At 37.0% G+C, this 57,671-nt stretch carries 53 protein-coding genes, 2 tRNA genes, 2 pseudogenes and 2 other annotated features (2 of these 59 running past the window's edge); of the genes and pseudogenes, 53 read left to right on the top strand and 4 right to left on the bottom strand.

The window, feature by feature from the left end:
• From NC799_RS02155 to uvrC, 8 genes are all read left to right on the top strand, one after another.
• Window positions 1-975 carry the 3' end of an endonuclease MutS2 gene (locus NC799_RS02155; RefSeq protein WP_272444669.1) on the top strand. 1,365 nt of this gene lie to the left of the window's left edge, so 975 of the gene's 2,340 nt are visible here — the last part of the coding sequence; the start codon falls outside the window, past its left edge; it ends in the stop codon at window positions 973-975.
• Between the two features lie 34 nt (window positions 976-1,009).
• Window positions 1,010-1,417 carry a DUF350 domain-containing protein gene (locus NC799_RS02150; RefSeq protein WP_272444668.1) on the top strand — a complete coding sequence of 136 codons (408 nt, stop codon included), beginning with the start codon at window positions 1,010-1,012 and terminating at the stop codon, window positions 1,415-1,417.
• Window positions 1,418-1,775: 358 nt separating this feature from the next.
• Complete coding sequence (locus NC799_RS02145) at window positions 1,776-3,482, top strand: long-chain-fatty-acid--CoA ligase (protein WP_272444667.1); 1,707 nt, start codon at window positions 1,776-1,778, stop codon at window positions 3,480-3,482.
• Window positions 3,483-3,592: 110 nt separating this feature from the next.
• Window positions 3,593-4,186 (top strand): TetR/AcrR family transcriptional regulator, encoded by a 594-nt coding sequence (locus tag NC799_RS02140; protein ID WP_272444666.1) that lies wholly within the window; start codon window positions 3,593-3,595, stop codon window positions 4,184-4,186.
• A 39-nt stretch (window positions 4,187-4,225) separates the two neighbouring features.
• Complete coding sequence (locus NC799_RS02135; protein ID WP_272444665.1) at window positions 4,226-4,999, top strand: electron transfer flavoprotein subunit beta/FixA family protein; 774 nt, start codon at window positions 4,226-4,228, stop codon at window positions 4,997-4,999.
• Window positions 5,000-5,059: 60 nt separating this feature from the next.
• On the top strand, window positions 5,060-6,040 hold the full coding sequence (locus tag NC799_RS02130) for an electron transfer flavoprotein subunit alpha/FixB family protein (RefSeq protein WP_272444664.1): 981 nt from the start codon (window positions 5,060-5,062) through the stop codon (window positions 6,038-6,040).
• Window positions 6,041-6,137: 97 nt separating this feature from the next.
• Window positions 6,138-6,452: a thioredoxin gene (gene trxA, locus NC799_RS02125; RefSeq protein ID WP_272444663.1), complete on the top strand. Its 315-nt coding sequence runs from the start codon at window positions 6,138-6,140 to the stop codon at window positions 6,450-6,452.
• Between the two features lie 209 nt (window positions 6,453-6,661).
• Window positions 6,662-8,458 carry an excinuclease ABC subunit UvrC gene (uvrC, locus tag NC799_RS02120; RefSeq protein ID WP_272444662.1) on the top strand — a complete coding sequence of 599 codons (1,797 nt, stop codon included), beginning with the start codon at window positions 6,662-6,664 and terminating at the stop codon, window positions 8,456-8,458.
• 158 nt (window positions 8,459-8,616) lie between these two features.
• Here the strand turns inward: uvrC and NC799_RS02115 are convergent, their stop codons facing one another.
• Window positions 8,617-9,051, bottom strand: a complete 435-nt coding sequence (locus tag NC799_RS02115; protein ID WP_272444661.1) for a YslB family protein — start codon at window positions 9,049-9,051, stop codon at window positions 8,617-8,619.
• Window positions 9,052-9,350: 299 nt separating this feature from the next.
• On the opposite strand from NC799_RS02115, the gene NC799_RS02110 reads away from it, so the two are divergent.
• The 18 genes from NC799_RS02110 (at window position 9,351) to yihA (ending at window position 27,460) form a co-directional block, all read left to right on the top strand.
• Window positions 9,351-9,971 (top strand): succinate dehydrogenase cytochrome b558 subunit, encoded by a 621-nt coding sequence (locus tag NC799_RS02110; protein ID WP_272444660.1) that lies wholly within the window; start codon window positions 9,351-9,353, stop codon window positions 9,969-9,971.
• A 45-nt stretch (window positions 9,972-10,016) separates the two neighbouring features.
• Window positions 10,017-11,768 (top strand): succinate dehydrogenase flavoprotein subunit, encoded by a 1,752-nt coding sequence (sdhA, locus tag NC799_RS02105; RefSeq protein WP_272444659.1) that lies wholly within the window; start codon window positions 10,017-10,019, stop codon window positions 11,766-11,768.
• A gap of 15 nt (window positions 11,769-11,783) precedes the next feature.
• The gene (sdhB, locus tag NC799_RS02100; RefSeq protein WP_272444658.1) at window positions 11,784-12,545 is read left to right on the top strand and encodes a succinate dehydrogenase iron-sulfur subunit; all 762 of its coding nucleotides are present in this window, start codon (window positions 11,784-11,786) and stop codon (window positions 12,543-12,545) included.
• A 287-nt stretch (window positions 12,546-12,832) separates the two neighbouring features.
• Window positions 12,833-13,057, top strand: coding sequence for a helix-turn-helix domain-containing protein (locus tag NC799_RS02095; protein WP_077621319.1), 225 nt, complete (start codon window positions 12,833-12,835; stop codon window positions 13,055-13,057).
• A gap of 230 nt (window positions 13,058-13,287) precedes the next feature.
• The gene (locus NC799_RS02090; protein WP_272444783.1) at window positions 13,288-13,749 is read left to right on the top strand and encodes a MarR family winged helix-turn-helix transcriptional regulator; all 462 of its coding nucleotides are present in this window, start codon (window positions 13,288-13,290) and stop codon (window positions 13,747-13,749) included.
• 15 nt (window positions 13,750-13,764) lie between these two features.
• Window positions 13,765-14,583, top strand: coding sequence for a glutamate racemase (gene racE, locus NC799_RS02085; protein WP_272444657.1), 819 nt, complete (start codon window positions 13,765-13,767; stop codon window positions 14,581-14,583).
• A gap of 167 nt (window positions 14,584-14,750) precedes the next feature.
• The gene (locus NC799_RS02080) at window positions 14,751-15,866 is read left to right on the top strand and encodes a GerMN domain-containing protein (protein ID WP_272444656.1); all 1,116 of its coding nucleotides are present in this window, start codon (window positions 14,751-14,753) and stop codon (window positions 15,864-15,866) included.
• Window positions 15,867-16,093: 227 nt separating this feature from the next.
• Window positions 16,094-16,855, top strand: a complete 762-nt coding sequence (gene rph / locus NC799_RS02075; RefSeq protein ID WP_272444655.1) for a ribonuclease PH — start codon at window positions 16,094-16,096, stop codon at window positions 16,853-16,855.
• Window positions 16,852-17,451 carry an XTP/dITP diphosphatase gene (locus tag NC799_RS02070; protein ID WP_334313837.1) on the top strand — a complete coding sequence of 200 codons (600 nt, stop codon included), beginning with the start codon at window positions 16,852-16,854 and terminating at the stop codon, window positions 17,449-17,451. The genes rph and NC799_RS02070 overlap by 4 nt, the downstream gene beginning before the upstream one ends.
• Window positions 17,452-17,466: 15 nt before the next feature.
• On the top strand, window positions 17,467-17,985 hold the full coding sequence (locus NC799_RS02065) for a metallophosphoesterase family protein (protein WP_272444654.1): 519 nt from the start codon (window positions 17,467-17,469) through the stop codon (window positions 17,983-17,985).
• 144 nt (window positions 17,986-18,129) lie between these two features.
• Window positions 18,130-18,203, top strand: a tRNA-Gly gene (locus NC799_RS02060).
• A 10-nt stretch (window positions 18,204-18,213) separates the two neighbouring features.
• A tRNA-Arg gene (locus NC799_RS02055) sits at window positions 18,214-18,287 on the top strand.
• A 148-nt stretch (window positions 18,288-18,435) separates the two neighbouring features.
• Window positions 18,436-19,416, top strand: coding sequence for a tetratricopeptide repeat protein (locus NC799_RS02050; RefSeq protein ID WP_272444653.1), 981 nt, complete (start codon window positions 18,436-18,438; stop codon window positions 19,414-19,416).
• A 172-nt stretch (window positions 19,417-19,588) separates the two neighbouring features.
• On the top strand, window positions 19,589-20,875 hold the full coding sequence (gene tig, locus NC799_RS02045) for a trigger factor (protein WP_272444652.1): 1,287 nt from the start codon (window positions 19,589-19,591) through the stop codon (window positions 20,873-20,875).
• A gap of 447 nt (window positions 20,876-21,322) precedes the next feature.
• A complete protein-coding gene (gene clpX, locus NC799_RS02040) occupies window positions 21,323-22,600 on the top strand; it encodes an ATP-dependent protease ATP-binding subunit ClpX (protein ID WP_272444651.1) in 1,278 nt (425 codons plus the stop codon).
• Between the two features lie 187 nt (window positions 22,601-22,787).
• Window positions 22,788-24,455, top strand: coding sequence for an ATP-dependent protease LonB (lonB, locus tag NC799_RS02035; RefSeq protein ID WP_272444650.1), 1,668 nt, complete (start codon window positions 22,788-22,790; stop codon window positions 24,453-24,455).
• A gap of 100 nt (window positions 24,456-24,555) precedes the next feature.
• The gene (gene lon, locus NC799_RS02030) at window positions 24,556-26,889 is read left to right on the top strand and encodes an endopeptidase La (protein ID WP_272444649.1); all 2,334 of its coding nucleotides are present in this window, start codon (window positions 24,556-24,558) and stop codon (window positions 26,887-26,889) included.
• A complete protein-coding gene (yihA, locus tag NC799_RS02025; protein ID WP_272444648.1) occupies window positions 26,876-27,460 on the top strand; it encodes a ribosome biogenesis GTP-binding protein YihA/YsxC in 585 nt (194 codons plus the stop codon). Before lon ends, yihA begins: the two co-directional genes overlap by 14 nt.
• A 91-nt stretch (window positions 27,461-27,551) precedes the next feature.
• Here the strand turns inward: yihA and NC799_RS02020 are convergent, their stop codons facing one another.
• A complete protein-coding gene (locus NC799_RS02020; protein WP_272444647.1) occupies window positions 27,552-28,034 on the bottom strand; it encodes a LiaI-LiaF-like domain-containing protein in 483 nt (160 codons plus the stop codon).
• 304 nt (window positions 28,035-28,338) lie between these two features.
• Between NC799_RS02020 and hemA the strand changes: the two genes are divergently transcribed.
• The 8 genes from hemA (at window position 28,339) to NC799_RS01980 (ending at window position 37,140) form a co-directional block, all read left to right on the top strand.
• Entirely contained in the window at window positions 28,339-29,700 is a 1,362-nt protein-coding gene (gene hemA / locus NC799_RS02015) for a glutamyl-tRNA reductase (RefSeq protein WP_272444646.1), read from the top strand.
• A 17-nt stretch (window positions 29,701-29,717) separates the two neighbouring features.
• The gene (locus NC799_RS02010) at window positions 29,718-30,542 is read left to right on the top strand and encodes a cytochrome c biogenesis protein (protein WP_272444645.1); all 825 of its coding nucleotides are present in this window, start codon (window positions 29,718-29,720) and stop codon (window positions 30,540-30,542) included.
• 15 nt (window positions 30,543-30,557) lie between these two features.
• Complete coding sequence (hemC, locus tag NC799_RS02005) at window positions 30,558-31,487, top strand: hydroxymethylbilane synthase (protein WP_272444644.1); 930 nt, start codon at window positions 30,558-30,560, stop codon at window positions 31,485-31,487.
• A complete protein-coding gene (locus NC799_RS02000; RefSeq protein ID WP_272444643.1) occupies window positions 31,487-32,266 on the top strand; it encodes a uroporphyrinogen-III synthase in 780 nt (259 codons plus the stop codon). Before hemC ends, NC799_RS02000 begins: the two co-directional genes overlap by 1 nt.
• A gap of 18 nt (window positions 32,267-32,284) precedes the next feature.
• Window positions 32,285-33,262, top strand: coding sequence for a porphobilinogen synthase (gene hemB, locus NC799_RS01995; protein WP_272444642.1), 978 nt, complete (start codon window positions 32,285-32,287; stop codon window positions 33,260-33,262).
• A 35-nt stretch (window positions 33,263-33,297) separates the two neighbouring features.
• Window positions 33,298-34,566: a glutamate-1-semialdehyde 2,1-aminomutase gene (gene hemL, locus NC799_RS01990; RefSeq protein ID WP_417006662.1), complete on the top strand. Its 1,269-nt coding sequence runs from the start codon at window positions 33,298-33,300 to the stop codon at window positions 34,564-34,566.
• Window positions 34,567-34,848: 282 nt separating this feature from the next.
• A complete protein-coding gene (spoVID, locus tag NC799_RS01985; RefSeq protein WP_272444640.1) occupies window positions 34,849-36,012 on the top strand; it encodes a stage VI sporulation protein D in 1,164 nt (387 codons plus the stop codon).
• A 90-nt stretch (window positions 36,013-36,102) separates the two neighbouring features.
• Entirely contained in the window at window positions 36,103-37,140 is a 1,038-nt protein-coding gene (locus tag NC799_RS01980; protein ID WP_272444639.1) for a protein kinase family protein, read from the top strand.
• Here NC799_RS01980 and NC799_RS01975 read toward each other — a convergent pair.
• Window positions 37,137-37,325: a hypothetical protein gene (locus NC799_RS01975; protein ID WP_272444638.1), complete on the bottom strand. Its 189-nt coding sequence runs from the start codon at window positions 37,323-37,325 to the stop codon at window positions 37,137-37,139. The genes NC799_RS01980 and NC799_RS01975 overlap by 4 nt on opposite strands.
• A 154-nt stretch (window positions 37,326-37,479) precedes the next feature.
• Window positions 37,480-37,715, top strand: a binding site (T-box leader).
• Window positions 37,716-37,820: 105 nt separating this feature from the next.
• Here NC799_RS01975 and NC799_RS01970 point away from each other — a divergent pair.
• The gene (locus NC799_RS01970; RefSeq protein WP_272444637.1) at window positions 37,821-40,472 is read left to right on the top strand and encodes a valine--tRNA ligase; all 2,652 of its coding nucleotides are present in this window, start codon (window positions 37,821-37,823) and stop codon (window positions 40,470-40,472) included.
• A gap of 72 nt (window positions 40,473-40,544) precedes the next feature.
• Here the strand turns inward: NC799_RS01970 and NC799_RS01965 are convergent, their stop codons facing one another.
• Window positions 40,545-41,447, bottom strand: coding sequence for an ATP-grasp domain-containing protein (locus NC799_RS01965; protein ID WP_272444636.1), 903 nt, complete (start codon window positions 41,445-41,447; stop codon window positions 40,545-40,547).
• Window positions 41,448-41,584: 137 nt separating this feature from the next.
• On the opposite strand from NC799_RS01965, the gene NC799_RS01960 reads away from it, so the two are divergent.
• From NC799_RS01960 to NC799_RS01875, 18 genes and pseudogenes are all read left to right on the top strand, one after another.
• Complete coding sequence (locus NC799_RS01960; protein ID WP_272444635.1) at window positions 41,585-42,859, top strand: bifunctional folylpolyglutamate synthase/dihydrofolate synthase; 1,275 nt, start codon at window positions 41,585-41,587, stop codon at window positions 42,857-42,859.
• Between the two features lie 363 nt (window positions 42,860-43,222).
• Window positions 43,223-44,203, top strand: a complete 981-nt coding sequence (locus NC799_RS01955; RefSeq protein ID WP_272444634.1) for a hypothetical protein — start codon at window positions 43,223-43,225, stop codon at window positions 44,201-44,203.
• A 177-nt stretch (window positions 44,204-44,380) separates the two neighbouring features.
• Window positions 44,381-44,956 (top strand): Maf family protein, encoded by a 576-nt coding sequence (locus NC799_RS01950; RefSeq protein ID WP_272444633.1) that lies wholly within the window; start codon window positions 44,381-44,383, stop codon window positions 44,954-44,956.
• Between the two features lie 66 nt (window positions 44,957-45,022).
• Complete coding sequence (gene radC / locus NC799_RS01945) at window positions 45,023-45,577, top strand: RadC family protein (protein ID WP_417006661.1); 555 nt, start codon at window positions 45,023-45,025, stop codon at window positions 45,575-45,577.
• Window positions 45,578-46,112: 535 nt separating this feature from the next.
• Window positions 46,113-48,001, top strand: a pseudogene (locus NC799_RS01940) (reverse transcriptase domain-containing protein).
• 80 nt (window positions 48,002-48,081) lie between these two features.
• Window positions 48,082-48,222: pseudogene (locus tag NC799_RS01935) on the top strand (JAB domain-containing protein); the annotation flags it as partial.
• A 305-nt stretch (window positions 48,223-48,527) separates the two neighbouring features.
• Window positions 48,528-49,568: a rod shape-determining protein gene (locus tag NC799_RS01930; RefSeq protein ID WP_272444629.1), complete on the top strand. Its 1,041-nt coding sequence runs from the start codon at window positions 48,528-48,530 to the stop codon at window positions 49,566-49,568.
• Window positions 49,569-49,583: 15 nt separating this feature from the next.
• Window positions 49,584-50,468: a rod shape-determining protein MreC gene (gene mreC / locus NC799_RS01925; RefSeq protein WP_272444628.1), complete on the top strand. Its 885-nt coding sequence runs from the start codon at window positions 49,584-49,586 to the stop codon at window positions 50,466-50,468.
• Window positions 50,468-51,001 (top strand): rod shape-determining protein MreD, encoded by a 534-nt coding sequence (gene mreD / locus NC799_RS01920; protein ID WP_272444627.1) that lies wholly within the window; start codon window positions 50,468-50,470, stop codon window positions 50,999-51,001. Before mreC ends, mreD begins: the two co-directional genes overlap by 1 nt.
• Before the next feature lie 37 nt (window positions 51,002-51,038).
• On the top strand, window positions 51,039-51,725 hold the full coding sequence (gene minC, locus NC799_RS01915) for a septum site-determining protein MinC (protein ID WP_272444626.1): 687 nt from the start codon (window positions 51,039-51,041) through the stop codon (window positions 51,723-51,725).
• The gene (gene minD, locus NC799_RS01910; protein ID WP_272444625.1) at window positions 51,718-52,515 is read left to right on the top strand and encodes a septum site-determining protein MinD; all 798 of its coding nucleotides are present in this window, start codon (window positions 51,718-51,720) and stop codon (window positions 52,513-52,515) included. The genes minC and minD overlap by 8 nt, the downstream gene beginning before the upstream one ends.
• Window positions 52,516-52,869: 354 nt before the next feature.
• Window positions 52,870-53,643 (top strand): M23 family metallopeptidase, encoded by a 774-nt coding sequence (locus tag NC799_RS01905; RefSeq protein ID WP_272444624.1) that lies wholly within the window; start codon window positions 52,870-52,872, stop codon window positions 53,641-53,643.
• Window positions 53,627-54,496 (top strand): M50 family metallopeptidase, encoded by an 870-nt coding sequence (locus tag NC799_RS01900; protein WP_272444623.1) that lies wholly within the window; start codon window positions 53,627-53,629, stop codon window positions 54,494-54,496. The genes NC799_RS01905 and NC799_RS01900 overlap by 17 nt, the downstream gene beginning before the upstream one ends.
• A 16-nt stretch (window positions 54,497-54,512) precedes the next feature.
• A complete protein-coding gene (locus NC799_RS01895) occupies window positions 54,513-55,967 on the top strand; it encodes an Rne/Rng family ribonuclease (protein ID WP_272444622.1) in 1,455 nt (484 codons plus the stop codon).
• Between the two features lie 36 nt (window positions 55,968-56,003).
• Window positions 56,004-56,071: a sequence feature (ribosomal protein L21 leader region), on the top strand.
• 15 nt (window positions 56,072-56,086) lie between these two features.
• Window positions 56,087-56,395 carry a 50S ribosomal protein L21 gene (gene rplU, locus NC799_RS01890; protein WP_272444621.1) on the top strand — a complete coding sequence of 103 codons (309 nt, stop codon included), beginning with the start codon at window positions 56,087-56,089 and terminating at the stop codon, window positions 56,393-56,395.
• Window positions 56,396-56,406: 11 nt separating this feature from the next.
• Complete coding sequence (locus NC799_RS01885) at window positions 56,407-56,739, top strand: ribosomal-processing cysteine protease Prp (RefSeq protein ID WP_272444620.1); 333 nt, start codon at window positions 56,407-56,409, stop codon at window positions 56,737-56,739.
• 14 nt (window positions 56,740-56,753) lie between these two features.
• A complete protein-coding gene (gene rpmA, locus NC799_RS01880; protein ID WP_272444619.1) occupies window positions 56,754-57,044 on the top strand; it encodes a 50S ribosomal protein L27 in 291 nt (96 codons plus the stop codon).
• Window positions 57,045-57,295: 251 nt separating this feature from the next.
• A protein-coding gene (locus NC799_RS01875; protein WP_272444618.1) for a Spo0B domain-containing protein crosses the window boundary here: on the top strand, window positions 57,296-57,671 show its 5' portion. 167 nt of this gene lie beyond the right edge of the window; 376 of the gene's 543 nt are visible here — the first part of the coding sequence; it begins with the start codon at window positions 57,296-57,298; its stop codon lies off the right edge, out of view.

The raw sequence follows: 57,671 nt of genomic DNA, 5'->3' as shown, positions 1-57,671 counted from the left end.
CGAGATGGAGTAATAAACGCATCTGTTGAGTTTGATGTTGAGACATTAAGACCAACTTATCGTTTGTTGATTGGTGTTCCTGGACGTAGTAATGCTTTTGAAATTTCACAAAGACTAGGGTTAAACATTTCTATCATTGAAAAAGCAAAGAACCAAATTGGCACAGATTCCAGAAGTGTTGAGAACATGATTGCATCGTTAGAAGCAGCGCGACGGGGTGCTGATCACGACTACGAGGAAGCAGAGCAGGTGTTGAAAGAGGCTGAGGAATTAAAACAAGAACTAGAAAAACAATGGCAACAATTTGAACAAAAAAAAGAAACGTTGTATAAGAAAGCAGAAGAAAAAGCAGAAAAGGCAATCATACAAGCTAGAGAAGAAGCAGAGCTAGTTGTTTCTGAGCTAAAAAGGATGCAAAACCAAGCAACACTGAAAGAACATGAGTGGATTGAAGCTCGCAAAATGTTAGATGATGCCCAACCAAATTTAAGTAAAAAGAAACCAAAAGAGAAACAACCATCCCAAACAAAAGAGCTTCAAGTAGGTGATGAAGTCCGCTTGCTTACGTTAAATCAAATAGGAACAATTCTAGAAAAGATTAGTGACACCGAATTTCAAATTCAAGTAGGTATCATGAAAGTAAAGGTAAAACGTAAAGATTTGGAGTTTGTTAAACGAGAGAAACCTCTAGTAGAAAGGCCAATGGCGACAGTAAAAGGTTCTAACTATCATGTGAAGCCAGAATTAGATCTTCGTGGTGAGCGTTTTGAGGATGCTTTATTAGAATTAGAAAAATATGTTGACGATGCGATTCTTGCTGGGTATTCAAAGGTGTCCATCATTCATGGAAAAGGAACAGGAGCACTACGTACGGGTGTGCAAAATTTTGCGAAAAACCATTCACATATAACCACGTACAGATTTGGTACTATGAGTGAAGGTGGAAACGGAGTGACTATTTTAGAACTCCGCTAAAATCTTTGTTTAACGAGGAATGGAGTTGGGCATGATGAATCAGTTTTGGGAAAATACGTTCGTTGAGACTGCCGCAAGATATAGTGTAGCGGTTCTCTGTTTAATTGTGTTTTTAGCTATATTTGAAATTGTGACTACTTACAAAAATTGGGAGGAAATAAAAAAAGGGAATTTTGCTGTGGCTATGGCTACAGGTGGAAAGATATTTGGAATAGCGAACATCTTTAGGTATTCGATTGAACATAATGATACAGTTGTGCAGAATATCCTTTGGGGTGGTTTTGGTTTCTTGTTATTATTATTTGGTTATTTTATCTTTGAATTTCTAACACCAACCTATAAAATTGATTTCGAAATTGCCAATGACAATCGAGCAGTGGGATTTATTTCGATGGTCATTTCTATAGGACTATCCTTTGTAATTGGGGCAAGTATTGGATAGCTAACAAGGATTAAAGTGGTATGATAAGGAGAGTTGGAATGAAGACGCTCGCGAAAATATTAATTGTAGTATCCATTGCTTTTTTAGTAATTGGGATTATCTTTATATCAAAATCAATTTAAAAAGAAACAAACTAGTAATGTCTAAGCTTCTCTAAATTGCCCCTTCCAAGTGTAAGGCAACCTTCTATATGGCAAAACTGCCGTTATGAGGCTTGTCTTACTTTTGGTTTTTAGGCTTAGCCCAAAATATTTTAGCAAAGAATAGGAAATTTTTATACTTTTTAAGAATAGGATATTTTAAAATAGTTTTTTAATTTGTATAATGAAGATAACTATAGTGAAAAGGAGGGAATAAAATGAGTGAAGTTGCAAAAAAGCCATGGCTTGCCCATTATCCAAGCGACATCTCAAAGAACATCTGCTATGACGAAAAAACGCTTCAAAACTTTTTAAAAGAAACTTCTAAAAATCACCCTCAATTGAAAGCGCTTCATTTCTTGGGTAAGGCATTAACTTATCAGGAGTTATATCTTCAAGCAAGAAAATTAGCTTCTTATCTTCAATCGCAAGGTCTAACAAAAGGTGACCGTGTTTCAGTAATGCTACCCAATACACCTCAGTCTGTCGTTGCCTATTATGGAATTTTAATGGCAGGGGGAATTGTAGTCCAAACAAACCCCCTATACAAAGAAAGAGAACTGGAATATCAAGTAAAAGACTCAGGATCTACAGTCATCATATGTCTTGATCAGTTATTACCAGTTGTACTAAAGGTGAAAAAAAAGACAACGATTAACCAAATCATTGTAACCCAACTAAACGATTGTTTGCCCTTCCCCAAAAATATTTTATACCCATTTATTCAAAAAAAACAAGGTCAACAAGTATATAAGTTAAAGCAAACAGAACTAATCCACCCATGGAAAAATATTATGAAGAAGTCCGATAAAGGATTCACTGAACCTATGATTAACCCCAAAAAAGATTTAGCACTTTTACAGTATACAGGCGGTACTACTGGTTTTCCAAAGGGTGTCATGCTCACCCATTATAACTTGGTAGCAAACGTACAAATGTGTAAGGAGTGGATTTACAAAGACAAACAATCTCAAGAAGTTGTGCTTGGTGTTCTTCCATTCTTTCATGTTTATGGGATGACCACAGTGATGAATTATTCCATAATGACAGGCGCGAAAATGGTGTTGTTACCTAAATTTGAACCAGAGGATGTTTTAAAGACAATAGAAAAGCTGAAACCATCGGTATTTCCAGGTGCTCCTACGATTTATATTGGATTACTTAATCATCCAAACTTAAAGGATTACGACTTAACATCGATTGATGTATGTATAAGTGGTTCTGCTCCGTTACCCCTTGAAGTTCAAAGAAAATTCCAACAAGTAACAAAGGGACGCCTTATTGAAGGGTATGGGCTGACTGAATCATCACCAGTAACCCATGCTAATTTTCTAGATGAAACAAAAATTCAAGGAGGAATTGGTGTACCATGGCCTGACACAGATGCAAAAATTGTTAGCTTAGAGACTGGGGAAAAGGTTTCGCCTATGGAGGTCGGAGAAATAGTCGTAAAGGGCCCACAAGTGATGGAAGGTTATTGGAACAAGCCTGAGGAAACAAATCAGGTGCTTCAAGATGGATGGTTGAAGACAGGTGATATGGGCTATATGGATAATAATGGTTGTTTTTATGTAATAGACCGAAAAAAGGACATGATTATTGCAGGTGGCTATAATATTTACCCTCGTGAGGTGGAAGAAGTACTCTATGAACATGAAGCAGTCCAGGAGGCAGTTGTCGTTGGTATTCCAGATCCTTACCGTGGGGAAACGGTCAAAGCATTTGTTGTTTTAAAAAATGGATATGATATAAAAGATGATCAGTTAGATATGTTCTGTCGAAAGCGTATCGCTTCTTATAAAGTGCCAAGGGTTTACGAGTTTCGGACGGAGTTACCTAAGACAGCTGTCGGTAAGATATTAAGAAGGACATTAATAGATGAGGAAAGAGCAAAGACAAAGACTATTACCGATCAAACTAGTTAACAGGACGTAGGATAGGGTTTTGTTATTGACAAAACCCTATCCTATGATACGATAATAAATGAATGATTATTCATTCATTCATTTATCATTACAACTAGGTAGGGATTACAGTGAACACGAAAATAAATAGACCAAAATATAACCAAATTATCGACGCAGCAGTAAAAGTCATTGCAGAAAATGGTTATCATGCATCACAGGTTTCCAAAATTGCAAAGCAAGCAGGTGTTGCAGATGGAACAATTTACCTTTATTTTAAAAACAAAGAAGACATCCTTGTTTCCTTGTTTCAAGAAAAAATGGGTGATTTTATATCCAAAATCGAAAAGGCTATTGAGAAGGAGACAGATGCTATTGAAAAACTGAGGCTATTGATTTCCATGCATTTTAACCAATTAGCAGAGGATCATCACTTAGCTATTGTTACTCAACTGGAACTAAGGCAATCGTCAAAAGAATTAAGACTAAAAATAAATGAAGTATTAAAAGGATATTTTATTATGATTGATCAAGTTGTATCTGCTGGAATTGATCAAGGCTTATTTCAATCTGATCTAAATAACAAAATGGTAAGACAAATGATTTTTGGAACATTAGATGAAATTGTAACCAATTGGATAATGAAGGATCATAAGTATGATTTGGTACAACAGGTGGATGAGGTTCTTGAACTGATCGTTAATGGATTAGCTGTTAAAAACTAATGACTAGGTAAAGACGTCAGTGGGAAAGGGGCTTGTTTTATGAATATCTTTGTCTTGTTAAAGAGTACATTTGACACAGAAGAAAAAATTGAAATTAGAGATAACCGAATTGATGATGAAGCAGCCGAGTTGATAATCAATCCATATGATGAATATGCTGTTGAAGAGGCTGTTAAGCAACGCGACACGCACGGGGGAGAAGTAACAATTATTTCGGTCGGAGGAGAAAGGTCCGAAAAACAAATAAGAACCGCGCTAGCAATGGGAGCTGACAAAGGGGTATTAATTAATATTCAAGACGATTTAGAGGAACCGGATCAATTTACAACGGTTAGGCTACTGCAAGCCTTTTTTGAAGACAAAGAAGTAGACCTTATTCTTGCAGGAAATGTGGCGATTGATAATGCCAGTGGTCAAGTTGGTCCTAGACTTGCAGATAAATTGAATTTAACTTGTATCACAACAATAACATCTCTGACAATTGATGGGGGGGTGGCGTCAATAGAACGAGATGTAGAAGGTGATACAGAAATCATTGAAACACATTTACCACTTTTAGCTACTTGTCAACAGGGATTAAATGAACCTAGATACCCTTCTTTACCAGGGATTATGAAAGCAAAGAAAAAACCGGTGGATGAGTTAGAATTGGATGATTTAGATCTTGAGGAAGAAGATGTTGCACCAAAGACTAAAACGATTGAAGTATTTCTGCCTCCTGAACGGAAAGCTGGTAAATTACTAGAAGGTGAAGTAACTGAACAAGTACAAGAATTAGTTTCCTTATTAAAACATGAAGCCAAAATAATCTAGAGAAAAGTCAATGCTAATTGGTTGAATCGTACGGAAACCCGAGAAAGGAGAAAATAGATGATGGGGAAGAAAGTTCTTGTTATCGGTGAAATGAAAAACAATAAGCTTAGAAATGTTACCTTCGAAGCTATTGCAGCTAGTAAACTAATGAGTAAAGAAAATGAAGTTATTGGTGTAATTTGTGGGGAAGGAAATTTAGAAGCGCAAGCAACTGAAATGATTTATTTTGGTGCAGACCGTGTTCACACGATTGAAAATGAAAAAATGAAAGCGTACACATCTCAAGTGTTTGCTAAAGCAATCATACACGTTATCGACAAGGTCAATCCTGATGCAATCATTATGGGACATACAGCAGTTGGAAAAGATCTAGCTCCTAAGCTTGCTAGTAGATTAAATTCAGGACTTGTGTCTGACGTGATTGAGTTGGAAGAATTTGGGGGAAACATCGTATTCACGAGACCAATATATTCAGGAAAGGCCTTCGAAAAAAAGATCATTACAGATGGTATTATTGTTGCAACGATTCGACCAAATAACATTACACCATTAGACCACGATGATACGCGAAAAGGAGAATTAGAGCCTGTTAATATTACTATTGATACGGTCGATGTTATTATCAAAGATGTCTTGAAAAAAGCAACAGCAGGGGTTGACTTGTCTGAAGCCAAGGTTGTAGTTGCTGGTGGGCGGGGTGTTAAAGGTAAAGAAGGTTTTGAACCGCTGTATGAGTTAGCTGATTTATTGGGAGGAGCTGTAGGGGCGTCGCGTGGTGCATGTGATGCAGGTTATTGTGATTACTCATTACAAATTGGTCAGACAGGAAAGGTTGTAACACCTGATTTATATATTGCATGTGGAATCTCTGGAGCAATCCAACATTTAGCCGGAATGTCTAACTCCAAAGTAATTGTAGCGATTAACAAAGACCCAGAAGCTAATATTTTTAACGTTGCCGATTACGGAATAGTTGGGGATTTATTTGAAGTAGTTCCACAATTAACTGCTGAAATTAAAAAAATGAAGCTTGCAACTTAAGTCTAACAAAAAGCAAACTAGTGGCATAAGTTGAAAATGAAATGATATACTCTACTCGTAAATCGAAATTAAGTTTCGTAATAAGGAGGACAATTTTATGGCAATAGTAGCTGCTACTGATCAAAGTTTTAATACAGAAACAAATGAGGGGCTAGTACTAGCAGATTTTTGGGCACCTTGGTGTGGGCCTTGTAAGATGATTGCGCCAGTTTTAGAAGAAATCGATAGTGAGATGAACGATAAACTAAAAATCGTTAAGCTTGATGTTGATGATAATCAAGAAACTGCTGGTAAATTCGGCGTGATGAGCATCCCAACGCTCTTATTATTTAAAGATGGTGAAGTTGTTGATCAAGTCGTTGGTTTTCAACCAAAAGAAGCTTTAGTCGAATTGATAAACAAACACGCTTAAAGGTTAATCTACTAGTTTACCCAAAAAATCCCTTGTTACTATATATGTAATAAGGGATTTTTTTTGGTAAGATAAGAAAGTAATAAAAAACAAAAGCTGTACACTCCGCCTAGTCCCTTGGGGTTCGCTATTACAAGGCTTGTCTTAGTATGATAAAAATGGTAATTGCTACTTTTGCTTGATGAATTAATTTGCTTGGGGTGAAAAGAATGAACAAACAAATAAAAGAAAAATTGGCAGTTCTCCCCGCGCAACCTGGGTGCTATTTGATGAAGGATAAACAAGATACGATTATCTATGTAGGTAAATCTAAGCTTTTAAAAAATAGAGTCCGTTCCTATTTTACAGGTGCAAATGACCAAAAAACACAACGATTAGTTCAAGAAATAGAAGACTTTGAATACATCGTAACATCATCTGAAATTGAAGCACTCATATTAGAGATGAATTTAATTAAGAAATATGATCCCAAGTATAATATTTTATTAAAGGATGATAAATCTTATCCGTATTTAAAAGTCACCTCTGAAGAACAGCCGCGCTTGATTGTTACAAGGAAAGTAAAAAAAGACAAAGGGAAATACTTTGGTCCATACCCTAATGTAATGGCTGCAAGGGAAACTAAAAAATTGCTCGACCGGCTTTATCCGTTAAGAAAGTGTAATCAAATGCCTGATCGAGTCTGTCTGTATTACCATATGAATCAATGTTTAGGGCCATGTGTTTACCCTGTTTCTCAAGAAACAAATCAATCGATTGTCCAAAGTATTACAACGTTTCTTAATGGGGGACATAAAGAAATTAAAAATGATTTGAAGAATAAAATGTTAAAGGCTTCCGACGAGCTTGATTTTGAGCGAGCTAAAGAGCTAAGAGATCAAATACAACATATAGAAGCGGTCATGGAGCAACAAAAAATGACCCTGAATGACCAAATCAACCGGGATGTGTTTGGGTATGCGTACGATAAGGGTTGGATGTGTGTCCAGGTTTTCTTTATTAGACAAGGGAAATTGATTGAAAGAGATGTTTCGTTATTCCCTTTCTTTGATGAACCAGACGAAACCTTCCTTAGTTTTGTTGGCCGGTTCTACCTACACCAGAATCATCCAAAACCTAGACAAGTGCTTGTTCCTGCTCCGGCAGATAATGAGTTATTAAAGGAACTCCTAGATGTAGATGTTACTATACCCTACAGGGGTCGTAAAAAGGAATTAGTAAAGTTAGCTGAGAAAAATGCAACGATTGCCCTTGAAGAGAAATTTTCCTTGATTGAGCGTGACGAGGAAAGAACAATCAAGGCAGTTGAGCAGTTAGGTGACAAGCTCCACATCGAAACACCGCACCGGATTGAAGCCTTTGATAATTCCAATATTCAAGGAACAGATCCTGTTTCAGCGATGGTTGTTTTTATTGATGGAAGACCAACGAAAAAGGAATATCGTAAATATAAGATTAAAGATGTAAAAGGTCCTGATGATTATGAAACAATGCGAGAAGTTATACGGAGAAGGTATAAAAGGGTATTAAAGGAAGGTCTTCCTCTACCAGATCTTATTGTAGTAGATGGTGCAAAAGGTCAAATGAGTGCTGCATTAGACGTATTAGAAAATGAATTAGGATTAGACATCCCTTTATGTGGTCTTGCAAAAGACGACAAGCACCGTACGAGTGATTTACTCTACGGAAATCCTCCTGCCATTGTTCCGTTGAAACGGCAATCACAGGAATTTTATTTGATTCAGCGTATTCAAGATGAAGTTCACCGTTTTGCTATTACGTTTCACAGACAGTTACGAGGTAAAAGTGTATTTAAGTCGGAGCTCGATGTAATCCCGGGCGTAGGGGAAAAACGGAGAAAATTGTTACTAAAACATTTTAAATCTATTACTGAAATTAAACAATCGTCAGTTGAAGATTTGAAAAGATTAGGTATACCTGAACCAACAGCAGAGATGATTATTAACCACTTAAACGAGGAAAGCCATGAAAACAAAGAAGAATAGAAAGGAAAATCCAAGAGCTGTTTAGCGTTGGCTCCTTACTAACCCGGTCCTCTTTTGGGTGGGCTAGTAAGGCGCCTTTCGCTATAAGAAAAAAGTCCAAACGTGGATAACATCTAGCAATAGCCACGACCAGCTTCAGCGCCTATGTTTTTGTTCATTTACTTTGAATAAAGTACATTTAATTGAATACTATTTTTCTTCTGTTTGATTTCCTCAATACATTCACAAGGAGCATTTTTTAGCTGGGTGACTGCTTCTGCTAAAACACCTGCTTCTAATCGATATTCCTGTTCAATGTTGGTTTTCATTCGGTTTTCGATTGGTTGACCAGTCAACTCGAAAATTAATTCTCTCCGCTTTTCTTTGATAAGTGTCAAATCTCCCCAACCGGTATCCTTAAAAAAAACAATAATTTCTTCAATAGATGAAAATGATAAGTTCCTAGCAATATTTTTCCCCATGACATATAAAATTGAATGTGAATCTTTACCTAAGAGATCTGGCAGACAGGCATATCTTAAAATATCATAGCCTGACCCTGCGGTATGAGCATGATCCATTATGCTTCCGACCTTGTTTATATTTGTTTCCACGACTAACTTGCCCCTTTCAACTAAAAAAGAAAAAACGTAAATGATTTCTGTTTCATTATCCCTTGTAATAGGCATGATTGCAAGCTAACTAATGATAAGTTTAAGATACTTAAAAGAATTCGTTTTCTTGACGCTCACAAAGGATAGAAGTACAATAGTTGTGTCACAAATTATACATTTTTCTTGGCCGTAAATAGGGCGTAATAGAGAGGTAAAGAGATAAATAAAGCGCTTTATAGAGGGAGAAAAAGGTATAGGAACTAGGTTAAAAAGTATATTATTTGTTGAGGGGGGTACATATGGCGGAAAATAGGGAGTTTTTTTATCGTAGGCTACATTCATTATTAGGGGTAATTCCAATTGGTATTTTTCTAGTTCAACACTTAGTTGTGAACAATTTTGCGAATTATGGGGAGGAAAACTTTAATCGGGCAGCTGAATTTATGGCAAATTTGCCATTTAAGCTGTTTCTAGAAACGTTTGTTATCTTCTTGCCAATTTTGTTTCATGCTGTATTAGGTGTTTATATTGTTTTTGTTGCTAAAAATAACGTAAGTCGATATGGATTTTTCCGGAACTGGATGTTTTATCTCCAAAGAATTAGCGGAATTATTACGTTAATCTTTATCGTGTGGCATGTCTTTGAAACTAGAGTTCAAGTTGGTTTGGGGAATGTAGAGCTAAGTTACAATTTAATGGAGAATATTCTATCTAATCCATTTATGTTCTGGTTTTACCTAATTGGTGTTACATCAACAACGTTTCATTTTGCTAATGGTTTATGGAGTTTTCTTGTTACTTGGGGAATCACAGTTACACCTAGGTCACAGAAAATTGCTACCTATGTAACATTGCTTATTTTTCTTAGCATGACCATTGTTGGTATTCGTACTTTAATTACTTTTGCATATGGCATTTAAAAGCAAAGATATAATAGAAAGTTAAACTAGAGGAGTGAGCAAGGAATGAGTAATCGCAAAATTGTTGTAATAGGCGGCGGACTTGCTGGCCTAATGGCAACTATTAAAGCGGCAGAAGCAGGTGTCGAAGTTGACTTGCTATCCATTGTGCCTGTAAAACGTTCTCACTCAGTTTGTGCTCAAGGTGGTATTAACGGAGCGGTAAACACAAAAGGGGAAGGGGATTCTCCTTGGGAACATTTTGACGATACAGTTTATGGTGGTGATTTCTTAGCAAATCAGCCACCGGTAAAAGCAATGTGTGAAGCAGCACCAGGTATCATTCACATGTTAGACCGGATGGGTGTTATGTTTAACCGTACGCCAGAAGGATTGCTTGATTTCCGTCGTTTTGGAGGAACACAGCATCATCGTACGGCATATGCAGGTGCAACAACTGGACAACAATTGTTATATGCGTTAGATGAGCAGGTTAGACGCTTTGAGGTTGAGGGCCTTGTAACGAAATATGAGGGTTGGGAATTCATTTCAGCCGTTATTGATGATGAAGGTATTGGTCGTGGTGTATTAGCTCAAAATATTCAATCCCATGAGATTAAAGCGTTTAAAGCAGACGCAACTATTTTTGCTTCTGGTGGTCCTGGTATTATTTTCGGAAAATCTACTAACTCAGTAATTAACACTGGTTCTGCTGCAGCTAGCTTGTATCAACAAGGTGCAATTTATGCTAATGGCGAATTTATTCAAATTCATCCAACAGCAATACCAGGGGATGATAAACTGCGTTTAATGAGTGAATCGGCTCGTGGTGAAGGTGGAAGAGTTTGGACTTATAAAGACGGTGAACCTTGGTATTTCCTAGAGGAAAAGTATCCGGCCTATGGAAATCTAGTACCAAGGGATATCGCTACGAGAGAAATCTTTGATGTGTGTGTTAATCAGAAACTGGGTATTAACGGAGAGAACATGGTTTACTTAGATCTTTCGCATAAAGATCCTAAGGAACTCGATATAAAACTTGGTGGAATTATTGAAATCTACGAAAAATTCGTTGGAGAAGACCCACGTAAAGTACCAATGAAAATATTCCCTGCTGTTCACTATTCTATGGGTGGTCTGTGGGTAGATTATGATCAAATGACAAATATCCCCGGGATTTTTGCTGCAGGTGAATGTGATTATTCGCAGCACGGAGCAAACCGTCTAGGGGCAAATTCGTTATTATCTTCTATTTTTGGTGGTATGGTAGCTGGTCCGAATGCAATCAAGTATATTAATGGACTTGAAAAAACTGCTGATGATATTCCACAAAGTCTTTTCGACAGTAAATTAAAAGAGGAACAAGATTACTTCGAACAGTTAATGAAGATGGATGGAGAAGAAAATGCTTACCAAATCCATAAAGAACTTGGGGAATGGATGACAGATAATGTTACTGTTGTAAGAGACAATGCAAAGCTATTAAAAACAGATGAGAAAATCCAAGAATTATTAGAGCGTTGGGAAAATATTAGCATTAATGACACATCGCGTTGGAGCAATCAGGGAGTTATGTTTACTAGACAGTTAAAAAACATGCTTCATCTTGCCAGGGTAATAACAATCGGTGCCTACAATCGTAATGAAAGTCGTGGTGCACACTATAAGCCTGAGTTCCCTGAACGGAATGATGAAGAATGGTTGAAAACAACAAAGGCTAAATTTGATTCGAAAACAAATGCGCCGTCTTTCAGTTATGAAGACGTAGATGTATCGTTAATTAAACCGAGAAAACGTGACTACAGTAAGAAAAAGTAAGGGGGAGGGACACTAATGGCTGAAAAGACAATATCGTTAATCATAACACGTCAAAATAGCCCTGATTCTACTCCTTACGAGGAGAAGTTTGAGGTTCGCTATCGAGAAAATATGAACATAATCTCTGCGTTGATGGAGATTCAACGAAATCCAGTGAATGCAAATGGTGAAAAAACAGCTCCTGTTACTTGGGAATCTAATTGTTTAGAAGAAGTATGTGGTGCGTGTTCCATGGTTATAAATGGAATTCCGCGTCAAGCATGTTCGACATTGGTTGACAAGCTTGAACAACCGATACGGTTAGCACCTATGTCAACGTTCCCGGTAATGAGAGACTTAGCGATTGATCGAAGCAGAATGTTTGATTCGTTGAAAAAAGTTAAGGCATGGATTCCAATCGATGGTACCCACGACCTTGGTCCAGGGCCACGAATGCCTGAGAAAAAACGACAATGGGCATATGAATTATCAAAGTGTATGACTTGTGGGGTATGTTTGGAGGCATGTCCAAATGTAAACAGCAAATCAGAATTTATTGGTCCACAGTCACTATCTCAAGTTCGATTATTCAACGCTCATCCAACCGGTGCGATGAATAAAGGAGAGCGCCTAGAAACGTTAATGGAAGACGGAGGAATTGCTGGATGTGGAAATTCACAAAACTGTGTCCAAGTTTGCCCAAAAGGTATTCCATTGACAACTTCCATTGCTGCGTTAAATCGTGAAACAAATATTCAATCTTTCAAAAATTTCTTTGGTAGTGATTACGCTTATTAAGACTAAAACCTTTACCTTTTCGGTAAAGGTTTTTTTAACAAGATAAGAAAGTATAAAAAAATCCAAGAGCTGTCTACTCCGCTTCCTAGCCCCTCTAGGACTTGAGTAAAAAATCTTGATAACATCAAGCGACACCATGACAAGCTTTAGTACCTTCAAGTAGTAATTAAAAATAGATTGCTTTATCCAGATGTTGCACAGATTTGCTTTATGTTACATAGAATACTGTGACTAAATAAATACCCTTCAATAAAGTAACGCTGAAGTCAGCAAGGAGGGGTTAAGACTTGAAGGATAATGACTACAAGCCGAAGCAATTATTAACGAAACGTGAAAAGGAAGTATTTGAACTTCTAGTACAGGATAAAACAACAAAAGAAATAGCCCAGGAATTGTTTATATCGCAAAAAACTGTTAGAAATCACATTTCAAATGCTATGCAAAAGTTAGGTGTTAAGGGGCGTTCACAGGCTGTAGTAGAACTCCTACGTATGGGGGAGTTGAAGCTGTAACAAAAGACCGGCTTTCGTCTTGAAAGTCGGTTTTTGTTGATTATTTATCAAATATAGTTAACAAATCCTCCTTTAGGGATGCTTTTTATTTGTATTTCGTCTGTTTCTTATTAGCTTAATGAGAATTGTAAAACTAAATGATGGTCACACTTTTTGATTTAAAGTATAGTTAGATGGAAACATACTATGGATGAGAATATCACGCTCTCGCTATAAGGGAGGTAATCAACCTGAGTGACAAAAGAGAAATATCAACAATTGCAAACATCGAAAAAGAATTAAGATATATAGCGGGGATTATTAAACAGCAAGGAAGAGAAATTCTTACCAATTATCCAATAACTGCACCTCAGTTTGTTGCGTTGCAACGACTATTAGAAGAGGGAGACCTTACTGTTGGTGAACTTTCAAATAAAATAAATCTGGCATGTAGTACGACGACTGATTTGGTTGATCGAATGGAAAAAAACGAAATTGTGGAACGAGTCAGAGACGAGAAGGATAGAAGAGTCGTAAGGATCCATTTGTTGGATAAAGGTAAAACCATCATCAATGAAGTAATTGAAAAAAGGCAAAACTATTTAGGCGAAGTGTTAGAAAATGTACCAACGGAGCAGGTTGATGCGCTTTATTCCATTCTCGAATTACTTCATTCTCAAATGCGAAACGTTGAAAACAAAAAACATCTATGAAAAAGAAGGGATATAATGGATCAACCCATCGGTGTGATTGACTCGGGAGTGGGTGGGCTAACTGTTGCAAGTGAGCTAATTCGACAACTACCGAAAGAACAATTAATTTATCTTGGTGATACATTAAGATGTCCATATGGACCGAGGCCGAAGCAAGAAGTGGTCGAATATACTTGGGAAATGGTTGACTTCCTTTTGAATAAAAATATTAAAATGTTAGTAGTTGCATGTAATACTGCTACAGCATATACATTAGATGAATTAAGGGCCAATTTATCTATTCCGGTTATTGGGGTTATCCAACCTGGTGCAAGAGCTGCGATTAAAATGACTAATAATAGGAGAATTGGAGTTATTGGAACGGAAGGAACGATCAATAGTAAGGCATATCCATTAGCTCTTCAAAGTATTAATTCCAATATTGTTGTGAACGATTTAGCTTGTCCTAAACTTGCCCCCATGGTAGAAGAGGGGAATTTAACTGGTTCAGAAGCATATGATATTGTTTATCAATCTTTGAAACCTCTTAAGGACAAAAACCATATTGATACATTGATTTTAGGCTGTACACATTACCCTTTGGTTAAAGATTTAATCCAAGAAGTTATAGGGAAACATGTTCATGTTATTTCTTCTGGTGAAGAAACAGCAAGAGAAATCAGCACAATTTTAAGCTTCAATAAGAAATTGTATAATGGAACTAGAATACCTAAGCATCAATTTTTCACAACAGGAAGGCTGCATGTGTTTGAAAGTATTGCGAACAAGTGGTTACAGCAGCCACTTGGTTTCGTCAAAAATATTAACTTGAGTGAAAAAAGTTTTAATAAGTAGTTCTGCTAATAAAGCTTGTAGGGAAACAGTCGTTTCTTTACGAGCTTTTTTAAAAGATAAGAAAAAAACCCTGCGCTTTTCTTTTAATAAAAAATTTTTCATGCTTGGTCTATTTTGTAAATCTGCTCGTATATATAGTAGTACAAACCATCGTAGGAGGGAAAAGCATGAAGAAACGTGCGCATTGGACTTATACTGGTATAATCAGTCTATCTCTAATATTTATGTCAGGATGTGGGATATTTCAGGGGGAACAAGCGATGGAGGAAATAGATTCTCCTCCAAAGGAAGCAAATTACTCGGATGATTTAGAAGGTGTCTCTGAAGACGGGAATGTTCAACTAGGGGATGCTGAACAAACAGATACAGAAGAGACAAATCAAGAATCTGATGCAGAAGTAGAAACTGTAGAAAGACAGCTATATTTACTGGATTCAAATGGAATGGTCGTTCCTCAAACAGTTGAACTACCTAAATCTGAATCGAAGGCGGTGGCAACCCAAGTACTAGAATATTTAGTAAAAGGCGGGCCGGTCACTGAGCTACTTCCGGATGGATTTCAAGCTGTTCTTCCATCAGGTACAGAGGTGCTTGGTTTGAATCTAGAAGAAGACGGAACATTAACAGTTGACCTTTCCAACGAATTTGCAGAATATCGTGCTGAGGATGAGCAAAAGATTATACAGGCAATGACCTATACATTAACACAGTTTGAGAATGTGAAAAAAATAAATCTGTGGATAAATGGATATGAGCAGAAAGAAATGCCGGTAAATGGAACACCGATAACGGATGGATATTCTCGCGCAGATGGTATTAACATATACAATAATGATTCCGTAGACTTGATGGATAGTGAAGCGGTTACGCTTTACTATCCGGCTCAACAAAATGATCAGTTTTACTACGTTCCTGTTACCCAACATATTGAAATGGATAACGATACAATGTATCAATCGATTGTACAAGCGTTGATTGACGGCCCATCATTTAGCTTGAATTTATTGAATGTATTCAACGGAGGGGCAGCACTCACAGAAAAACCTAATTATAAAGATGGTGTCCTTGCTTTAACGTTTAATGAGAACATATTAAGTGATTTAGAAGCACAGTCTATTGATGATAAAGTGATGGAGACATTGGTATTAACATTAACTAATCAGCCAGGGATTGAAGCTGTCAGTGTAAATGTAGAGAATTATGAAGAAGTATTTAATGAAGATGGTGTCCCTTATTCAGAGCCAGTAACTAGAGACAGTTTTGTTCCAACAGGTAGTCTATAAAACTTAAATGTTATAACTTGAGACACGTGTAATTCGATAGAATTCACGTGTCTTGTTTTTGTTTAAGAGATAAAAAATATAAAAAGATCCAAGAGCTGTTCCTCAATCAGGTTATAAGTATAAAATTTCTATACGTGGATAACATCAATAAACAGCTGCGTCTTGCTTGTTCGTATGTAATGTGATTGAAAATATGTTACCATATAAAGGTTAAAGGAGGGTGTATCTTGAGAGTAAATGACCGAAAAGAAAATCAATTAAGAACAATCACAATAGAAACAGGGTATACAAAACATCCAGAGGGATCGGTACTAATAACCGTAGGCGATACAAAGGTTATTTGTAATGCGAGTATCGAAGATCGTGTTCCCCCATTTATGCGAGGAAGTGGCAAAGGGTGGATCACGGCAGAATATTCAATGCTTCCTAGAGCAACAGAACAACGCAATATTAGAGAATCATCAAAGGGAAAAGTTTCAGGACGAACAATGGAAATACAACGATTAATAGGCCGTTCGTTACGAGCAGTTGTTGATTTAGGGAAAATTGGAGAAAGAACAATTTGGGTCGATTGTGATGTTATTCAAGCGGATGGCGGAACAAGGACTGCTTCTATCACAGGTGCGTTTGTTGCTGTTGTATTGGCATTTGGTACATTAATGGAGAGAAAAGTGATAAATCGTTTGCCAATCAAAGATTACTTAGTGGCCACTTCCGTTGGGGTCTTACCTAATGGCAAAGAAGTATTAGATTTACAGTATGAGGAAGACGCTAAAGCACAGGTTGATATGAATATTGTGATGACAGGAAATGGTCAATTTGTTGAAATACAAGGGACTGGCGAGGAAGCAACATTTAGTTACCTACAGCTTCAAACCATGTTAGACTTAGCGAGTCAAGGTTTACAAGAAATTGTTGCTTTACAAAAAGAGGCCCTCGGGGAGTTGGCTAACCATATTGAAGTCAATCTGTTAGGTGAAAATAGATGAAAATGAAAAAGTTATTGATAGCGACCAAAAATAAAGGCAAAGTCAATGATTTTAACCAGCTTTTTTCAAAGTATGGAATTGAAATACTATCCTTATTAGATTTTAAAGAAGAGGTAGAGGATATTGAAGAAACAGGGACTACTTTTTTTGAAAACGCACGTATTAAAGCGGAGACGGTTATGAAAAAGTATCATCTACCTGTTCTAGCTGACGATTCTGGTTTAGTTGTAGATGCTCTAAACGGAGAACCAGGCGTCTTTTCTGCACGTTATGCCGGAGAAGAAAAAAATGATTTAGCTAATGTACATAAAGTGTTACAACGACTACAAGGAGTACCAAAAAAAGACAGGACTGCAAGATTTGTTTGTGTTTTGGCGGTAGCACAACCAAATCAACCAACAATGTATAACAAAGGTACCTGTGAGGGCGAGATATTAGAAGTACCTAGAGGTGAAAATGGTTTTGGGTACGATCCGATATTTTTACCAAGAGGATTTAAGAGGTCAATGGCTGAATTATCTTTAGTAGAAAAAAATGAAATTAGTCATCGTAAATTCGCGATGGACCAATTGGAGCAATGGTTAACAAGTAAATAGTAGGGAGTGATTGAAATGCCTAGTGTTTTGATCCTTAGTGATAGTCATGGATGGACAAAGGAAGTAGAAGTGATTAAGCAAAGGCATATAAGTGATGTTGACAAGTTAATTCATTGTGGAGACTCTGAATTAATGTATGATTCGAAAGAGTTGGAACATTTTCAGACTGTTGCTGGTAATTGTGATATGGATGCTAGATTTCCTAATGAACTTAATTTTGATAATAATGGTTTAACTTTTTTCGTCACCCATGGCCACCTTTTCCAAGTTAAATCAACACTGACCAAGTTGTCTTATCGGGCAGAAGAACTCGGTGCTAATGTAATTTGTTTTGGTCACTCACACTTTGCTGGAGCTGAAAAAATAGAAAACCAACTATTTATTAATCCAGGCAGTATAAGACTTCCTAGGGGCAGAACAGAAGGGACATATGTTATTCTCTCTTGGGATGAAGTAAAACAAATAAAGGTTGAGTACTTTGATTTAAATGGTCAAAGAATCGAAGCATTGACTTATCAAACAGATTTAATTTAATAGATAGACAGCACTCCGTTTGCGTGGAATGCTGTCTATCTAAAAAACTTGACACATTAAAATCAGTGTTTTATAATTATAATCGTCTCTTGAAACAACCATGAAATACGTGAGGTAACTTACTGGAACAAACAAAAACAATTTGCGGGTGTAGTTTAGTGGTAAAACCTCAGCCTTCCAAGCTGATGTCGAGGGTTCGATTCCCTTCACCCGCTCCAAATAATTTATGTCCCAGTAGCTCAGCTGGATAGAGCAACAGCCTTCTAAGCTGTGGGTCGGGCGTTCGAGTCGCTCCTGGGATGCTTCTAAATTATAAGAATACCTATAAAACGTTAGAAAGGGGAACGTTTTTATAGGTATTCTTTTGTTTTGTATGGAGTGAGAAAAAATAGAAATTTAGCAAGGTGGTCTGAAATAATCGATTAATTCCTTGTTTTAGGAGTGAAAATGTTGGTGCATAGTGAAAAAGAAGACAAGGTTGTCATGTTTCCAAAGTGGAAAGAAAGGCTAATGCTCCAAAGCAAACAAGCGGTTAAAGAGCAACGTTATCAGGATGCATTAGCTATTTACAATAAGCTGCTCGATTATAAGACAAGAACGCATGAAGTTTATACAGGTAAATTACTTTGTTTGATGGAACTTGGTGAAATGGTGGAGGCGGAGGTACTTTGCGAACAATTGCTAGCAACTCAAGAAGAGGGTTACTCTGATTATATTCAACTATACTCTACGCTTCTATTTCAATCGAATCAATATGATAAAGTTGTCGAACTACTTGAAGATATTACTAGTGAACATGACCTTGCTCAGCAGGTAAAGGAACAATTAATGCAAATGTATCACCTGAGTAAGAGCTTAGACGATGATCGGAAAATGGAAGATAGCTTTCGCCTAATTAGTCAGTTCAAACAAGCAATTAACGACCGAGATGTTTGGAAACAATGGAGACTTATTCAAAAGTGGGAAGGCCTCCCGGTTGAACCACATTTGGAATATTTGGTATCTATCTTAAAAGGAGAAAAAAATCCAGTCATAAAAACAGGAATTATTAATTTACTCATTACAAATAACGTTGATAAACAAGTTGAGGTAGTTAAATTCGGTAAAACGAAACCGGTGAACCCGAGTAAACTAGAATTCATCTCGGATCACGAAGCTGTACGAGGAATATTGTTGGAACTTGAATACCATGAACAGTCAAATCCATCCTTGCTTCAACTAATCAAAGCGTTGCTGTATCGATTTGTGTTTGTTAGGTATCCATTTGTTCCCGGAAAAGAGGAGTACCCATCTATAGCCAAAGCTTTAACATTAATTGGAGAGCAACAGTTTCATTTAACAAATCTATTACAAGAAGACAGTCACCTTTACGAATATATCAAAACTATTATGGAATGTGATCAAGTATATTTGGCGATAATTGAAGAATAAAAGAGAATATCAATCAACAAAAACTGATAAAACATTCGGTTATTATCTATATGTTGAAAGCATGGCGGATTATGTTATAATAAAATGGTTGTAATTTGCGTTCCGCCTATTAATTATACATCAAATGAACGTTAAACATGACATAATGATCATAGATTTTGGAGGGAAATATATGTCAGCAAAATGGGAAAAACAAGAAGGTAATGAAGGTCTACTGACAGTTGAAGTAGAAGCGGAAAAGTTCGACAAAGCTCTTGATCAAGCTTTTAAAAAAGTAGTGAAACAAGTTCAACTTCCAGGATTCCGTAAAGGGAAAATTCCGCGTGGTTTATTCGAACAACGTTTCGGTGTTGAATCTTTATATCAAGATGCTGTTGATATCATTCTACCAACAGAATATACGAATGCCATCGAAGAAACAGGGATTGAGCCGGTTGACCAACCAGAGGTAGATGTGACACAAATTGAAAAAGGAAAGCCACTAGTTTTCACCGCTAAGGTTACAGTAAAACCAGAAGTGAAGCTTGGTGAGTACAAAGGACTTGAAGTGGAAGACGTGAGTGTGGAAGTCACGGATGAAGACGTCTCGCATGAACTAAAACACCAACAAGAGCACCAAGCAGAACTAGTTGTAAAAGAAGAAGGAACTGTTGAAGAAGGAGATACAGTTACTATTGATTTTGAAGGTTTCGTTGATGGGGAAGCATTTGAAGGCGGAAAAGCGGAAAACCATCAGTTAGAAATTGGTTCAGAATCTTTCATCCCTGGTTTTGAAGAACAATTAGTAGGTAAGGCTACAGGTGAAGAAGCAGATATCGAGGTTACATTTCCTGAAGAATATCATGCGGAAAATCTAGCAGGCAAACCTGCAACATTCAAAGTTAAAATTCATGAAATTAAGGCAAAGGAATTACCAGAACTTGATGATGAATTTGCAAAAGATGTCGATGAAGAAGTAGAAACGTTAGATGAACTTAAGAAGAAAATTAGAGAACGTCTAGAAAATCAAAAACAAACAGATGCAGACAACCAAAAGCGTGAAGCCTTAATTGAACAAGCTTCCAATAATTCTGAAGTGGAAATTCCAGAGGCTATGGTAACTAGCGAGTTAGACCGAATGCTTCGTGAGTTCGAACAAAGATTACAAATGCAAGGTATGACGCTTGATATGTACTACCAGTTCTCAGGTCAAGATGAATCAGCATTAAAAGAGCAAATGAAAGAAGATGCTGGGAAGCGAGTTAAAACTAATTTAGTTCTTGAAGCGATTATTAATGCTGAGAATATTGAAGTAACAGAAGAAGATGTAAACAAAGAATTAGAATCAATGGCTACGATGTATCAGGCTAGTGTGGAGCAACTAACGCAAATGCTTGGTGGAAATGCGGAAGCAATTAAAGAAGATTTGAAATTCAAGAAAGCAATTGACTTCTTAGCGGAGCATAGCAAAACTAAATAATAATGATCTTCATAGATTAACAAGGCACGAACGTTTCGTGCCTTGTTTTCTCTACTTATTGGTTCCGATTTCATTTCTAAAAAATATTCTTGCTACATACACTACATACTACATAACAGTTTTTAGTTGACAATGAATCCAATTATTCATAAATTAGTTGTACACTTACATTAGAATTAGTCTGACAAACACAATTTTTGTTTATTAGATAAAAGAATTGGAAAGACTTAGTTGAAAGTAGCATGAATTCTAGTGGACGCTTTTGTTTTTTGATGTAAAAACAAATCTGATTTCATAAAGTCTTCCTTCCGTTTTTAATCGAGAATAAGGTATATTATTTTGTATTCTAATTCTAATTTGATATTATTGGCTAAAGAAAGATGAGAAGATATTGATTATGTATCATGTTACCAGCATATAGATATTTAAACTCGAGGGGTGAAATAGATGTATAAATTTAACGAAGAAAAAGGGCAACTTAAGTGTTCTTTCTGTGGTAAAAGCCAAGATCAAGTACGAAAACTAGTTGCTGGTCCTGGTGTTTATATATGTGATGAATGTATTGAATTGTGTACAGAAATTGTGGAAGAAGAACTAGGTAACGAGGAAGAAGTTGAGTTTAAAGACATACCAAAGCCACAAGAGATTTGCGAAATTCTAAATGATTATGTCATTGGCCAAGAAAAGGCAAAGAAAAATCTTTCTGTGGCTGTTTATAATCATTACAAACGAATCAATTCTTCTAAGGGATCAGATGATGTCGAGCTCTCAAAGAGTAACATTGCAATGATTGGACCTACAGGAAGTGGTAAAACACTGTTAGCTCAAACATTAGCACGTATTCTAAATGTCCCGTTTGCAATTGCAGATGCAACTTCACTAACTGAAGCAGGCTACGTTGGTGAAGATGTAGAAAATATTCTTTTAAAACTAATCCAAGCTGCTGATTATGATGTTGAAAAAGCAGAAAAAGGCATTATTTATATTGACGAGATTGACAAGGTGGCTAGAAAATCAGAGAATCCATCCATCACTAGAGATGTTTCTGGTGAAGGTGTTCAGCAAGCGTTACTTAAGATTCTTGAAGGAACAGTTGCAAGCGTCCCTCCTCAAGGAGGAAGAAAGCATCCACATCAAGAATTTATCCAAATTGATACGACAAATGTCCTATTTATTTGTGGTGGCGCATTTGATGGGATAGAACAAATAATTAAGCGTCGATTAGGTAAAAAGGTTATTGGATTTGGCGCTGATGAAGCTAACCAAGATTTAGATAAAGGTCAATTATTGTCCAAAGTATTACCAGAGGATTTGCTTCGATTTGGATTGATCCCAGAATTTATCGGTCGTTTACCGGTAATTGGAGCGTTAGAACCATTAGATGAAGCTGCATTAGTAGAAATTTTAACAAAGCCAAAGAACGCACTAGTTAAACAATACGAAAAGTTATTCCAAATTGATAACGTGAATTTAGAATTTGAAGAAGATGCACTTGTTGAAATTGCGAAAAAAGCAATAGAAAGAAAAACGGGTGCACGTGGTTTACGTTCCATTATTGAAGGAATTATGTTAGATGTGATGTTCGAAATTCCGTCCCGTGATGATATTGAAAAAGTAATTATTACAAAAGATACCGTATTGTTAGAAAATGGAAAGCCTAAACTTGTTCTTAATGATGGTACTGTAAAGGATGAGAACAAACAATCACCTAAAGAAAGTGCATAAAACCATTTAAACCAGACAAAACGGAAATTCAAAAAAAGAAATCCCTTGTGATAAAACAAGGGATTTCTGTGTTTATTATTTGAAAGAGGAGAGATTTCAATTTTTAATTCTTTCCCTATCCTTGAGGTTTAGCAACGAATTGGTGCGGCAATACTAACGAGTATCATTAATAACTTGGAGGTACAATATGGATCTAGTTAGTATTGTAGTGATCATTCAACTATTCTTTGGGATAGTAATTGGGTTATATTTTTGGAACTTATTAAAAAGTCAAAGAACAAACAAAAGTTCCATTAATAAAGAGTCAGAAAAAGAAATGAATAAATTAAGAGAAATGAAACAAATACAATTGACTGCGCCATTATCAGAAAGAATTAGACCGGGTGACTTGAATGAAATAATTGGTCAAGAGGATGGAATTCAAGCGCTTCGTGCAGCGATATGTAGTAGTAATCCACAACATGTGATTATCTACGGTCCTCCTGGAATCGGTAAAACAGCAGCTGCAAGACTAGTTTTAGAAGAAGCAAAAAGAAATGCAAATTCCCCGTTTCGAGGTACTTCCCCTTTTATAGAAATTGATGCGACAACAGCTAGATTTGACGAAAGAGGAGTTGCTGATCCGTTAATTGGTTCAGTACATGATCCAATTTATCAAGGTGCAGGTGCGATGGGACAAGCGGGTATCCCACAACCCAAAAGAGGAGCAGTTTCAAATGCTCACGGTGGAGTATTGTTTATCGATGAAATTGGTGAGTTACATCCAATCCAGATGAATAAACTATTGAAAGTCCTAGAAGATAGAAAAGTTTTATATGAAAGTGCTTATTATAGTGAAGAAAATAGTAATATACCAACCCACATTCATCAAATATTTAAAAATGGGTTACCGGCTGATTTCCGTTTAATTGGTGCGACAACAAGAATGCCAGAAGAAATTCCGCCGGCGATACGGTCGAGGTGTTTAGAAATATTCTTTAGAGAACTAGAACCAGAAGAAATCATTCGGGTTGCAGAGCGAGCGAGTAAGAAGGTTAACTGCAAAATTGATAATGATGCACTTGAAGTGTTATCTATATACGCTCGAAATGGGCGTGAGTCTGTTAATATGATTCAAATAGCTGCAAGCATTGCAATGAAAGAAGGAAGAGATCAAATCTCCCAAGCAGATATGGAGTGGGTGGTTGACTCTAGCCGACTTTCTCCACGGATAAAACCAAAGGTCTTTCCAGTAAGTAGAGTTGGAAAGGTTAATGGTTTAGCTGTACAAGGACCAAGTACAGGTAATTTGTTAGAGATTGAAATATTAGTGCTGCCGTGTGTAACTAATGGCAAAATAACGATCACTGGCATTGCTGAAGAAGAAACTATTGGTGGTCAATCCAAACAAATAAAAAGAAAAAGTATGGCAAGAGGTTCGATTGAAAATGTGATGACATTCTTAAAATCCATTGGGGTACCCGCCCATGAATATGATGTCCATGTTAATTTTCCTGGAGGGATTCCAGTTGATGGCCCGTCTGCAGGTTTGGCAATGGCTGTCGGAATTTACTCTAGTATTCAAAAAATACCTGTGCGGTATGATACTGCGATGACTGGGGAAATTAGTATTTATGGGGAAGTGAAACCAATTGGTGGTGTTTTAACGAAAATTAGAGCTGCCAAACAAGCTGGGGCAAAGCGTGTAGTAATTCCAAAAGCAAATTATCAAGCGATGTGTGATAAAATAACAGGGATTGAAATTTGTCCGGTAGAATCCTTTAAGGAGGCTTTACCACTTATTTTAGAAGCAGAAAACAAGTCAACTATTAACGGTGAAACATTTGTGTCAAATCCATCGATGAAATCGAGCTAGTACTTAAAGTTTTACAAAGAAATAACTTTTCTTTAAACTTTAGACGATAGAGTAGTTTAATTGGAGAAGGATAATAATTTTTTATATGGAGGTGTAGGTAATGGCAGATCAAAATAAAATACAAATTCCCCTCCTACCTTTACGAGGTATTTTAGTTTTTCCTACGATGGTTTTGCATCTAGACGTAGGACGTGAAAAATCTGTTAATGCGTTAGAAAAAGCTATGATGGATGACCATAATATTTTTCTGGCTGCCCAAAAAGAAAGTTCTCTTGACGAACCAGAAGCAAAGGATATTTACCGGATAGGAACGTTGGCGAAAGTCAAACAAATGCTAAAACTGCCTAACGGTACGATTCGCGTATTAGTAGAAGGGCTATATCGTGGTGAAATCATTCAATTTACCGAGCAAGAAGACCAGTTTGTAGTTGAAATTCAAGAATTTAAGGATGTTCATGGAAATCGAAATGAAGAGCAAGCACTGATGCGATCCTTACTCGAACAATTTGAGCAATACATAAAAATTTCTAAAAAAATCGGACCAGAAACATTAGCCACTGTTTCCGATATTGATGAGCCTGGTCGTCTTGCAGATATTGTTACATCCCATCTATCTTTGAAAATTAAAGATAAGCAAGAGCTTTTGGAAACCGATGAGGTAAAAGCACGTTTACAGCGCTTGATTCAGCTTATTTCAGATGAGCGAGAAGTGTTGAATTTAGAACGTAAAATTGGTCAAAGAGTCAAAAAGTCAATGGAACAAACGCAAAAAGAATACTATCTTAGAGAACAAATGAAAGCAATCCAAAAAGAACTTGGTGACAAAGATGGTAAGTCCGGGGAAGTCGCTCAACTAAGGCAAAAAGTAGAAAAGTCAGACATGCCAGAAAAAATAATCGAGGTTGCCTTCAAAGAATTAGACCGATATGAGAAAGTGCCTCAAAGTTCGGCAGAAAGCTCTGTAATCCGAAATTATATTGACTGGTTACTAGCCTTGCCATGGACAAAGCAGACAGAGGACAATTTGGATATTCAACATGCAGAAATGACGTTGAACGAGGATCACTATGGACTTGAGAAGGTAAAGGAAAGAATATTGGAATACCTTGCTGTTCAGCAATTGACTAACTCATTAAAAGGACCTATTTTATGTTTGGTTGGTCCACCAGGAGTAGGTAAGACATCACTTGCAAAATCTATTGCTAAATCGATAAATCGTAACTTTGTAAGGATCTCTTTAGGCGGAGTGCGTGATGAGGCTGAAATAAGAGGACATCGTAGAACGTATGTTGGAGCAATGCCTGGTAGAATTATTCAAGGAATGAAAAAAGCACAAACGGTTAATCCGGTATTTCTATTAGATGAAATTGACAAAATGTCGAGTGATTTTCGAGGGGACCCATCTTCTGCTATGTTAGAAGTTTTGGACCCTGAGCAAAATAGCACGTTTAGTGACCATTATATTGAAGAGACATATGATTTGTCACACGTATTGTTTATAGCAACAGCTAACAACCTTTCGACCATTCCTGGGCCATTGTTAGACCGGATGGAAGTAATTTCATTAGCTGGTTATACCGAGCTTGAAAAGGTCCATATCGCAAAAGAACATTTAATCGATAAGCAAATTAAAGAAAATGGTATGAAAAAGAGTCAGTTTCAAATCAAAGATGAGGCACTAATTAAATTGATTCGAACCTACACTCGAGAGGCAGGGGTAAGAGGCTTAGAACGACAAATAGCATCACTTTGTAGAAAGGCTGCTAAAATCATTGTTTCGGAAGACAGAAAAAAGGTTGTTATCACAGAAAAGCAATTAGAGGTCATGTTAGGAAAACCTAGATTCCGCTATGGGATGATGGAACAAGAAGATCAGATTGGCGCAGCAACTGGTTTAGCATATACCACTGCTGGAGGGGATACGTTGTCAATCGAAGTAAGTCTTTATCCGGGAAAAGGAAAACTGATTTTAACGGGGAAATTAGGAGATGTTATGAAGGAATCTGCGCAGGCAGCTTTTAGTTACATCCGTTCAAGAGCAGATGAGCTTCATATTGATCCGGATTTCCATGAAAAGAACGATATTCATATTCACGTTCCAGAAGGGGCTACTCCTAAAGATGGTCCTTCGGCTGGGATTACCATGGCGACAGCACTTGTCTCAAGTCTAACAGGTAGACCTGTTAGAAAAGAAGTGGGGATGACAGGTGAAATTACATTGCGTGGGCGTGTTCTACCAATTGGTGGTTTAAAAGAGAAATCGTTAAGTGCGCACCGTGCAGGGCTAACTAAAATTATTATTCCAGCAGAGAATGAAAAGGATTTAGAGGACATTCCAGATAGTATTAAGAGTGAACTTACCTTTGTACCTGTTAGCCATTTGGATCAAGTATTAGAGCATGCATTATCGGAGGAGAAACATGAAAGTAATTAATGCGGAAATAGTGATAAGTGCTGTTTCACAAAAGCAATATCCAAATGACCGTTTACCAGAAATTGCACTTGCTGGTAGGTCAAACGTAGGCAAATCTTCATTTATTAACAAAATGATTAACCGAAAAAGTTTAGCTCGTACCTCATCAAAGCCAGGAAAAACACAAACGCTAAACTTTTACAAAATTAACGAAATGTTTTATTTTGTGGATGTACCGGGTTACGGATATGCAAAAGTCTCAAAAAAAGAAAGAGAAGCTTGGGGACGAATGATTGAGGAGTACTTTGTCTCAAGAGAAAATTTACGAGCAGCTGCTTTAGTGATTGATATCCGCCACGACCCAACAGTTGATGATGTGAAAATGTATCAGTTTTTAAAGTTCTACGAGTTACCTGTCGTGGTGATAGCCACAAAGTTGGATAAGATATCAAAGGGGAAACGATCCAAACATCTTCAAGCCATTATTAAAAAATTAAACCTTAATAGTGAAGATGCTATTATCCCTTTTTCATCTGAAACTGCTGAAGGAAAAGATGAGGCATGGAGGACACTCCTTCCGTTTATCAAGTAGGTCATGAAAAAACACGTGAATTCAAAAGAGAATTCACGTGTTTTTTCATGACAGCTAAGCTTTACACTTTTATTCTCTATGTTGATAATCACTACTTTTTTTTGACAAGTAAGTAAACTCCAATCAAAACTAGGACTACTGGCCAAAAACGAATTGCCATCTCGACAAATTGATTAATCCAATTAAACCAATTTGGTTTATTTGAGGCAAATAGTGCAAAAAAAGAGATTGCAAGTAAGATTAACCCTGGGAATAAACCGGATTTTGTTTTCAAATAACTTATAAAAAAAGCCACTCCTACTATTAGTGTATACATCCCCCAATCGTCAATCCAGAATGGGTACTGATTTAACGCATGAAAATGAATACCAAGACCTAATAATAAAACACCAATGAATAAATTCCCATATTCTTTAGCAAGATAACTGTGTAAAAGGAACGAAATACCAATTACAATCAATAAAGTTGGCCAGGAATAAAAGTCGGTAAGAATCGGGACTCTTAGCTCTTTTAACAAATAAAAAGCTCCAATTCCTATGAGAAGGTAACCAATAAATGAATTTTGATTTTTCATATACATCTCCCAGTTTATAATAATTATTAATTAGTAGTAACTTCTTGAAAATGAGTAGCTAATGTGATAAAGTACTTACGTATTAAGTTTCGGGACTAGCTTCAGTAATTCCTGCAGAGCATTCTATTCACAATAATCAAATGAAAAGCTCTCTTTTGTCCTTCTATCCATGTTCGCGTTTCATATTAACTTATAGTATCATAAAGTTTCATAACTTGTTCGAATTTAACAGAAAAATACAAGTAATCTCGTGCTATAATAGACTGTAATTGTTTCGGGTATATGTTTTTTGGGGGTTGATGACATGCATATATTAGTGGTGGGTATAAACTATAGAACCACCCCTGTTGAAATTAGGGAAAAGCTGTCCTTTCATGAGGACGTGTTAGAAGAAGCAATGATTGAATTAAACAAGCGGAAAAGTGTATTGGAGAATGTGATCATATCTACTTGCAATCGGACGGAAATCTATGCAGTGGTAGATCAGCTTCATACAGGGCGCTATTATATAAAACAATTTCTTGCGGATTGGTTTGGAATCAATAAGGAGGTTTTTTCCTCTTACCTAACCATCTATGAAAGCGATGGTGCAATCGAACATCTATTCCGGTTAACAAGTGGATTAGATTCTATGGTTGTTGGGGAAACACAAATTCTTGGCCAAGTGAAGCAAGTGTTTATGCAGGCCCAAAAAGCTAAGGTAACAGGAACGATTTTTAATGAGCTCTTTAAACAAGCGATTACACTGGCAAAACGGGCACATAAAGAAACGGAAATTGGCGACAATGCTGTATCGATAAGTTATGCTGCTGTCGAACTTGCTAGGAAAATTTTTAGTGATCTTACAACTAAGCATGTGGTTATTCTTGGAGCAGGTAAGATGGGTGAGCTTGCTGCGAAAAATTTACACGGGAGTGGTGTAAGGAAGGTTACTGTTTTAAATCGAACTTTTTCAAAGGCTCAGGTTTTAGCAAAACAATTTAATGGTGTTGCCGAGCAAATCGAAAACATCTCAACTGTATTAAAAGATGCGGATATTTTAATTAGTTCTACAGGTGCAAATGACTATGTACTGACGAAAGAACAATTAACCGCAATTCATAAACAAAGAAAAGGACGGCCATTGTTTTTAGTTGATATCGCTGTTCCACGTGACATAGACCCAGCAATTGGTGAACTAGACAGTGTCTTTCTTTACGATATCGATGACTTGCAAGGGGTAGTTGATGCAAACTTACAGGCAAGAAAAGAAGCTTCATCGGAAATTGAACTTTTCATTGAACAAGAAATTGTTGCTTTTAAGGTTTGGTTACAGACGTTAGGTGTAGTTCCGGTCATTGCTGCACTGAGAGACCATGCGCTTTCGATTCAAGCTGAAACGTTGAAAAGTATTGAACGAAAAATGCCAAACCTAACGGAGCGCGAGAAAAAGGTGTTAAGTAAGCATACGAAAAGTATTATCAATCAATTGTTAAAACAACCGATTTTACAAGCGAAAGAATTAGCTGGAAATCCTGATGCAGATGAAGCATTACAATTGTTTGTAAGAATTTTTGGCATTGAAGATAGAGTTCTTTTACAACGTAGCGAACAAGAAGAGAACAAGCTAGCACAACAAAATGAAAAACTCTCTCTAAAATCGTTAACCAATGCAACGATACACTGATTGGAAGGATTCCCCTTATGCTAGAAATTAAAGGTGTACAGGAATTAATTTTAATCTTATATGGGATTAGTGTGATGGGATATTTTGTTGATTTTATTCAGAACAACCGGAAGGCCAACGTATTAGCCTTCTGGTTACTTACTATGGTTTGGATACTACAAACCTTTTTTTTATTATATCAGGTATTTGTTAAACAAAATTTCCCTATCCTATCCATTAATGACAGTTTGTTTTTTTACGCTTGGGTTTTGATAACCTTCTCATTAATCATTAATCGAGTATTTGCCGTTCATTTTCTAGTGTTTTTTACGAATGTATTTGGTTTTTTCATTATGCTTTTAAATATGGCCGGAAATGCCACAGGTAATGGTAGTCAAATAACAATCCAATTAGTCGGGGAAATTCTGATCGCACACATTACTTTAGCATTAATTTCTTATGGTTTTTTTACATTATCGTTTATATTTTCTATCATGTTTTTATTGCAATACAAGTTATTAAAAAACAAACAAAGCTACCGGTTACTTAAGCGCTTTGGTGATTTAGAGGGATTAGATCGTCTTTCTTTTCAAACGGTTACTTTTGGTGTTCCATCCTTACTAATATCTATGATTTTAGGTATTGTATGGGCGTATTCATCGGGAGCAGAATTTTATTGGTATGATATTAAAATAGTAGGCTCATTTATTGTTTTAATTGTTTATACTATTTACTTGTTTTTGCGACTAGGTAAAGGGTACCAAGGAAAAAAGATTTCTTTCATAAATTCTGCTGCTTTTTTGTTTCTTTTAATTAACTTTCTGCTATTTAGTACTTTATCGAGCTTTCATTTTAGCTTTTAGCAAGGAGGAAATTTTGTGAGAAAAATTATTATTGGTTCACGTAAAAGTAACTTAGCTTTAACACAAACGGATTGGGTGATTGATCAATTAAAGCAAGCTGGTGCCCCGTTTGATTTTGAAGTAAAGAAAATTGTTACAAAAGGAGACAAAATCTTAGATGTAACTTTATCGAAAGTTGGAGGGAAAGGGCTATTTGTAAAGGAAATTGAACAAGCGATGTACGATAAGGAAATCGATATGGCGGTTCATAGTATGAAAGACATGCCCGCCGAAATTCCAAGTGGATTAACTATTGGTACCATCCCTAGCCGGGAAGACCATCGAGACGCCTTTATTTCTAATGGACATGTTCTGTTAAAAGACTTACCTAGTGGTTCGGTAGTAGGGACGAGTAGCTTGCGTAGAGGATCACAAATCTTAGCAGTTCGACCCGACCTTGAAATAAAGTGGATTCGAGGCAATATCGATACACGGTTACGAAAGTTAGAAGAAGAGGATTTTGATGCAATTATATTAGCAGCTGCTGGTTTAATTCGAATGGGCTGGAGCAATGAAATTGTTACTGAATATTTAGAACCAGAGATTTCTGTTCCAGCAGTGGGGCAAGGGGCATTGGCCATTGAATGTCGTGAAGATGACCATGATTTACTAGAATGGTTAGCAAAGATTAACGATGTAGAAACGACGAAGACGATAACTGCTGAACGAACGTTTTTACATTTATTGAATGGAGGCTGCCAAATACCAATTGGCGGCTATGCGAAGCTTGATGGTGACGACATTATATTACAAGCACTGGTAGCTACACCGGATGGAAAGACAGTGTTAAAAGAAGTGGTACGTGGTAAAGACCCTGTCCAAGTTGGCGAGGAGGCTGCTAACTTAATTAAACAAAGAGGTGGGCAACAAATTATTGATGATGCAAAAGAGGAGCTTGATCAATAGTGGACCAACCGTTATCTGGACGGAAAATATTAGTTACACGGGCAAAGTCCCAGGCACAACAGTTTGCCTTTCAATTAAAAGAAGCGGGTGCTATTCCGGTTATAGCTCCCGTTCTCTCGATAAAATCTAGAAGTACTATCGAAAATAAGGGAATACTGCAAAGACTTCACGAATTTACCTGGCTTTTTTTTACGAGTGCCAATGGCGTGAAGTTTTTTTTCAAGCAGCTTGAAAGTGAAAAAATAAGTATGGCAAGAATACACTCGCTGCACGTTGCAGCCATAGGTAAAAAGACAGCAACAATGCTACAATCATATGGTGTAAATCCAAATTTTTTTCCTAGTATTTTTGAAGGAAAAAAAATGATTAAGGAATTTTTGCAACATTATCCTAACCCTAAAAGGATTTTATTAGTTTGTGGTAACATAGCAAGAGATGAAATACCGAATGAATTAGCGTGTCGAAATGTGGCTTACCAACGAATCATTGTATATGAGACAATCATAAATGAGGCTTCGAAACAAACGTTAAGGCAAGTAATTAACCAGGATGTATGTGATGCTTTTACGTTTACTAGTCCTTCTTCGATTGAATCATTTGAATTGTTAACGAATGGACTCAAGGAAAACCTGTCAAAGATCAAAGAAGCGAAACTTTGCGTGTGTATCGGGACAACAACGGAACAAAAAGCATTAGAAAAAGGATTTAAACAAGTTAGAGTTCCTTCCCAATTCACAACGGAAGGAATGATTGAGGAGTTAATTCATTATTTTAAATAGGAAAGGAAAAAGTAATCTATGAAAAATCTATCTTTTAATCGACACCGAAAACTTAGAAGCTCTACAAATATGCGGGCACTTGTGAGAGAAACACAACTAGCAACAGACGATTTAATTTACCCTATATTTGTTGTAGAGGGAACCAATATAAAAAAAGAAGTCTCATCAATGCCTGGAGTGTTTCAACTTTCGTTGGACCATCTTACTGAAGAAATGCAGGAGCTTGTTGGGTTAGGAATTCGCTCGGTGCTTCTGTTTGGAATTCCAAAGGAAAAAGATGAAGTGGGAACTCAAGCCTACTGTGATACTGGTATTGTCCAAGAAGCCCTACGTCAAATCAAACGTGATGTACCGGATTTGATCACTGTTGCTGATACATGTCTTTGCGAATATACTTCACATGGGCACTGTGGTGTCATCCATGATGGTGATGTACATAATGATCAATCGCTAGAACTCCATGTTCAAACAGCAATTTCCCAAGCGAAAGCTGGTGCAGACATTATTGCACCTTCCAATATGATGGATGGTTTTGTTACTGCGATAAGATATGGATTGGATGATGCTGGTTTTGACCATGTTCCGATTATGTCTTATTCTGTCAAATACGCATCTTCACACTATGGGCCATTTCGAGAGGCTGCTGAAGGAGCACCCCAATTCGGTGATAGAAAGACCTATCAAATGGACCCTGCAAATCGGTTAGAAGCGTTTCGTGAAGCACAATCAGATATAGAAGAGGGTGCAGACTTTTTAATTGTAAAGCCAGCCTTATCATATATGGACATTATCCGCGAGGTGAAGGACAGGTTCAACGCTCCATTAGTTGCCTACAATGTAAGTGGTGAATATGCGATGGTAAAAGCTGCTGCACAAAATGGTTGGATCGACGAAGAGAATATTGTACTAGAGCAATTAACTTCGATGAAACGGGCAGGTGCAGATTTAATTATTACTTATTTTGCTAAAGATGTTGCAAAGTGGCTGAAAAAGTAAAGGAGGAAGTAACTTTGAAACAGTTTAATCAATCAATGGATGCATATAAAGAAGCTGTCGATTTAATGCCTGGAGGTGTTAATTCTCCTGTTCGAGCATTTAAATCAGTAGGAATGAATCCTATTTTTATGGAACGAGGAAAAGGTGCTAAGATCTATGACATTGATGGTAATGAATATATCGATTATGTGTTAAGCTGGGGACCACTAATTTTAGGTCATGCAGATGAACGGGTGGTAAGGAAGCTCAAAGAAGTAACAGAAAATGGAACAAGCTTCGGTGCCCCAACATTAATCGAAAATGAACTGGCAAAATTGGTACGTGAACGAGTTCCGTCCATTGAAATGGTTAGAATGGTCAATTCAGGTACCGAGGCAACGATGAGTGCTTTAAGACTTGCACGCGGTTATACTGGTCGAGATAAAATTCTAAAGTTTGAAGGGAATTATCATGGTCACGGTGATTCGTTATTAATTAAAGCTGGTTCAGGAGTAGCTACACTAGGGTTACCGGATAGTCCGGGAGTTCCAGAATCTGTTGCTAAAAATACGATAACTGTTCCATATAACGATATAGAAAGTGTCCGTTATGCATTTGATCAATTCGGTGATGATATAGCAGCTGTAATTGTTGAGCCGGTTTCAGGAAATATGGGAGTCGTTCCTCCAAAGGGTGAATTTTTACACGAATTAAGAGCTGTTACGGAAAATAATGGGACACTGCTGATTTTTGATGAAGTAATGACTGGCTTTCGAGTAGGCTATCATTGTGCTCAAGGACATTTTGGCATAACGCCTGATTTAACTTGTTTAGGAAAAGTGATTGGTGGTGGCCTTCCTGTCGGTGCGTACGGAGGAAGAAGAGAAATAATGGAAAGAATTGCACCAACAGGTGATATTTATCAAGCAGGAACATTATCAGGAAATCCGCTTGCCATGACTGCAGGCTATGAAACGTTAGTAGCAATGACTACAGAAGAATACAACAAGATAAATAAAAAAGTTGATCGTTTAGTGGAAGGATATGAATCAGCTGCGAAACAATATGGAATTCCACTTCAAGTAAACCGGGCAGGTTCGATGGTAGGATTTTTCTTCAATGAACAGGAAGTTACTAATTATGAAATTGCTAGTAAGTCTAATTTAGATTATTTTTCAAGCTACTACCGGACGATGATTGATGAGGGTGTCTTCTTGCCGCCATCACAGTTTGAAGGAATATTTCTATCAACAGCACACACTGATGAGGATATCGAACAAACCATCCAAGCTGTGCAAAAAGCATTTTCTAAACTAAAAGAATAAGAATTATTTAGAATAGTCCATTTGAGAAAACGGCTCAGCAAACTATACTGGGTCGTTTTTGTTTTGTCTTTTTACCATTCCTTTCATGTCACATGAATAACAAAGATAAGAATTTTTTAAGAATATTTCTTGCCATCCTCTCGTACATTTGGTAACAGCCATTATTATTTCATACCTAGGAGTCTTGTTAAAAACCAATATGCATATTTTATTAGTATTTTCATATATCTTAAGAGAGGAAAAGGTACGTATTCGTATTGATTCTGAGGGGAGGAATTTGTGTTGACCAACGGAGATGGAGTATTCACATTTGATTTGAAAGAATCATTGTGGTTTAAAAAAGGACAGGAAGTTAAAGAGATTATGGGTGTTTCGTTAGAACCAGAAATCTCGATTCAGGAATTTGAAGATTTTGTTTCGATTAGAGGGGTTATAGAATTAAAGGGTGAGTATTTTCAAGTGGATAGCGATAACGATGTTGAAGAGGAAGTGTTATCTTTACGAAACCATCCCTCACAACGATTTGTCGACCGTGTCGAAAGTTATGAAGGTGGTGTAAATGAATTTTATCACCAATTTCCTGTAGAAGTATCGATACCAAAGTATCGAGTAAATTCCTTGGATGATGTAATGGTTGGTATAGAAACTTTTGATTATGAACTTCCTGAAAAAAGTCAATTGCAATTACAAGCAACAATAGCTATCCATGGTGTAAGTGACATTCGTGAAACAGAAACAGAAACAGGAGAAGTAGAGCAACGCTCAGAACAACCAGCAGAACCAGAGATGGAAACAGAGCTAGAACCAGAGCTCATCGAAGAACCACCAATGCCACCTGAAGAAGAAAAGATACTAGAAGAGGAAAAGCTTCCTGTCGAAGAAAAATCTCTAGTAGAGGAAACGTTTGAATTTGATGTGAAAGAAAAGGTAGAAGACGAAAAAGGTAACATTAACAAAGCAATTGTTGAAGAAGTTAGTGAGAAAAAAGGCGGTAAAAAAGAGCAAGCGAAAGAGAAAGCTTCTGAAAAAGACAGGTGGAAAAATAAGAAGTCTCAAACGTTAGCTGAATTTTTCGGAAGTCATGAAAAAGCCAAGGAAGAGCCTGCCGTAGAAGTGGAAGAAGAAATAATTGAAGAATCTAGTGAATTCGAGTCTAGTATAATTAACTTTGCAGCGAATACAAAGGAAGAAGAGGACGACTTGTTTGAATCCTCCCGTGAAGCAAGTGGCGAGAAAGAAACAAGTTATTTACTTAATATATTTGCTAATCAGGAAGAAGAAGAACGTTATTCCAGCCTGAAAATGTGTATCGTGCAAGAATCAGATACATTAGAGGCTATTGCGGAAAAGTATAAGTTGTCAACGTACCAACTCTCACAGACAAATAAGTTAACAGATGATGAGTTATCTGAAGGACAAATATTATACATCCCAATTAAAGATTAAAGCGTCACGCTTATTGCAAGGATCCCTTGTCACATTTTTTCGTGTCAAGGGATTTTTAGCTAAAAATACTATAGTTGGAGTGGATAAGCCATGACAGATATAAATTCTATCTTGCTCGCCTATCAAGTTAATCCACTTGAAATCATTCAAATATCCAAGCGAACTTATAAAATACAATGTCGCAATTATTGCTATGCATTAAAAAGGTCCAAGTTAACGAAGGAAAGTATTCATCAATGGAAAAATGTATTCGAAGTAGCGAATAAACATGGATTAACTTCAATCCTTCCCATCTATCTAACAAAAAGTGGGAACCTGTTTTACGAGGATAATGAGGAGTTTTATTATCTTTGCCCATGGATTGAAACAAAGGAGTTAGATGAACCTGAACATGAATTAGAATCATTTTACTTGGCCATTGGTGAGGTTCATCAAAAGACAAAAACAAAAATTACGATCGATACAGATAGAGTTGAGCATGTTGTTAATCAAGAAAAAAAACGAATCCAAGTGTGTCAACGGAAGCTTTTACGGTATGTTGAAACCTTTGAGCGAAGAAGGTATATGACGCCGTTTGAATTACGTGTATGTATGCAATACCGTGACATGGAGAGAGTGTTTGCTGTATTAAATAACTGGTTTGATTATTATTTGTTAGATATACAAGAAGAGGGCTATGTCTATCGTTCTCTATGTCACGGTAACCTTAGACCTTCCCACCAGCTGTATGAAAGTAGTAGGTCCTATATAATAAATTGGGAGCATAGTTTTTACGGCAGTCCGATGACAGATCTATACTCTTATTACTTTCATGAATTAAAATACCATGATGCATACCTAGACGATATGATTCAAGCACTCGCGGTGTATGAAAAAACAAATCCTTTATTAAAAAATGAAAGATGTTTTCTTGCTATCCAGTTGCTTAATCCGGAGATGTATCTAAGTGTGTTAGAAAAGTACTACAAAAAAGAATATCAAGTAGCCCAACCATTGCAAATTAAACAGTTAGAATACGCCTACCGAAGAGTGATTCATGGGCTACAATTTCAAGACCACCTTTATCAAAGAAGGGAAGAAATTAAGGAGAAGGAATTAGCAAAGGAAAACCAAGACGCTAATGACTAAATCCACTCCAAGTAAAAAGCAATAAAGATACCAATTAAAATACCTAAAAGGATGACTTCAAAGGTGGTTGGAAAAAAGATAGTTCGAATTGCTTGGAAAATAAGAATCGGTAATGTACAACGTTCTACCACAAGTAGCCAATAACGTGCCCAAGGTGGTAGTCGGTAACGGTAAAAACGTGCCATCTGTTTCACCTCTTTTACCCTTTTGGTCTATCCTATGTCATATACTATGATTAGTGACAATTGTTTGTTAAAAAAGTTCCTCTTCGAAACAAATGAACTTGTAGTTGACTTATTTGTGTTTTTTTGGATAAAATAGCTAATATAAATAAATGATTTAAATGCCATGAAGAGGAAGAGTACAAAGTCATCTCCTATAGAGAGGAAAATCATTAGCTGAAAGGTTTTCTAGGAAAACATGCTTTGGAAGGTCGCCTCGGATGCAGCTTCTTTGAACGTCAGTAGGAGAAGTCGGTAGATGCCGTTAAACAGTTAAGTGTGTTTGAAACATGAGTAGTTTGTTTCGGACAAAGTAAGGTGGTACCACGGAAATATAACCTTTTCGTCCTTGTTTGGATGAGAAGGTTTTTTTAATTACTCTAAAAGTTTCACGTATTGATAGCTGATTTGGCGAGCCTGCTTTACTAATTCATGGTATATGAGATAGGAGGACGTGTAATGGAAGATAGAAGAGAAGGAGCTCTTCCATCAAAGTATGACCCAACGGCTGTTGAGAAGGACCGCTATAAGTTTTGGGTAGATGGGAAGTTTTTTGAAGCGACTGGAGACAAAACAAAAAAACCGTTTACGATTGTAATACCACCACCTAACGTAACAGGTAAACTGCATATTGGTCACGCTTGGGATACTACGTTACAAGATATTATTACGCGGATTAAACGAATGCAAGGGTACGATGTATTGTATTTACCAGGAATGGACCATGCTGGTATTGCAACCCAAGCAAAGGTAGAGGCGAAGCTCCGTGAACAGGGTCAAACCAGATATGACCTTGGTAGGGAAAAGTTTTTAGAAAAAGCGTGGGAATGGAAGGAAGAATATGCCGATTTTATTCGTCAACAATGGTCAAAACTTGGGTTAGGGTTAGACTACTCGCGCGAACGATTTACTCTAGATGAAGGCTTGTCCGATGCGGTACGTGAAGTCTTTGTCAAGTTATACGAAAAAGGTCTCATTTATCGGGGCGAATATATTATAAACTGGGACCCGGCAACAAAAACTGCATTATCTGATATAGAGGTTATTTATGAAGAAGTGCAAGGCCATTTTTATCATATGAAATACCCTCTAAAAGATGGCTCCGGCTCGATTGAAGTAGCCACCACACGTCCAGAAACAATGCTTGGCGATACAGCTGTTGCGGTGCACCCGGAAGATGAGCGCTATCAGCATCTAATCGGGAAAAAGGTTGTGCTGCCGATAGTTGGGCGTGAAATTGAAATTGTTGCTGACGACTATGTAGACATCGAGTTTGGCTCAGGTGCGGTTAAAATTACACCAGCACATGATCCGAATGATTTTGAAATTGGAAATCGTCATAACCTTGACCGAATCCTAGTAATGAATGAAGATGGAACGATGAATAAAAACGCAGGTAAATATCAAGGGATGGATCGATTTGAATGTCGTAAACAAATTGTAAAAGACTTACAAGATTCTGGTGTATTATTTGAAATTGAAGATCACACGCACTCTGTTGGGCATTCAGAACGGAGTGGTGCTGTTGTTGAACCATATCTTTCTACACAATGGTTTGTAAACATGCAACCACTTGCAGATGCAGCAGTAGACTTACAAAACCAATCAACCGATTCAAAAGTGAATTTCGTACCAGAGCGTTTTGAGAGAACGTATTTACATTGGATGAAAAATATTCGTGATTGGTGTATTTCAAGACAGTTGTGGTGGGGCCATCGTATCCCTGCTTGGTATCATAAAGAAACAGGAGAAATTTATGTTGGCAAAGAAGCACCTAAAGATGAAGAAAATTGGGAACAGGATAGTGATGTGTTAGATACGTGGTTCTCTTCTGCCTTGTGGCCATTCTCTACTTTAAATTGGCCAGATACAGAGGATGAAGATTTCAAAAAATTCTTCCCAACGAGTGTATTAGTAACCGGCTATGATATCATCTTTTTCTGGGTAGCCCGTATGATTTTTCAATCGATTGAATTTACGGAAGAACGTCCGTTTAAAGATGTGCTTATTCACGGTTTAGTTCGTGATGCAGAAGGTCGAAAAATGAGTAAGTCACTTGGAAATGGTGTCGATCCGATGGAGGTCATTGAGAAATACGGTGCAGATTCATTACGCTATTTCCTATCAACCGGTTCAACACCAGGTCAAGACCTCCGCTTTCAGTGGGAAAAGGTTGAATCGACTTGGAACTTTATTAACAAGATTTGGAATGCATCCCGATTTGTGTTAATGAACCTTGGTGAGATGAAATACGACGATATTGACTTAACGACTAAGCAGTCTGTCGCAGATAAGTGGATACTAACCCGTTTAAATGAAACAATCGAAAATGTAAACAGAAATGTAGACAAATATGAATTCGGAGAAGCGGGTAGACATTTATACAATTTTATTTGGGACGAATTTTGTGATTGGTATATTGAAATGGCTAAATTACCTCTTTATGGTGAAGATGAAGCAGCTAAACAATCCACGCGTTCTGTCCTAGCCTATGTCCTAGATAATATCATGCGGATGCTTCATCCATTTATGCCATTCGTCACAGAAGAGATTTGGCAACAGTTACCACATCAAGGTGAATCAATAACAAGAGCAGCATGGCCGGCAGTTAGTGATGAACTTCATGATCCTAAAGCGGCAGAAGAAATGAGTCGGTTAGTAGCAATTATTCGTTCCGTTCGAAATATTCGAGCAGAAGTTGATACGCCTATGTCAAAACAAATAGAATTGCTTATCCGTGCCAAGGATGAATCGATTGTTCATCAACTTCATGACAATCGTCATTATCTAGAAAGATTCTGTAACCCTAGTTCACTAACAATTTCAACTGCCATCGAAGTACCTGAAAAGGCAATGTCCGCAGTTGTTACGGGTGCTGATTTATTCTTGCCACTTGAAGGGCTTATTGATGTGGAAAAAGAAATAAAACGCCTAGAAAGTGAATTGGAAAAATGGAACAAGGAAGTAGACCGCGTCAAGAAGAAGTTATCGAACGAGGGATTCATTAAAAAGGCACCAGAAAAAGTGGTTGAAGAAGAAAAGCAAAAGGAAAAAGAATATAACGAAAAAAAAGCTATGGTCGAAACAAGATTACAAGAGCTTAAGTCTTAACTAACAAGTTAAAGATGTCAGGGCAGGCCTTTATGTGCATTAATGTGCACCTAGAGGCCTGCCTATTTGGCTTTAAAGATCTTTCATTCCCTTAACTTTCTCTATACAATAATCAATCATATAATCTGCCACATTAATTCCTGTACTTTCATATATCCCTTGGATGTGAGCGTTTGAATTCACTTCACATACGATAGGGTTTCCATTTTCACCGAACAATAAGTCAACACCAGCAAAATCAGCACCGACAGAGGCTGCAGCAGCAATCGCAAGAGCCTTTTCTTTTGGGGAAGGGGAATATGGTTCCGTGGATCCACCAGCGTTCACGTTTGCTCTGAAATCACCATTTCCTTTTCTTAACATAGATGCAACAACTTTACCACCAATCACATTAATTCTTATGTCCTTGCCATAGCTAGTGGCAACAAATTGCTGAATGACAAAGGGGACACCTTTTAATTCATTAATTTTGTCAACATATTGTTGTCTTGTTTCAATCAGGTATACTTGTTCACCAAATGAACCGTAAGCTTCCTTAATAATAAACGGATAGGATAAATAATTTTCTATTATTAGAAAACTATCCAATTCAACCTTCTCAGTCTTCTCGAATATTTTTGGTGCAACAAACGTTTTTGGAATGGGGATCGAGTCTTTCGTTAGTTGCTGATAGGTCGTTATTTTATTATCGCAAATTTCAATGGCTGCAGCAGAATTGATTACCGGAATATTTGATTGTTCGAGTTGTCTTGCAAGAGCTATATCTTTATCATGAAAGATGACAAAGTTAGGAGTGGATAAATGTTTATCATTAATCACCCCACTTATGTTTGTTCCGAGTTCGACCCAAACATGATTATTTTTTACCGTTTCCATTTGAATACCTTTATTTAATCCTGCATCCTTTATCCAGTTAGCAAAGTTAATAAACTTCTTACTAGGTAAGTGACCATTATAAATTATCCAGCCTATCATGAAACACAACATCCTTTCAAACAAATTCCAATCCAATCCATTACAATGTTATCTAAACTATAGTGAGCTACTCAACAATTACAGACAAGTGTATAATAGTAGCATGAAAAAATAAAGAACTTGTATTTAAAGGAGATATGATGACAATTAAGACAGTAGAAGATGTGCTAAATTTTTTTAATTCTAGAAGATCACTTGGAATTAAACCCGGACTTTCTAGAATGGAAGCAATGTTAAAGGCGTTAGGTAACCCGGAAAAGAGAATCAAAGCGGTTCATCTAGCAGGAACAAACGGTAAGGGCTCGACCCTAGCTTTTATGAAACAATCCTTGATTGAAAGTGGATACAAGGTTGGTTCTTTTACTTCCCCGCATATTGATCTATTGGATCACATCAAAGTAAACGATGAAACAATTAATCAAGCATCCGTTGTTTCTCTAACTAATCAGCTGATACCAATTGTCGAATTACTTGACCAATCTGGTGATACTCCGACTGAATTTGAAATTCTTGTCGTTCTTGCTATTTCTTTTATGGCCCAAGAAAAGGTTGACATAGGCCTATTTGAAGCAGGGATGGGTGGTAGAGAGGATTCTACTAACTGTATTAACCCGATACTTACCATCATAACAACAATAGGTCTAGACCATACTACCTTTTTAGGGGAATCTATTAAGGCGATTGCCTATCATAAAGCAGGTATTATAAAGAAAAATGTACCAGTGATCATCGGGGAAATCGGAGCATTAGCTTTTGAAGAAATAAACAAAGAAGCAACACTAAAAGATGCGCCATTATTACGATATTCCGTTGACTTCACTGTGAAAGAAGCCAACCCAGACCAATTTACTTTTTCTACACAAAATGTGTCTTTGCCACTTGCTATTTCATTAAAAGGAAGTCATCAAGTGCATAATGCAGCACTTGCGTGTATGGGGTTGTTACAATTACGAAAGCTTGGGTTTAAAGTAGAGGACGAAAGTGTGAAACAAGGAATGAAACATACGTTAAATCCTGGTAGATTTGAAATAATGAACCGCAAGCCTGTTGTTGTCTTGGATGGGGCTCATAACATGGAAGGAATTGAGTCCTTTATCTGTACAATAAACAAGTATTACCCACTACAGAAAAAAAAGATTGTTTTTGCTGCCTTTAAGGATAAACCAATCGAAAAGATGGTCGGTCGATTGGAAGAGGAATTTGATAATGTTATCTTAACAACATTTGACCATCCACGTGCAGCAACTGTCGAGGAATTAATATCTTTCTCGAAGCGATATGATACTCAATCAAGTAAAGATTGGAAAGAGTTACTAAACTCGTTATTAATAGACAATGACGATGTCGTCTTATGTTTGACAGGGTCGTTATATTTTATTGAATTAACTAGAAGTTATCTCATTAACCATTAACGTTCACTGTGCTTTCTCTAGAAAAAATAGAAATTTCTTATAGAGTTTCAAATTAGTTAGTCACAAGTTACGACTTCTGCCAACAAAAGAATCCAAAGTTCTTTCACCTTGTCACTTTTAATTTGTCAAGAAAAGTAGTTTCTAATGCAAGCAAACTAGGTAGAAAATACTTGTAAATCAGTGTTTTATCCACCTATTTATTTGTTTTTTGTGAATGCGGACTTTCATCAGGAAATAAAAATATTAGGAGAAGATTGCAATTATATGTTGTAAACTAGCAAATTGCATCTGACAAACCTCGTCTTACTTTTCATCCTCGTTATGATAGATTAAAGACAAACTTACTAGAAACGAGGGAGCTAAGTGGATAACTACAAAACCATTTCGGTTAAACTGAACGGGAAAGAGGCGGCTTTAACTGGTGAGCAAAAGGAAAGAGAAAGTTGGAACTCCTCTTTTGAAGAACAAGCAGCCTCAACAGAAAGACTATATGACCCAGAAGATTTGCTAGAATTTGAAAAAAATGAGGACTCTGGTGATCTTGATGCCTGGTTGGAATCAGATGTCACGTATAAGCGACCCAAAAAGATTCCGCCGGTGTTCAAAGTATTCGGTTTAGCAGCTTTGTCCGCGACAGTTATTGGGGTCTCATTAGGGTTTATCATGCTTAAGATGTTAGCGGGTATTGATGATAGTGGTGTACAAGCTGCGCAGACTTCTAATCAAGTATCTAGTCCTACTGTTGAGCAATTGGACACGAATGCTAGTGAAAATTCGACAAGTAAGATAAATACAGTTTCTACTGAATTACAACCTATGGAAGCTTTTATTATTCAGGGGGGGTTAGTCTCTACTAAGGAAAAGGCTAGTCAGATACAAGATGGATTTGCACAGGGTGGTTTTCCAACTATGGTATGGCAGGATGATAGTGGATTTCGAATTTTTGTTGGTATAGCTAATCAAAAAGCTGACGTAGAAAAGGCAGCCTCTTCTATTAAAAATGCTAATATCGAGGGAATGGAAGACCCGTATGTAAGGAGTTGGCAAACAGACTCAAGCACGATAGAATTAACAAAGGTAGAATCTGAGTGGTTAACAGCATTTCCTGACAACTGGAACAAGTCGTTACAGGCAATTGGTAATACAGAGCAACTAACTGATGCAGGCTTGTTGTGGGAAGAATGGTTAGATATGATACCAGAGACAAATAATGAACGTTTAGTGAAAATACAACAGGAAGCAACAAACCTTGTGGAAGGAATCAAATCAGCAGAGGATCCGAAACAATTACAAATTTATTTGTTGCAATTATGGGAATTATATACATCTTTAAGCAAAGAATAAGTAGAAACGGCTACTTATTCTTTTTTTCGCATTTTTTTTCAATAAAATGTAAAAACATTAAGAGGATAATCACTTTTTCAGCAACAAAAAGTGAGACATTTATTGATTTTGTCAATTTGTTCTATGGCAGCAGACTAGTTAATATAAAGCATAGAACAATAGAAAGGAGTTCAGATAATGAAGTTAATTCTTGCTTCTGGTTCTCCAAGAAGAAAAGAATTGTTGGAACAAGTATCTTTTAGATTTGAGGTGCTTACAACTGATGTTGATGAATCAACTGTTATTGAAAGTGATCCTGAAACACTTGTAAAAAAGCTTGCATATAGGAAGGGGGAAGCTGTTACAATCCAAGATGACCAAGTCGTTCTTACTGCTGATACAGTAGTATCATTTGATGGCCAAATCCTAACTAAACCTGCTACTGTTGATGAGGCTGTATCTATGTTAACGAAATTAAATGGAAAACAGCACGACGTGTGGACAGCAGTGAGAATAAAGTCGGTGAAGAAGGATGTGTTAATTACTCAATCTACTTCTGTTGAATTCTGGAACGTTCCCCAAAAGGTAATTGATGCTTATGTTGGTACTGGTGACCCTTTTGATAAAGCTGGTGGTTATGGTATTCAAACAGCAGGAGCGTTATTCGTGAAGCAAATTGAAGGTGACTATTACAATGTGGTAGGACTTCCTTTATCAAAAGTGGTTCAGTGCCTTAGGGATTTTGATGTTCATCCATCATTTGTAATCGCGTAGAAAAGAACACGACAAGCAGATGTTCTTAGAAAAAATGGAAGGGTTGAAATAATGGCAGAAACCAAAATGATGATGAAAGATGTTCCAAAACAAGATAGACCAAGGGAACGGCTACTAGAACTCGGGCCGTCCCAATTATCTAATCAAGAGTTACTATCGATTTTAATTGGCACCGGAACAAAAGAAGAGTCGGTTACAGTATTAGCGCAAAGGGTACTCATGCACTTTGAAGGACTTCACCTATTAAGAGACTGCACTATTGAAGAATTAACAGCAATTAAAGGTATTGGTAACGTAAAAGGGATTATTATATTAGCTGCAATTGAACTAGGAAAACGGATGAATCAGTTTAAGAAGCAAGAACGTTATGTTGTAAGAAGCCCTGAAGATGGTGCAGATTACGTTATGGAAGAAATGAGGAACTTAAAACAAGAACACTTCGTTTGCCTCTTTTTAAATACCAAAAACCAAATACTTCATAGACAAACAATTTTTATTGGTAGTTTAAATGCCTCTATCGTCCATCCAAGAGAAGTGTTCCGCGAAGCAGTAAAACGTTCTGCTGCATCTATCATATGTGCCCATAACCATCCATCCGGAGTGCGCCTGCAAGGTGCGTAATCTTAGCGATTTCTAAGGAAATCTAGAACTCCTTACAATGTTCTATGGTCAGCATCTTACCTTGAGGGGAAACCCATAGAGGGAACAGAGCATGATGTGAAAAGGAGAAAAGACGACAAAGCTATCTAACGTCGAGTCAGTTCTTCAGACCAAGTGATGTATGGTAAAAGCTATACTGCTTGAATCCTAGACGAATGAGCGATGGGTGCGCCATTGTCTACGATAGCTAACAGACAATGAGGACAAAATGGGAGACGTATCTCTAGAGCGTCTATTGGAAATTGCTGCTTTCCTTCCCATAGTAAGGTTTGTCCTTCAATCCTCAACTAGAGGAAACCGTCGAAAGGGATGCCTAACCATTACCTATCTAAGATTATGTCATAATGCAGGGATTATCTAAGTGCAAGTGCCATTAGGTATGAAAATTGCATATGGTAACGGAGTCTCCATAGTACCCAACGTTTGCTTGTAATGAGTTTAGCAGGGGGAAGGGAGACAGGTTGATGTTAACGTTAACTAGAAAGGAGTCATGAACATGGCAAAGAATCCATTTCGACAGTTAGACGTTATAAGGAAAGCTTCTCAAAAAGAAAACATTATTACGGATTGTTACCGTCTCATGTATAACAAAGAACTGTGGATTAAAGCATATGCAAAACTATATCCAAATGCAGGGAATCTAACAAAGGGTATAACTGATGAAATAGATGGTTGCAGTTTACAGAAAATAGATGACATCATCGAGCAATTAAAGGCTGGAACATTTCGGTTTGCACCTGTAAGAACGGTTTATATCCCGAAATCGAAATCTAATGGAAAAAAGCGACCTTTAGGAGTTGCTAATTTTAAAGATAAGATTGTACAGGAAGTTATGAGAATGATATTGGATAGTGTATATGAACCAGTATTCTCAGACAATTCCCATGGGTTTAGAGAAGGAAGAAGCTGTCACACAGCTCTATCCCAAATCAAAAACACGTGGAATGGCTTAACATGGTGTATTGAAGGAGACATCAAAGGCTTCTTTGACCAGATTGACCATTCTGTATTAATCCATTTAATTTCAAAAAAAATCCATGATCGTCGTTTCCTGCTTCTTATTCATAATGCGCTTACTTGTGGTGTCATGGAGAATTGGACCTATCATAAAACATACAGCGGTACGCCACAGGGAGGTATTATCTCACCTTTGCTTGCTAATATCTATCTCCATGAATTTGACATATTTATGGAAAAACAAATGGAGAAATTCGATATAGGAAAAAGTAGAGTTAGAAATGGAGAATACGCCAAAATTCGTTCAAAAATCAACACCTTGTCCAAAAAGATAAATAGACTTGATGAAAGAAATGGACATCAACTGTGGGAAGGGCGAGATGAATTAATTCTAAACATCCAAGAACTTAAAACGAAGCAGGTTGGGATTCCTTCTGTGGACCCTATGGACAAATTTTATCAGAGAATGAAATATGTTCGGTATGCTGAAGATTTTGTTATAGGGATTGCAGGTTCCAAACAAAGTGCATTATATATAAAAGAAATGAGTAAAACTTTTCTTGAAAAGGAACTTTATCTTGACCTAAGTGAAGAAGAAACGCTCATCACTCATTTGGAACAGCCAATTCCCTTTCTTGGATATGAGTTCCATACATGGAATGAGATTAAGGTTAAAACCGTCACGTATAAAACCCAAAAGCATCCATTGAAAAAGCGAACACTCTCAGGTGCAATTAAGTTAGAGATTCCTGAAAAGAAAATAAAAGAATTTGCGATAAAAAATGGATATGGAAACCTAGATACTTTTAAAGTAATTCACAGAGCAAAGCTAATCAACAATTCGGAGTTAGAAATTCTGTATACCTATAACGCTGAGTTAAGGGGAATTGCAAACTACTACAAGCTAGCGAATAACTATCACCATCTAGACAAGTTATTCTATCTGGCAGAAAGTAGCTTTATTAAAACCATCGCCAATAAACGTAGAAGTAGCTCAAAGAAGGTTGCTTCAAGCATGAGGACGCACATACAGGGAGTCTTAAGCATTGTTAGAAAAGATAAACAAGGCAATGAAAAAATTCATCAGCTTGTGAAACTTAAAGACCTTCCTAAACATAAGGGTGCACTTAAAGCAGATTCGTCTGAAATAGACCAGCTAGCTAATACATGGAAATATTCAGGTAGGACAGAATTTGAACAACGATTATTGGCGAATAAATGTGAAGCGTGCAGTACAACAGAAGCTCAGATGGAAGTCTTACCACGTCCGTAAATTAATGTGACATAAGGAATAAAACGTAACTTAACATATCTGGACAAGATTATGATTCAACGCAATAGAAAAACACTTGTCCTATCTTTAAGTGCCATCATAATCACTACGAGAAGCAAATCCCAATTAGTCAACTGGCGAGCCGTATACACTGAAAGGTGTACGTACGGTTCTGAGGGGGGGATTGTGAGACCTGCTTTTGGTGACAAAGTAAGGCGCATGCTCCCTACCCTACGACCCATCTCCTTCTCAAGAGGATATCCATGTAACTAAAAGGTTAGCTGAGTGCGGAAAAATGATCGGAATTGAATTGTTAGATCACTTAATTATTGGTGATCATAAATTCGTCTCATTAAAAGAGAAGGGGTATTTGTAAGTAAAACGTGCCATGAAAGGAAAGGGAAATAAGGAAGTCGTAAACAAGCGATAAATTACTATCTATTTTTAGTTTTTTTTCGTATAATTATTGTTAACAAAGTAGTTGGCGCCATTTTCAAGTGGATCACTTGTAATTGGCGCTTCTTCTCATTACATGATACATAAAATATTGGAGTCATTATTACGCTGCAACTACTAGTCATGGATAGTTTATATGTTATGATAAGAATCGTTATAGTACAAGCTACATATAACTGGTATAGGACTTATTAAAAAGGAATGACTAAGGAAAGGGAGATTTTCTTGGCAAGATTTAGTTTTTCACAAGACTTAGGTATCGATTTAGGTACAGCAAATACATTAGTGTACGTTAAAGGTAAAGGAATTGTAGTAAGAGAGCCTTCAGTGGTTGCTCAGAACAAAGCAACTGGTAATATAGAAGCTGTTGGTAGTTCAGCCAAAAATATGATTGGACGGACTCCAGGCAATATTTTAGTAATCAGACCAATGAAAGATGGAGTCATTGCTGATTATGATACGACAGCAGCAATGATGAAGTATTATATCAAACAAGCACAAAAAAACAGATCCTCATTTGCAAAGAAACCAAATGTTATGGTTTGTGTTCCGTCTGGAATTACAATGGTTGAGGAACGTGCAGTTATTGATGCAACAAAGCAAGCAGGTGCTAAGGATGCTTTCCCAATTGCAGAACCATTTGCTGCAGCAATTGGTGCTGGACTGCCTGTATGGGAACCAACAGGCAGTATGATTGTTGACATTGGTGGCGGAACAACGGAAGTAGCGATTATTTCTCTCGGTGGGATTGTCACATGGCAGTCCATTCGAGTTGCAGGTGATGATATGGATGAAGCAATTATCCAATATGTAAGAAAACACTATAATCTAATGATTGGAGAACGGTCTGCAGAGTCAATTAAAATGGACATTGGTTCTGCAGGAAAACCATTAGAAAATGAAGAAATGGATATTAGAGGTAGAGATCTATTAACAGGATTACCAAAAACAATAACAATATCTGCTGAAGAAATAGCATTATCCTTGAAGGATACCGTTTCCGCTATCATCGATGCTGTGAAAAATACATTGGAAAAGACTCCACCAGAACTTGCTGCTGATATTATGGACAGAGGAATTGTGTTATCAGGTGGTGGTGCGTTACTAAAAGGTCTTGACCACGTTATTAGTGAGGAAACAAAAATGCCTGTTTTTGTTGCAGAGGAACCATTAGATAGTGTTGCAATAGGAACTGGGAAATCATTGGATTACATCGAATATTTCCGATCACAACCAAGTGTTTCTTCGCGTTCTACACTGGATTAAGTGGGTGTTTAATTTATGGCTTTTTTTCGTAGGAAACGGCTATTTATTATCCTTGTTGGATTTATAATATTAGTCGGTTTAATTGGATTCTCCTTAAGAGACCGGGAGGAGCTGTCAACGTTTGAACAATTTTTACATGATACTGTTGGCTGGTTTCAAAGTATCGTAAATGTTCCCGTTGAATTTACTACAACAGTAATAGGAAATATTGATGATATAAAAAATGTCTATCAGGAGAACCAAGTTTTAAAATCTAGATTAAATGAATATAAAAATCTAGTTTATGAAGTGCAAGAATTACGTCGAGATAACGAGGAATTAAGGAGTATAATTGGGAAAACTGAATCAATTAATGACATGCAACCAATCCAGGCCTCTGTTATTGCTAGAAGTCCCGAACAGTGGTTCGAACAAGTTAAAATCAACCGCGGGGAACAACACGGGGTAAAGAAAAATATGGCTGTTATTACAGGTGAAGGGATGATTGGGAAAGTTTTAAATACTTCCCAATTCTCTTCCACTGTCTTGTTACTGTCTGGTTTTGATCGCTCCAATCGTATCTCGGTTTATGTGAATAGTGAAAAAATAAATGACAATGTTTCTGGCTTTATTGTCGGGTATGAAGAAAAGGAAGAAAACCTTTTGTTAGAGTTGAATGAATATGATACCGAACTAAAAAAAGGAGAACTTGTTGTCTCTTCAGGCTTAGGTGGGGTATTCCCAAAAGGGCTTGAAATAGGTACAATAAAAGAAATAGTTCCTGATAAATATGGTTTAACACAAGTAGCATATGTAAAACCATCCGCGGACTTTGAAAAACTAAATCACGTTATTGTTGTAAAACGCATGGCACAACAACCTGAGCAAACAGAAGGTCAGACTGTCGAGGAGGGAGAGTAATGCATCGATTTTATCTCCCTTTTTTACTGCTCATGACGATTGTAGTAGAAGGAGTGGCTACTGACCTTCTACCAAGAAGCGTGATGGCACAAGAATGGATGATTATTCCGCATTGGCTATTAGTTTTTTTAGTGTTAATCACGGTCTTCTTTGATTTAGAGGATACTTACTTTTCTGTTTTGTATGCAATTCTTTTCGGTTTAATGATCGATATTGTTTATACTAGTGTTATCGGTGTTTATATGTTTATCTATGCTATTGTGATCTATATTATTCATGGATTAAGGAAAATGCTTCATGCGAATTTTTTTGTTGCCCTCTCCTTAACTATTCTCGCCATACTATTGGCAGACTCGGGATTATACATTATTTATTTTTTCATTGGAATTAGTCCATTATTGTGGGACGAATATATAGTTACTAGATTACTTCCAACATTGGTAGCAAATATTGCATTTTTTGCACTTTTATATCCTTTTACTAAAAATAGATTAGTTCATTGGTCTTTACAACAATTTGACTACAAAAAATAAGTAAAACTTGAAAATACACTTTTGGGGTGAACCTATCGTGATAGGGAACAAACAAATTATAACGATAAAAGGTACACGAGACGGTCTTACATTATATATTGACGATGCGTGTTCGTTTAAAGAAGTATTAGAAGAACTAGAACGTGTGCTGGCAACAAAATACACAGATAAAGACGAACCAATGATTACGGTTACGATTCAATTAGGTAACCGTTACTTACATAACGAACAGGAGGAACAATTACGGGGTATTATTCGCAAAAAAAATAAATTAGTTGTCCAATCGATTGAATCCAATGTCATTTCCAAAAAACAGGCATTGGAATGGCGTGAAGATACGGAAATAAAAGCGATAACCAAAATTGTTCGTTCCGGGCAGGTCATTGAAGTGAAAGGGGATATGCTCTTAATTGGTGATGTAAATCCTGGTGGGAAGATTATTGCAAGTGGGAACATATTTATCCTTGGAAGCTTACGAGGTGTTGCACATGCGGGCTTTTATGGGAATAGAGATGCTGTTATTGTAGCTTCTTACATGGAGCCAAGCCAACTACGGATTGCAGACATGATTAGTAGGTCACCTGATTATGACTCAGAAGGTGTCTATATGGAATGTGGTCTCATAGATGAAGAAAAATCCAAAATAGTCATTGATCGTTTGCAAGTTCTTTCACAAAAAAGACCGGATTTAACCGGGTTTGAAAGGAGAATATTAAATGGGTGAGGCAATTGTTATAACTTCAGGAAAAGGTGGGGTTGGTAAGACGACAACAACTGCTAACCTAGGAACATCCCTTGCACTTCTTGAAAAGAAAGTGTGCCTAATTGACACAGATATTGGATTGAGAAATTTAGACGTAGTAATGGGGCTTGAAAATAGAATCATTTACGATATTGTCGATGTCGTAAAAAAACGTTGTAAATTAAATCAAGCCTTAATTAAAGATAAGCGGTTTGAATGCTTATACTTGTTACCCGCAGCTCAAACGAGTGATAAATCTGAAGTAACCCCTGAAGGAATGGTAGAAATTATTGCTGAATTAAAGCAAGACTATGACTATATTTTAATTGATTGTCCGGCTGGAATTGAGCAGGGATTTAAAAACGCAGTTGCAGGAGCAGACAAGGCGATTGTTGTAACTACACCTGAGAAATCTAGCGTTAGAGATGCTGATAGAATCATCGGATTGTTAGAAAAGGAAGATGTTGAGCCGCCACATTTAATTGTTAATAGAATTCGTAACCATATGGTTAAAAATGGGGACATGCTTGATGTAGATGAAATCGTGCAAATTTTATCGATTGAATTGTTAGGAATTGTTGCGGATGATGATGACGTTATAAAGGCTTCTAATCACGGCGAACCAGTAGCCTTTCAACCCAATACTCGTGCATCTATTGCATATCGAAATATTGCTAGAAGAATCTTAGGCGAATCGGTTCCTCTTTTGTCACTTGAGGAAGAAAAAGGTATGTTTTCTAAGGTGAAAAAGTTCTTTGGCATGAAATCTTAATATTGTAGATTGGCCTTGGTCTTTCTAAGGATGGTGAATCTTCCATTCAAAACAGAAGGCAGCAACGTTTAATAATAGTTGCTGCCTTTTTTATATAAATAAAAAAATTCAAGCGTGGGTAACATCGAGCGACAGCCACGTGTAGCTACAGCGCCTACCCATCTCTGAGTCGTAAGTCACTCTACATGGCAAAGACCGCCACGTCAGGTCTTATCTTGTCTTATTCCTGCCTTAGTCTTACCAGGCGCGATTTGCGCTTTTCTTACTTTACTACTTAAATTTGGATTGACTGCATATCTTAATTATTTCATTCATAGACTTGTACAAATCTAACGTGAAGGAAAGTGAAGTAATATGAGAAGAGATATTAGTCAGATTCGTAAAAATATTGCTAGAAGGAAAAGAGAAAGAGCACTTCCATCCAGTCATTCCGCAAGCGATAAAAAAAGTTTTCTTCCATCTAGCTTTCCGCAGGATGAGGAAAAACATGGGTACATGCCTGTAACAGAAACGAACAGTTCAACAGATAATATGAAAGATACATTTATTACATCCTTTGTAATGAAAAGTATTTTAGCTGCTGTTTTATTTTTTAGTGTTGCCATCTTTTTTAGACTTGAAGGAAATTGGCTAGAGCAACCAAGACAGTGGGCAAGTCAGGCTTTTACAGAAGAATTTCCGTTCGCATCAGTGAATCAATGGTACCAACAAAAGTTTGGTTCTCCTTTAGCATTAACACCAAAAAATGACGAAGTGGAAAGTGATTCCCCTGTATTACCTGTCAATGGGACTGTTAGTCAGACATTTCAGAATAGTGGGGAAGGAATTATGATTTCTACACCAGAAAATACAGAGGTGAAGTCAGTACAACAAGGAACAGTAATCTTTGCAGGAAATGACCCAAAAACTAAAAAGACCGTTATTATTCAACACCCTGACAAGAGCAAGACGATTTACGGTAATTTAACGTCAATTAATGTGTATCAATATCAGTTTGTTGGAAAAAATCAATCTATCGGAGAGTTTGTCCCATCAGAAGCCAATGCCCAAAACGTGTACTTTGCAATGGAAAGAAATAATCAATATGTCGATCCGGTAAAGGTGATGAAAGTTGACGAACGTCCTTAAGAATCTTCCACCTTTGTATATACATCCAATCTTGTGGTTTTTTATAATCATAGCTTTATTAACCGGGACGTTTACTGAAATTTTTATTATTTTCACATTGGTCTTCATCCATGAATTGGGCCACTATGTTGCTGCACGTAGCTATCAATGGAGAATAAGGAGAGTTAGCTTATGGGTGTTTGGAGGGGTAATGGAAACAGATGAACATGGTAGTAGACCAATTAAACAAGAGTTAATTGTTACGTTGGCTGGACCGTTGCAACACATATGGATTTTTTTCCTGTTACAGTTGTGTTCAGCCTATTCACTATTACCATCTTCTCTTCTAACCGTTGCCACACAGTACAATGCCACTATTTTCTTGTTTAATTTGTTGCCGATTTGGCCATTAGATGGTGGAAAACTATTAATGCTTTTCTATGCTTCATTTCTCCCGTTTAGACGCGCACATGCCGCAACCGTACTCACATCCACATGTTTGTTGGTGATTAGTGTTGCTGCCATGTTTCTATACTACCCTTTTACTTTAAGTACCCTTTTACTTGTCAGTTTTATCTTATGGGAAAATCGTTTAGAATGGAAACGTAGGTATTATATTTTTATGCGATTTTTATTAAAACGGCATGTACTTGATAACCATGCAAAAAAAGTAAGACCAATTGTTGTTAGGCCAGACCATTCGTTGATGTATGTTTTTGGTCGTTTTAGACGAAATTGTTATCATCAAATTCTTATTAAAGATGAAGGTAGTCCTAGTGGCATGCCAATAGGAGAAAAGGAATGTCTACATACTTATTTTCGGTTAAAACAATCCCAAATGACAGTTGGAGAATTAACCGCTTTTAGGCATTAGAAAGAGGGCAAGGTAAATGGTTAGTATTTATATTCAAGCGAAAACGACAGAAAAGCTCGGTATTGTCGTGGATGAGAATGTGGTAAAGGAAATCCATATTGACCGACCAGAACTTAGTAGTCTGGTCGGTAATATTTATGTTGCCAGGGTAAAGGTAGTGGATAGATCGCTACAGGCAGTATTTGTAGATATTGGTCTTGAAAAATTGGGTTTTCTTCAATCAAATGAAATCCCAATGGCAAAAAAAATGAAAAAACCAATTGAATCAGTAATAACCGAAGGAGAAAGGATCGTTGTCCAAGTTCAAAAAGATGCTTATGGAAATAAAGGGGCACGATTAACTGCTAATATAACTTTACCAGGTATAGATATTGTTTATTTACCAAATGGAGATTATGTTGCAGCTTCTAGAAAGCTTTCGGATGAAACGAAAGACGAATTAAGGCAACAAATATCTAATGTGAAAACGGGTACAGAAGGTGCAATCATTCGAACCTCTGCTCAAAAAAAAACAGCCGAAGAAGTCGTGTTGGAATTTAAAAACCTTAGGAATCAATGGGAGAAAGTCAATAAATTAGCTAAAAATAGTCCCGTACCACGTCTTGTTTTTCATGATCAAGCAGTTTCGGATCGATTAATTCGAAAGTTTTCCCCTGATCAAATTAATCACATTCGGGTAGACCAACCAGAATTAGCAAATAGGATAAGAAATAATTATCCCACCATTAGCGAAAAAATAACGTGGGTTGAAAATATTGAAAACCTGTTACCGCGTAGTATCAAACAGATTTTAGAACAAGCTGTTACACAAAAGGTGACCACAGCTAGTGGAGTAGAACTTGTTATTGATGAAACTGAAGCCCTAACAGTTATTGATGTTAATTCAGCAGGGTTTTATGGCAAGGGCACAAAAGAACATACCCTACTCCAAGTAAATATGAATGCTGCTAAAGAAATTGCAAACCAATTAAGGCTCAGGAATATATCAGGTGCAATAGTTATTGATTTTATTGGAATGAAATCAGTAGAAAATCAACAAAGCGTTTTGACTCATTTAAAAAAGAAACTATATAAAGATCCTATTAGAACAGAAGTATATGGATTTACCAAATTAGGATTAGTAGAGATGACAAGGAAAAGGGAATCACCTCCATTATCTTATGTTTTATTAGACAAAGGTAAAACTTCATCTTTCACTAAACAATCGTTGGTGTACGACTTAGAGCGAGAATTGTTTAACTATCAGCAAAGTGATGTAGAGGCATTGCTCATTGAAATTCATCCAACGATTTATAAACTACTGTTTGACATGATAGATAAAGGACGTTTGGCAAAGAAAATAACCAAAGAAGTGTATATGAAAAGAACGAACGGTGTCTTGTCTTATCATATAGCGTTAACAGGTAGTCATTTACTTATAAAGGAATATATTGCACGGAATAGTGGCGATACTATTGACAAAGTTTTTTAATCTATGATAACATTAATCCGTTATTCATCGTAGCACCCGTTGCTACAACCGCACAGATCAGGTTTAAGCCTTTTGGCACCTGTATGGCGAGTCTTAGTCCTTAAGGAGGTGCAAGAAGTATGTACGCTATTATTGAAACAGGTGGTAAGCAAGTGAAGGTTGAAGAAGGCCAAGCTATCTTTGTTGAAAAAGTAAACGGAGAATCTGGTGATTCTGTAACTTTCGATAAAGTTCTATTTGTTGGTGGTAACGACACTAAAGTAGGAGTTCCTTACGTTGAAGGTGCGACTGTTACGGCTAAAGTTGAAAAACAAGGTCGTGGTAAGAAAGTGTCAGTTGTTAAATTTAAAGCAAAGAAAAATTACCATCGTAAACAAGGTCACCGTCAGCCATATACAAAACTTACAATTGAAAAAATCAATGCGTAAGGTTAGGAAACATGATTAGAGTGACAGCTTACCGTAATGGTGGGAATATATTTGCTTTTGAACTTAGTGGTCATGCTGAAAGTGTTTCAGAAGGATACGATCTAGTCTGCGCTGGTGTTTCGGCCGTTTCCTTTGGTTCCGTTAATGCTGTGATTAAACTTTGTGGAATAGAACCTGTTATTACACAGGCTGGAAGCAAAGGCGGATACTTAAAGGTGGAATTACCTGAAAACTTAACAGATGAAGTGAGAACAAACGCACAACTGTTACTAGAAGGTATGATCGTTTCTTTAGAAACAATTGAACGTGACTATGGACAGTATATATCCATCTTTAATAAATAAGGAGGTGCAACGCAATGCTACGTTTAGATTTACAATTTTTCGCATCGAAAAAAGGGGTAGGTAGTACAAAGAACGGACGTGACTCAGAATCGAAGCGTCTTGGTGCAAAACGTGCTGATGGACAATTCGTAACTGGTGGTTCTATTCTTTACCGTCAACGCGGTACAAAGGTTTACCCTGGAGCAAACGTTGGTCGTGGTGGCGATGATACACTATATGCTACTATTGATGGTGTTGTAAAATTTGAGCGCTTAGGACGCGACCGCAAAAAAGTGAGCGTGTACCCAGTAGCTCAAGAAGCTTAAATGTAAACATGAAGGACTCTAGCCTTTTGGTTAGAGTCCTTTTTAATTGTTGTCTAGGAAATTATATAATCCGATGATGTAGATAACATCTAAAGTTAGCTATGTCTTCAGCTCCTCCGATTTTTTAGACTATCTTTTGTAAAATGCCCCTCGTTAGTTTCATGCAGTTGATAGATGATAAATGCCACTTTATTTTTCTAATACATTAATTTTTGCTATAATTTGCTTAATGCCTAGGGAGGACTGGAAAAGTGAACAAGGAAGAAGAAATGATTGATCTTTTAAGACATTACCGGCATGACTGGTTAAATGATGTTCAACTGCTATTAGGGTATGCATCTATGGGTAAAATGGAAAAGGTTGAAGCGAAATTGAAAGAAAAAATGGTGGAGGCTAATAAAGAACGGATGCTTGAAAGCCTTGCCATAGTGAAAACGGCCTTGTGGATCATTCAGTTTAATTGGAAATATGATAATTTTCGAATGGATTATCAAATAGAAACAAATCATAATCTTTCCAAATACGATGACATCCTTCATCAAAATCTTGTCCTATTCATGGATACACTGGAGCGCTTCACGGATAAAATGGAGCTGTATACAGGTGTGATAAAATTTATCAAGGATG

The sequence above is a fragment of the Aquibacillus salsiterrae genome, from assembly GCF_028416595.1.
Lineage (GTDB): Bacteria > Bacillota > Bacilli > Bacillales > Amphibacillaceae > Aquibacillus_A > Aquibacillus_A salsiterrae.
The sequence above is the reverse complement of the archived record's forward strand: the minus strand, read 5'-3'. Positions and strand labels throughout refer to the sequence as shown.

Bases quoted from the DNA above. Each gene is read 5' to 3' on its own strand.
- NC799_RS02150 (WP_272444668.1), top strand. From the start codon at position 1,010: ATGAATCAGTTTTGGGAAAATACGTTCGTTGAGACTGCCGCAAGATAT.
- NC799_RS02145 (WP_272444667.1), top strand. From the start codon at position 1,776: ATGAGTGAAGTTGCAAAAAAGCCATGGCTTGCCCATTATCCAAGCGAC.
- NC799_RS02135 (WP_272444665.1), top strand. From the start codon at position 4,226: ATGAATATCTTTGTCTTGTTAAAGAGTACATTTGACACAGAAGAAAAA.
- NC799_RS02130 (WP_272444664.1), top strand. From the start codon at position 5,060: ATGGGGAAGAAAGTTCTTGTTATCGGTGAAATGAAAAACAATAAGCTT.
- trxA (WP_272444663.1), top strand. From the start codon at position 6,138: ATGGCAATAGTAGCTGCTACTGATCAAAGTTTTAATACAGAAACAAAT.
- uvrC (WP_272444662.1), top strand. From the start codon at position 6,662: ATGAACAAACAAATAAAAGAAAAATTGGCAGTTCTCCCCGCGCAACCT.
- NC799_RS02110 (WP_272444660.1), top strand. From the start codon at position 9,351: ATGGCGGAAAATAGGGAGTTTTTTTATCGTAGGCTACATTCATTATTA.
- sdhA (WP_272444659.1), top strand. From the start codon at position 10,017: ATGAGTAATCGCAAAATTGTTGTAATAGGCGGCGGACTTGCTGGCCTA.
- sdhB (WP_272444658.1), top strand. From the start codon at position 11,784: ATGGCTGAAAAGACAATATCGTTAATCATAACACGTCAAAATAGCCCT.
- racE (WP_272444657.1), top strand. From the start codon at position 13,765: ATGGATCAACCCATCGGTGTGATTGACTCGGGAGTGGGTGGGCTAACT.
- NC799_RS02080 (WP_272444656.1), top strand. From the start codon at position 14,751: ATGAAGAAACGTGCGCATTGGACTTATACTGGTATAATCAGTCTATCT.
- NC799_RS02070 (WP_334313837.1), top strand. From the start codon at position 16,852: ATGAAAATGAAAAAGTTATTGATAGCGACCAAAAATAAAGGCAAAGTC.
- NC799_RS02065 (WP_272444654.1), top strand. From the start codon at position 17,467: ATGCCTAGTGTTTTGATCCTTAGTGATAGTCATGGATGGACAAAGGAA.
- tig (WP_272444652.1), top strand. From the start codon at position 19,589: ATGTCAGCAAAATGGGAAAAACAAGAAGGTAATGAAGGTCTACTGACA.
- clpX (WP_272444651.1), top strand. From the start codon at position 21,323: ATGTATAAATTTAACGAAGAAAAAGGGCAACTTAAGTGTTCTTTCTGT.
- lonB (WP_272444650.1), top strand. From the start codon at position 22,788: ATGGATCTAGTTAGTATTGTAGTGATCATTCAACTATTCTTTGGGATA.
- lon (WP_272444649.1), top strand. From the start codon at position 24,556: ATGGCAGATCAAAATAAAATACAAATTCCCCTCCTACCTTTACGAGGT.
- yihA (WP_272444648.1), top strand. From the start codon at position 26,876: ATGAAAGTAATTAATGCGGAAATAGTGATAAGTGCTGTTTCACAAAAG.
- NC799_RS02020 (WP_272444647.1), bottom strand. From the start codon at position 28,034: ATGAAAAATCAAAATTCATTTATTGGTTACCTTCTCATAGGAATTGGA.
- hemA (WP_272444646.1), top strand. From the start codon at position 28,339: ATGCATATATTAGTGGTGGGTATAAACTATAGAACCACCCCTGTTGAA.
- NC799_RS02010 (WP_272444645.1), top strand. From the start codon at position 29,718: ATGCTAGAAATTAAAGGTGTACAGGAATTAATTTTAATCTTATATGGG.
- hemB (WP_272444642.1), top strand. From the start codon at position 32,285: ATGAAAAATCTATCTTTTAATCGACACCGAAAACTTAGAAGCTCTACA.
- hemL (WP_417006662.1), top strand. From the start codon at position 33,298: ATGGATGCATATAAAGAAGCTGTCGATTTAATGCCTGGAGGTGTTAAT.
- NC799_RS01980 (WP_272444639.1), top strand. From the start codon at position 36,103: ATGACAGATATAAATTCTATCTTGCTCGCCTATCAAGTTAATCCACTT.
- NC799_RS01975 (WP_272444638.1), bottom strand. From the start codon at position 37,325: ATGGCACGTTTTTACCGTTACCGACTACCACCTTGGGCACGTTATTGG.
- NC799_RS01970 (WP_272444637.1), top strand. From the start codon at position 37,821: ATGGAAGATAGAAGAGAAGGAGCTCTTCCATCAAAGTATGACCCAACG.
- NC799_RS01965 (WP_272444636.1), bottom strand. From the start codon at position 41,447: ATGATAGGCTGGATAATTTATAATGGTCACTTACCTAGTAAGAAGTTT.
- NC799_RS01960 (WP_272444635.1), top strand. From the start codon at position 41,585: ATGATGACAATTAAGACAGTAGAAGATGTGCTAAATTTTTTTAATTCT.
- NC799_RS01950 (WP_272444633.1), top strand. From the start codon at position 44,381: ATGAAGTTAATTCTTGCTTCTGGTTCTCCAAGAAGAAAAGAATTGTTG.
- radC (WP_417006661.1), top strand. From the start codon at position 45,023: ATGATGATGAAAGATGTTCCAAAACAAGATAGACCAAGGGAACGGCTA.
- mreC (WP_272444628.1), top strand. From the start codon at position 49,584: ATGGCTTTTTTTCGTAGGAAACGGCTATTTATTATCCTTGTTGGATTT.
- mreD (WP_272444627.1), top strand. From the start codon at position 50,468: ATGCATCGATTTTATCTCCCTTTTTTACTGCTCATGACGATTGTAGTA.
- minD (WP_272444625.1), top strand. From the start codon at position 51,718: ATGGGTGAGGCAATTGTTATAACTTCAGGAAAAGGTGGGGTTGGTAAG.
- NC799_RS01905 (WP_272444624.1), top strand. From the start codon at position 52,870: ATGAGAAGAGATATTAGTCAGATTCGTAAAAATATTGCTAGAAGGAAA.
- NC799_RS01895 (WP_272444622.1), top strand. From the start codon at position 54,513: ATGGTTAGTATTTATATTCAAGCGAAAACGACAGAAAAGCTCGGTATT.
- rplU (WP_272444621.1), top strand. From the start codon at position 56,087: ATGTACGCTATTATTGAAACAGGTGGTAAGCAAGTGAAGGTTGAAGAA.
- NC799_RS01885 (WP_272444620.1), top strand. From the start codon at position 56,407: ATGATTAGAGTGACAGCTTACCGTAATGGTGGGAATATATTTGCTTTT.
- rpmA (WP_272444619.1), top strand. From the start codon at position 56,754: ATGCTACGTTTAGATTTACAATTTTTCGCATCGAAAAAAGGGGTAGGT.